At 63.8% G+C, this 56,357-nt stretch carries 52 protein-coding genes (1 of these 52 running past the window's edge); 26 read left to right on the forward strand and 26 right to left on the reverse strand.

From position 1 onward, the window contains the following. Window positions 1-307 (forward strand): hypothetical protein (locus QZ409_RS01905; RefSeq protein ID WP_296706496.1); only part of this gene is annotated, 307 nt, incomplete at its 5' end. Window positions 308-350: 43 nt separating this feature from the next. Continuing rightward, on the forward strand, window positions 351-2,393 hold the full coding sequence (locus tag QZ409_RS01910; RefSeq protein ID WP_296706498.1) for a M23 family metallopeptidase: 2,043 nt from the start codon (window positions 351-353) through the stop codon (window positions 2,391-2,393). Between the two features lie 56 nt (window positions 2,394-2,449). On the opposite strand, the gene QZ409_RS01915 is transcribed toward QZ409_RS01910, so the two are convergent. After that, window positions 2,450-3,223, reverse strand: coding sequence for a methyltransferase domain-containing protein (locus QZ409_RS01915; RefSeq protein WP_296706501.1), 774 nt, complete (start codon window positions 3,221-3,223; stop codon window positions 2,450-2,452). A 167-nt stretch (window positions 3,224-3,390) separates the two neighbouring features. Between QZ409_RS01915 and gloB the strand changes: the two genes are divergently transcribed. Then, the gene (gloB, locus tag QZ409_RS01920; protein WP_296706503.1) at window positions 3,391-4,161 is read left to right on the forward strand and encodes a hydroxyacylglutathione hydrolase; all 771 of its coding nucleotides are present in this window, start codon (window positions 3,391-3,393) and stop codon (window positions 4,159-4,161) included. Window positions 4,162-4,242: 81 nt separating this feature from the next. Beyond that, complete coding sequence (locus tag QZ409_RS01925; RefSeq protein WP_296706506.1) at window positions 4,243-6,087, forward strand: bifunctional diguanylate cyclase/phosphodiesterase; 1,845 nt, start codon at window positions 4,243-4,245, stop codon at window positions 6,085-6,087. A 43-nt stretch (window positions 6,088-6,130) separates the two neighbouring features. Here the strand turns inward: QZ409_RS01925 and phaR are convergent, their stop codons facing one another. Next, window positions 6,131-6,739 carry a polyhydroxyalkanoate synthesis repressor PhaR gene (gene phaR, locus QZ409_RS01930; RefSeq protein ID WP_296706508.1) on the reverse strand — a complete coding sequence of 203 codons (609 nt, stop codon included), beginning with the start codon at window positions 6,737-6,739 and terminating at the stop codon, window positions 6,131-6,133. A 339-nt stretch (window positions 6,740-7,078) separates the two neighbouring features. Here phaR and QZ409_RS01935 point away from each other — a divergent pair, with 339 nt between their 5' ends. The 3 genes from QZ409_RS01935 to QZ409_RS01945 all read left to right on the forward strand — a co-directional run bounded on the left by QZ409_RS01935 (window position 7,079) and on the right by QZ409_RS01945 (window position 10,235). Beyond that, window positions 7,079-8,254: an acetyl-CoA C-acetyltransferase gene (locus tag QZ409_RS01935; RefSeq protein ID WP_296706511.1), complete on the forward strand. Its 1,176-nt coding sequence runs from the start codon at window positions 7,079-7,081 to the stop codon at window positions 8,252-8,254. A 98-nt stretch (window positions 8,255-8,352) separates the two neighbouring features. Then, a complete protein-coding gene (gene phbB, locus QZ409_RS01940) occupies window positions 8,353-9,078 on the forward strand; it encodes an acetoacetyl-CoA reductase (RefSeq protein WP_296706512.1) in 726 nt (241 codons plus the stop codon). A gap of 140 nt (window positions 9,079-9,218) precedes the next feature. Continuing rightward, window positions 9,219-10,235 (forward strand): restriction endonuclease, encoded by a 1,017-nt coding sequence (locus QZ409_RS01945; RefSeq protein WP_296706514.1) that lies wholly within the window; start codon window positions 9,219-9,221, stop codon window positions 10,233-10,235. 63 nt (window positions 10,236-10,298) lie between these two features. On the opposite strand, the gene rpmF is transcribed toward QZ409_RS01945, so the two are convergent. The 3 genes from rpmF to rsmI all read right to left on the reverse strand — a co-directional run bounded on the left by rpmF (window position 10,299) and on the right by rsmI (window position 12,085). Next, entirely contained in the window at window positions 10,299-10,487 is a 189-nt protein-coding gene (gene rpmF, locus QZ409_RS01950) for a 50S ribosomal protein L32 (RefSeq protein ID WP_296706517.1), read from the reverse strand. Window positions 10,488-10,775: 288 nt separating this feature from the next. Further along, window positions 10,776-11,144, reverse strand: coding sequence for a YraN family protein (locus QZ409_RS01955; RefSeq protein ID WP_283366171.1), 369 nt, complete (start codon window positions 11,142-11,144; stop codon window positions 10,776-10,778). After that, entirely contained in the window at window positions 11,141-12,085 is a 945-nt protein-coding gene (gene rsmI, locus QZ409_RS01960; RefSeq protein WP_296706522.1) for a 16S rRNA (cytidine(1402)-2'-O)-methyltransferase, read from the reverse strand. The genes QZ409_RS01955 and rsmI overlap by 4 nt, the downstream gene beginning before the upstream one ends. Window positions 12,086-12,331: 246 nt before the next feature. Between rsmI and QZ409_RS01965 the strand changes: the two genes are divergently transcribed. The 3 genes from QZ409_RS01965 to QZ409_RS01975 all read left to right on the forward strand — a co-directional run bounded on the left by QZ409_RS01965 (window position 12,332) and on the right by QZ409_RS01975 (window position 17,868). Beyond that, window positions 12,332-13,516, forward strand: coding sequence for a penicillin-binding protein activator (locus tag QZ409_RS01965; protein ID WP_296706524.1), 1,185 nt, complete (start codon window positions 12,332-12,334; stop codon window positions 13,514-13,516). Between the two features lie 125 nt (window positions 13,517-13,641). Further along, entirely contained in the window at window positions 13,642-16,092 is a 2,451-nt protein-coding gene (gene gyrB, locus QZ409_RS01970) for a DNA topoisomerase (ATP-hydrolyzing) subunit B (protein WP_296706527.1), read from the forward strand. 93 nt (window positions 16,093-16,185) lie between these two features. Then, window positions 16,186-17,868: a SulP family inorganic anion transporter gene (locus QZ409_RS01975; RefSeq protein ID WP_296706529.1), complete on the forward strand. Its 1,683-nt coding sequence runs from the start codon at window positions 16,186-16,188 to the stop codon at window positions 17,866-17,868. A 186-nt stretch (window positions 17,869-18,054) separates the two neighbouring features. Here QZ409_RS01975 and QZ409_RS01980 read toward each other — a convergent pair whose 3' ends face one another. Continuing rightward, window positions 18,055-18,354 carry a hypothetical protein gene (locus QZ409_RS01980; RefSeq protein WP_296706531.1) on the reverse strand — a complete coding sequence of 100 codons (300 nt, stop codon included), beginning with the start codon at window positions 18,352-18,354 and terminating at the stop codon, window positions 18,055-18,057. Between the two features lie 315 nt (window positions 18,355-18,669). Here QZ409_RS01980 and QZ409_RS01985 point away from each other — a divergent pair, with 315 nt between their 5' ends. From QZ409_RS01985 to QZ409_RS02000, 4 genes are all read left to right on the forward strand, one after another. Beyond that, complete coding sequence (locus tag QZ409_RS01985; protein ID WP_296706533.1) at window positions 18,670-19,050, forward strand: META domain-containing protein; 381 nt, start codon at window positions 18,670-18,672, stop codon at window positions 19,048-19,050. A 111-nt stretch (window positions 19,051-19,161) separates the two neighbouring features. Continuing rightward, window positions 19,162-19,623: a DUF4399 domain-containing protein gene (locus QZ409_RS01990; protein WP_296706535.1), complete on the forward strand. Its 462-nt coding sequence runs from the start codon at window positions 19,162-19,164 to the stop codon at window positions 19,621-19,623. 107 nt (window positions 19,624-19,730) lie between these two features. Next, entirely contained in the window at window positions 19,731-20,663 is a 933-nt protein-coding gene (locus tag QZ409_RS01995; RefSeq protein WP_296706537.1) for a polyprenyl synthetase family protein, read from the forward strand. A 4-nt stretch (window positions 20,664-20,667) separates the two neighbouring features. Continuing rightward, window positions 20,668-21,363 carry a DUF1345 domain-containing protein gene (locus tag QZ409_RS02000; RefSeq protein WP_296706539.1) on the forward strand — a complete coding sequence of 232 codons (696 nt, stop codon included), beginning with the start codon at window positions 20,668-20,670 and terminating at the stop codon, window positions 21,361-21,363. Window positions 21,364-21,529: 166 nt separating this feature from the next. On the opposite strand, the gene QZ409_RS02005 is transcribed toward QZ409_RS02000, so the two are convergent. Next, window positions 21,530-22,384, reverse strand: coding sequence for an outer membrane protein (locus tag QZ409_RS02005; RefSeq protein WP_296706542.1), 855 nt, complete (start codon window positions 22,382-22,384; stop codon window positions 21,530-21,532). A gap of 647 nt (window positions 22,385-23,031) precedes the next feature. Continuing rightward, the gene (gene ispG, locus QZ409_RS02010; RefSeq protein WP_296706545.1) at window positions 23,032-24,330 is read right to left on the reverse strand and encodes a flavodoxin-dependent (E)-4-hydroxy-3-methylbut-2-enyl-diphosphate synthase; all 1,299 of its coding nucleotides are present in this window, start codon (window positions 24,328-24,330) and stop codon (window positions 23,032-23,034) included. A gap of 188 nt (window positions 24,331-24,518) precedes the next feature. On the opposite strand from ispG, the gene QZ409_RS02015 reads away from it, so the two are divergent. The 4 genes from QZ409_RS02015 (at window position 24,519) to QZ409_RS02030 (ending at window position 29,723) form a co-directional block, all read left to right on the forward strand. Then, window positions 24,519-25,304 carry a 3-hydroxybutyrate dehydrogenase gene (locus tag QZ409_RS02015; RefSeq protein ID WP_296706547.1) on the forward strand — a complete coding sequence of 262 codons (786 nt, stop codon included), beginning with the start codon at window positions 24,519-24,521 and terminating at the stop codon, window positions 25,302-25,304. A gap of 47 nt (window positions 25,305-25,351) precedes the next feature. Continuing rightward, window positions 25,352-26,398, forward strand: a complete 1,047-nt coding sequence (locus tag QZ409_RS02020; RefSeq protein WP_296706571.1) for a patatin-like phospholipase family protein — start codon at window positions 25,352-25,354, stop codon at window positions 26,396-26,398. 176 nt (window positions 26,399-26,574) lie between these two features. Beyond that, window positions 26,575-27,528, forward strand: coding sequence for a bifunctional riboflavin kinase/FAD synthetase (locus tag QZ409_RS02025; RefSeq protein WP_296706572.1), 954 nt, complete (start codon window positions 26,575-26,577; stop codon window positions 27,526-27,528). A gap of 110 nt (window positions 27,529-27,638) precedes the next feature. Continuing rightward, window positions 27,639-29,723: an ABC transporter ATP-binding protein/permease gene (locus QZ409_RS02030; RefSeq protein WP_296706577.1), complete on the forward strand. Its 2,085-nt coding sequence runs from the start codon at window positions 27,639-27,641 to the stop codon at window positions 29,721-29,723. A gap of 4 nt (window positions 29,724-29,727) precedes the next feature. On the opposite strand, the gene QZ409_RS02035 is transcribed toward QZ409_RS02030, so the two are convergent. The 3 genes from QZ409_RS02035 to QZ409_RS02045 all read right to left on the reverse strand — a co-directional run bounded on the left by QZ409_RS02035 (window position 29,728) and on the right by QZ409_RS02045 (window position 32,273). Beyond that, complete coding sequence (locus QZ409_RS02035) at window positions 29,728-30,306, reverse strand: NnrU family protein (RefSeq protein ID WP_296706580.1); 579 nt, start codon at window positions 30,304-30,306, stop codon at window positions 29,728-29,730. A 64-nt stretch (window positions 30,307-30,370) separates the two neighbouring features. Next, window positions 30,371-31,288, reverse strand: a complete 918-nt coding sequence (locus QZ409_RS02040; protein WP_296706584.1) for a hypothetical protein — start codon at window positions 31,286-31,288, stop codon at window positions 30,371-30,373. Between the two features lie 181 nt (window positions 31,289-31,469). Next, window positions 31,470-32,273 (reverse strand): OmpW family outer membrane protein, encoded by an 804-nt coding sequence (locus QZ409_RS02045; RefSeq protein ID WP_296706587.1) that lies wholly within the window; start codon window positions 32,271-32,273, stop codon window positions 31,470-31,472. 414 nt (window positions 32,274-32,687) lie between these two features. On the opposite strand from QZ409_RS02045, the gene dnaK reads away from it, so the two are divergent. The 6 genes from dnaK (at window position 32,688) to QZ409_RS02075 (ending at window position 39,483) form a co-directional block, all read left to right on the forward strand. Beyond that, window positions 32,688-34,586 carry a molecular chaperone DnaK gene (dnaK, locus tag QZ409_RS02050; protein ID WP_296706588.1) on the forward strand — a complete coding sequence of 633 codons (1,899 nt, stop codon included), beginning with the start codon at window positions 32,688-32,690 and terminating at the stop codon, window positions 34,584-34,586. Between the two features lie 183 nt (window positions 34,587-34,769). Beyond that, window positions 34,770-35,903, forward strand: coding sequence for a molecular chaperone DnaJ (gene dnaJ, locus QZ409_RS02055; protein WP_296706591.1), 1,134 nt, complete (start codon window positions 34,770-34,772; stop codon window positions 35,901-35,903). Window positions 35,904-36,022: 119 nt separating this feature from the next. After that, window positions 36,023-36,832, forward strand: coding sequence for a ribose ABC transporter permease (locus QZ409_RS02060; RefSeq protein WP_296706593.1), 810 nt, complete (start codon window positions 36,023-36,025; stop codon window positions 36,830-36,832). Window positions 36,833-36,902: 70 nt separating this feature from the next. Beyond that, window positions 36,903-37,604, forward strand: a complete 702-nt coding sequence (pyrF, locus tag QZ409_RS02065) for an orotidine-5'-phosphate decarboxylase (RefSeq protein WP_296706595.1) — start codon at window positions 36,903-36,905, stop codon at window positions 37,602-37,604. Between the two features lie 322 nt (window positions 37,605-37,926). Next, complete coding sequence (gene dapB / locus QZ409_RS02070) at window positions 37,927-38,724, forward strand: 4-hydroxy-tetrahydrodipicolinate reductase (RefSeq protein WP_296706788.1); 798 nt, start codon at window positions 37,927-37,929, stop codon at window positions 38,722-38,724. An 81-nt stretch (window positions 38,725-38,805) separates the two neighbouring features. Continuing rightward, on the forward strand, window positions 38,806-39,483 hold the full coding sequence (locus QZ409_RS02075; RefSeq protein ID WP_296706597.1) for a 2,3-bisphosphoglycerate-dependent phosphoglycerate mutase: 678 nt from the start codon (window positions 38,806-38,808) through the stop codon (window positions 39,481-39,483). 6 nt (window positions 39,484-39,489) lie between these two features. Here the strand turns inward: QZ409_RS02075 and QZ409_RS02080 are convergent, their stop codons facing one another. From QZ409_RS02080 to QZ409_RS02100, 5 genes are all read right to left on the reverse strand, one after another. Further along, a complete protein-coding gene (locus QZ409_RS02080; RefSeq protein WP_296706599.1) occupies window positions 39,490-40,095 on the reverse strand; it encodes an alpha-ketoglutarate-dependent dioxygenase AlkB in 606 nt (201 codons plus the stop codon). Window positions 40,096-40,251: 156 nt separating this feature from the next. Next, window positions 40,252-40,842, reverse strand: a complete 591-nt coding sequence (grpE, locus tag QZ409_RS02085) for a nucleotide exchange factor GrpE (RefSeq protein ID WP_296706601.1) — start codon at window positions 40,840-40,842, stop codon at window positions 40,252-40,254. A gap of 53 nt (window positions 40,843-40,895) precedes the next feature. Continuing rightward, a complete protein-coding gene (locus tag QZ409_RS02090) occupies window positions 40,896-43,709 on the reverse strand; it encodes a [protein-PII] uridylyltransferase (protein WP_296706602.1) in 2,814 nt (937 codons plus the stop codon). Beyond that, window positions 43,706-44,665: a glutathione synthase gene (gene gshB / locus QZ409_RS02095; protein ID WP_296706790.1), complete on the reverse strand. Its 960-nt coding sequence runs from the start codon at window positions 44,663-44,665 to the stop codon at window positions 43,706-43,708. Before gshB ends, QZ409_RS02090 begins: the two co-directional genes overlap by 4 nt. A gap of 131 nt (window positions 44,666-44,796) precedes the next feature. Then, window positions 44,797-46,143, reverse strand: coding sequence for a TIGR03808 family TAT-translocated repetitive protein (locus QZ409_RS02100; protein ID WP_296706604.1), 1,347 nt, complete (start codon window positions 46,141-46,143; stop codon window positions 44,797-44,799). A 200-nt stretch (window positions 46,144-46,343) separates the two neighbouring features. Between QZ409_RS02100 and QZ409_RS02105 the strand changes: the two genes are divergently transcribed. Further along, window positions 46,344-48,686, forward strand: coding sequence for an Orn/Lys/Arg decarboxylase N-terminal domain-containing protein (locus tag QZ409_RS02105; protein ID WP_296706605.1), 2,343 nt, complete (start codon window positions 46,344-46,346; stop codon window positions 48,684-48,686). Here QZ409_RS02105 and QZ409_RS02110 read toward each other — a convergent pair. From QZ409_RS02110 to QZ409_RS02130, 5 genes are all read right to left on the reverse strand, one after another. Then, complete coding sequence (locus QZ409_RS02110) at window positions 48,645-49,277, reverse strand: GNAT family N-acetyltransferase (protein WP_296706607.1); 633 nt, start codon at window positions 49,275-49,277, stop codon at window positions 48,645-48,647. The two genes, QZ409_RS02105 and QZ409_RS02110, sit on opposite strands and share 42 nt — an antisense overlap. Before the next feature lie 192 nt (window positions 49,278-49,469). Continuing rightward, window positions 49,470-50,783, reverse strand: coding sequence for a folylpolyglutamate synthase/dihydrofolate synthase family protein (locus tag QZ409_RS02115; RefSeq protein ID WP_296706608.1), 1,314 nt, complete (start codon window positions 50,781-50,783; stop codon window positions 49,470-49,472). A gap of 10 nt (window positions 50,784-50,793) precedes the next feature. Beyond that, complete coding sequence (accD, locus tag QZ409_RS02120; RefSeq protein WP_296706610.1) at window positions 50,794-51,654, reverse strand: acetyl-CoA carboxylase, carboxyltransferase subunit beta; 861 nt, start codon at window positions 51,652-51,654, stop codon at window positions 50,794-50,796. Then, on the reverse strand, window positions 51,651-52,493 hold the full coding sequence (gene trpA / locus QZ409_RS02125) for a tryptophan synthase subunit alpha (RefSeq protein WP_296706612.1): 843 nt from the start codon (window positions 52,491-52,493) through the stop codon (window positions 51,651-51,653). Before trpA ends, accD begins: the two co-directional genes overlap by 4 nt. 44 nt (window positions 52,494-52,537) lie before the next feature. Continuing rightward, on the reverse strand, window positions 52,538-52,984 hold the full coding sequence (locus QZ409_RS02130) for a MarR family transcriptional regulator (RefSeq protein WP_296706614.1): 447 nt from the start codon (window positions 52,982-52,984) through the stop codon (window positions 52,538-52,540). Window positions 52,985-53,038: 54 nt separating this feature from the next. Here QZ409_RS02130 and QZ409_RS02135 point away from each other — a divergent pair, with 54 nt between their 5' ends. Beyond that, window positions 53,039-53,488, forward strand: a complete 450-nt coding sequence (locus tag QZ409_RS02135; protein WP_296706617.1) for a VOC family protein — start codon at window positions 53,039-53,041, stop codon at window positions 53,486-53,488. 56 nt (window positions 53,489-53,544) lie between these two features. Here the strand turns inward: QZ409_RS02135 and trpB are convergent, their stop codons facing one another. The 5 genes from trpB to sppA all read right to left on the reverse strand — a co-directional run. Further along, on the reverse strand, window positions 53,545-54,786 hold the full coding sequence (trpB, locus tag QZ409_RS02140; RefSeq protein ID WP_296706619.1) for a tryptophan synthase subunit beta: 1,242 nt from the start codon (window positions 54,784-54,786) through the stop codon (window positions 53,545-53,547). A gap of 176 nt (window positions 54,787-54,962) precedes the next feature. Then, window positions 54,963-55,613 (reverse strand): phosphoribosylanthranilate isomerase, encoded by a 651-nt coding sequence (locus tag QZ409_RS02145; RefSeq protein WP_296706621.1) that lies wholly within the window; start codon window positions 55,611-55,613, stop codon window positions 54,963-54,965. A 4-nt stretch (window positions 55,614-55,617) separates the two neighbouring features. Then, the gene (locus QZ409_RS02150) at window positions 55,618-55,980 is read right to left on the reverse strand and encodes a LapA family protein (protein ID WP_296706623.1); all 363 of its coding nucleotides are present in this window, start codon (window positions 55,978-55,980) and stop codon (window positions 55,618-55,620) included. 26 nt (window positions 55,981-56,006) lie between these two features. After that, on the reverse strand, window positions 56,007-56,297 hold the full coding sequence (locus QZ409_RS02155; RefSeq protein WP_296706626.1) for an integration host factor subunit beta: 291 nt from the start codon (window positions 56,295-56,297) through the stop codon (window positions 56,007-56,009). A 50-nt stretch (window positions 56,298-56,347) separates the two neighbouring features. Continuing rightward, window positions 56,348-56,357: the 3' portion of a signal peptide peptidase SppA gene (gene sppA, locus QZ409_RS02160; RefSeq protein ID WP_296706628.1), read on the reverse strand. 959 nt of this gene lie beyond the right edge of the window; 10 of the gene's 969 nt are visible here — the last part of the coding sequence; its start codon lies beyond the right edge, outside the window; it ends in the stop codon at window positions 56,348-56,350.

Consider the following 56,357-nt stretch of genomic DNA (forward strand, 5'->3'; position numbering starts at 1 on the left):
CATATCCACCTGGCTCCTAAGCCAGCGAACCACCCAAGGCTCTAATGGAGACGCGTCAGCGCCCGCCGCTCAATTCCGCGGCGACGCCGTCGATGGCCGCCTTATAGGACCCACCAAGCCCGGCGGTCAAGCAGGTTTTTCAGAAAAATTGGAAAAAATTTGTAAGACTTTGAAAAATCAGACGATTGAGTCGGGGATACGTGGCCGTCGGGCCCGCGACGCCCATGCCGCAATTGGGCCATCATTGCGCTGTCTATCTCCAGATCCCATTGAATGGCCCGAAGCGAGAGACAGAACTGCGGTTTGACGCTATCTGTAGCGGCGCGCTTCCTCTGGAGACCTGTTCCAAATTGCGTTCCGTACCCTTCGGCGTCGGCCGATCGTCCCGCACTGGCAAACGTGGCTCGTTCTTCGCCTCCATTGGCGCGGAGCCGCCGATTGACGCCCAGGGCGACAGGCTGGGTACGGAAAGCCAGCGGCGCGTCTCGCCGCGCTGGCTCGCGGGCACGGCCCTGACGGGCGTGATAGGCGCCGGCCTCCTGGGCGGCGCGATCTATGCCGCCTTCGATCGCGAGGCCAATTTCGCCGAGGCGCCGACACGCGCCATTCTTGCGCATCGCGAGCGGCCGGAAGACGCCGGCGTCAACCCCAAGAAGGGCGACCGCATTCTCAAGGCGGTGGACATTGTCGCGGCGAAACAGACGTTCAAGACGCCAACCGCGATCAAGGTCGGCGACAAGGAGGTCATGAGATCCCGCGCCTTCACCCGGGTTTCCACCACGCTCACCCTGACCGACACTGGCCTCGGCGCGGACGTTCCCAGTTTCAACCCGCTGAAGCTGCTGGCGGAGTCGAGCAATCCCTCGCCGGACGCGCCCGAAGCGGCGCCCGCGCCGGATGACGCGGAAGTCAGCTTCACCATGAGCGACCTCTATACGGTATCGCTCGGCGCCCAGAGCGCTTCGCTCTCACTCGGCGAGGTCCGCGCCCAGGTCGACGAGACCGTGAAGAGCGCGCAGAGCAGCGGCGCCCGCGCGCCCCTTCCCTTGCCGCCACAGCTCCTCTTGATGCGGACCAGCCGCGCGGCGCTCGAACTGGGCGGTCCGAGCCTCGGCTTCGGGGCGTCCAGCGGCGGGGCGGCCAATTCGCCCTTCTCCGCCATCGAGGTCCGGATGGTGCCGGAAAACGTCACCATCGCTCCGCGCACGACAGCGCCTCAGTCCGATTCGTCGCGCTCTCCGGCGGCGTCGGACCGTCTGGTGGTGGCGCGGCGCGGAGAGAGCCTCGACGATATCCTCGCCGGCGCCGGAATTGGCAAGGATGTCATCGCCAACGTCAAGGGATCGTTCCGCGGCGCCAATCTTGGCGACCTGCTGTCGGAAGGTCGGCGAGTCAAACTCTCCTTCGCCGAGACCGAGAAGAGCGATACGCCCGTCCTCGCCCGCCTCGCCGTCTACGACGCAGACAATCTGAAAGCGGTGGTCGCGCTGGCCGACGACGGCCGCTACCTGATGCTGGAACGAGCGCCGATCGTCGCGAAAAAGGCCAAGCCGGCCAATGACGACGATTCGGACGAGAGCGAAGACGATTCCGGCATGCGGCTATATAATTCCTTTTATGAAACGGCGCTGAAGCAGGACATTCCTCACCCGATCATCGACCAGATGGTGCGGATTTTTGGCAATGACGTCGATTTCCAGCGCGCGGTGTCGGCGGGCGATTCCATCGACGCCTTTTATGAAGACGGCGACGATTCCGAGGGCGGCCATCCCGAGCTGCTTTATGCCTCGATCACCTCGCGCGGCGAAACCTTCAAATATTACCGCTTCCAATCGCCCGACGATCAGGGCGTGGATTATTTCGACCAGATCGGTCATTCGACGCGCAAATTCCTGCTGCGCAAGCCGATGGCCACGGGCGAATTCCGTTCGGGCTTCGGCGCCCGCTTCCATCCGATCCTGCATTATACCCGGCCGCATAATGGCGTGGACTGGGCGGCTCCCATCGGCACCCCGATCTTCGCCGCCGGCAATGGAACCATCCTCAAGGCCGGCTGGGATTCAGGCTATGGCCGCCGTGTCGAGATCGAACACGTCAACGGCTATGTCACGACCTATAATCATATGTCGCGGTTCGGGCGCGGCGTGACGGAAGGCGCCCATATCAACCAGGGCCAGATCGTCGGCTATCTCGGCGCGAGCGGCCTGGCGACCGGCCCGCACCTTCACTATGAAGTCGTCGTCAACGGCCATTTCGTCGATCCCATGCGCGTGAAGCTGGCGCGCACTCGACAGGTCGACGGCAAGGCGCTCGCCGATTTCAAACGCGAACGCGACCGGATCGACGCCCTGATGGCCAAGGCGCCCAACGCGACCCGCGTCGCCGGACAATAATCCTTCCGAACATAATCCCTGCAATTTCGCCGTTTTTGCCGCCAGCGGCTGTGGCGTCAGTCCACGCGCCGTTCCGAGCCGAGACGCCCTGAGCCGAATGGCCGGGGCGCGAGAACGGGCGCGAGGGCGGGGGCCAATTCCGGCAGGGACCTCCGCGAGCGCCGGACTCCGACCAGACGATAAAGCTGCTTCGTCGCCTCGACGATCAGGACGCCTGCGCCCGGCAGCGACAATTTTCCGCTAATGCGCTCGATCGCCGGCGCCAAACGCAGCAAGGCCGTGCGTTGCAGCGGCGGGGTGTAAAGCGCTTCGCTCCAATAGACGGGCGAAAACAAGGTCTCGCGCATCAAATCAAGCAATTGACCGCGCGAATAGGGCCTTCCATGGCCGAATGGCGTGGTGTCGAGCCGCGCCCAGAGGCCCGACCGGTTGGGGGCGACGACGATCAGCCGCCCGCCGGGCGTCAACACCCGCCAAATTTCGGACAGCAATTCGCGCGGATGTTCGGCGTTTTCAAGCGCATGGGCGAGAAGAATGCGATCGACGCAGGAATCGGGCAGCGGCAGCATCGAATCGTCGATCAGAGCGGAGGCGGAAGGTCCATTGGCTGGCCAGTTCACCACACCCTGTTCGGCGGGCATCATCGCCAGAAGCCGAAGCGGCTGCCCCTCGAACAATTCGAGATAGGGCGTCGCATAGCCGAGGCCCACGATTGAAAGCCCCGTCACGGCTTCCCAGCGCTGGCGCAATATGCCGCCAACAAGGCGGCGGGTCGTCTCGCCGAGCGGGGAGGCGTAAAAGCTGCGCAAATCGGTGACATCGAGCGCCATGAGCCAAAATCGACCAAAACCGCCGCAAGAGCAAGACCGACGCGCGAGAACTTCCGGCGAGAGTTTTTGGGGCGAGTTTGCGCCCGTCTATGCCGATTGGGGTATGCCCACGGCCGCGTCTCGGCTAGCTTGCGCGCTTCGGTCGGCGACAGGACATGGAGCGGGACATGGGGCTCGAATTTCACCAGTTTCTTTGTCTTTCGGACAATTTCGGCCTGCTGGTCCATGACCCGGCCAGCGGCGCCACCGCCGCGCTCGATGCGCCCGAAGCAGGCCCCATCCTGGCCGCTCTGGCCGAAAAGGGCTGGACCCTGACCGATATCTGGCTGACCCATCACCATTACGACCATATCGACGCCGCCGGGGCGCTCAAGGCGCGCTACCCGCAGGCGCGGGTGGTCGGCGCGCAAAAGGATTCGCATCGTCTGCCGCCGCTCAATGTCGCGGTCGAGGAAGGCGACATGCTACGTCTGGGCGAAAGCGGCGCCATCGTGATGGAAACGCCCGGCCATACGCTCGGCCACCTCGCCTATTATTTCGAGGACGACGATGTCGTCGTGGTCGGCGACACCCTGTTTTCGCTGGGCTGCGGCCGGGTGATGGAGGGCACCATGCCGATGATGCATGAGACGCTGATGCGTCTCGCCGGCCTTCCGGGAGAAACCGAGGTCTATTGCGGGCATGAATATACCCAGGCCAATGCGCGATTCGCGCTCACAGTAGACAAGGATAATATCCTGCTGGCGGAACGCGCGCAGGAAGTGGACGAGTTGCGCGCGCGGGGCGCCTTCACGCTTCCGACCACCATCGCGCGCGAATTGGAGACCAATCCCTTCCTGCGCGCTTCCAATCCGCCGCTGCAGCAGGCGCTCGGCTTCGAAGACGCCGATCCTGTCGAAATTTTTACAATATTGCGGGAACGCAAGAATAGGTTCTAGATTCTTCGCGCTGCGATACGTGGAATTAACGCGCCGCCGGCCATGATTTGCCGCGCAATGCATTGGCTTCGGAAGTTTAACGTGCAGCTTGGCTATTTGGCGTCCCGCTCCCTGAAAACCGTCGTGCGGCAAGGCGCCCTGGGCGGCGATGACGATTCGTCGCCGGAGGCGTCAGGCGATCCGAAGGCTCGGCAATCGCTGGCAGCGCGCGTCGCCGCACGTCTGAGGCCCGAGGCCCAGGGCGCGCCGGACCCGCGCGCGATTCTCGATTCGATCGGCCAGACCGTCTATGACTGGGACCTCCATACCGACAGCATCCAATGGGGGCCGAACGCCGCCGCCGTGCTGGGCGTCAAGAAGATCGAATCGATCCAGACCGGCCGCGCTTATGCCGATTGGCTGTCGCACGACAGTGAAAGCTCGCGTTTCGACGTCATTTCGCGATCCACCGCGACCGACGAGGGCGCGGGCGTCCCATTCCAGATATGCTACGGGCTGGTCCCCCCAGACAGCCCGCGCGACCCCGCCGTCTGGATCGACGACGCGGGACGCTGGTTTGCGGGCCCGGACGGCAAGCCGGCGCGCGCGCATGGCCTGGTGCGCGTGATCACCGACCGCCACAAGCAGGAGCGCCAACTGGCGCTGAAGTCGCGCTTCGATGCGTTGACGGGAGCGCTCAACCGCGCCTGCCTGCTGGAGCTGACCGCGAATTTCTACGATCAGGCGGCCAAGCGCAAACAATCCTTCGCCGCCCTGCTCATCAGCGTCGACAATCTCTTCGTTCTGAACCGGACCCACGGCTATGACGTCGCCGACCAGATGCTGGCCGGCCTCGCCCGGCGCCTGCGCGCCAATTGCCGGGAGCGCGACCTCCTGGCTCGCTATGCCGGCAACAAATTCGCTGTCGTGCTGGAAAATTGCGACGCAGCGGAAATGGCGGCGGCGGCGGAGCGTTTTGTCGAGATCGCCGCGGCGGCTCCTTTCGAGACCGCCGTCGGTCCGGCGCCCCTGTCGCTGCGCGTCGGCGGAGTCGTGGCGCCGCGCAACGGCCGCGCGGCGCATGTCCTGTTCCAGCACGCAGAGGAGGCTTTGGACCTCGCCCGCCAGACGGGCGCCCCGCGCTTCGTGGCCTATGAACCTTCGCTCGCCCGCGACGACGCGCGCATGCGCGCGCTGAAGATTTCCGATGAAATCGTTTCCGCGCTCAACACCGACCGCATCCTCATCGCCCTCCAGCCCATCGTCGACGCTCCGAGCGGCGAACCCGCCATGTTCGAGGCGCTGATGCGGCTGCGGCGCTCGGACGGATCGCTGGCGGCCCCGGCCGCCGTGCTGCCGACCGCCGAAAAAGCCGGCCTCATCCAGATGATCGACCAGCGTGTGCTCGAACTGGCCCTGAAAAAGCTTCAGGACCATCCCGAGATGCGCATCGCCGTCAACATGTCGGGCCAGACCCTCCACGAACCCGATTTCATACCGAGGTTCCGCACCGTGCTCGGCGGCCGTGAGGAGCTTGCGCGCCGCCTCACCGTCGAACTCACCGAAACCTGCGTGATCGCGGATGTCGAGGCCACCGCCCAGGCGATCGCCGCGCTCCAGCAATTTGGAACGAAAGTGGCGATGGACGATTTCGGCTCCGGCCACACCTCGTTCAAGAACCTGCGCCGGCTCAACGTCGATCTGGTCAAGATCGACGGCGCCTTCGTGCAGAACCTCTCGCGTTCAGTGGATGATCGCTTCTTCGTGCGTACGCTGATCGAGCTTGCGCGTCACATCCGCATCCCGATCGTGGCGGAATGGGTCGAGGATGGCGAAACCGCCAAGATCCTGCGCGACTGGGGCGTGGAATATCTCCAGGGGGATTATTTCGCCGCCGCGCGGGTCGCCCCGGCGGACATGCATGGCGCCAATCACGCCCCAGCCTGACGCCCCGCACGTTCCGGCTCGCCCCCATAGGGGCTGGCGCCGACTATTCCTTTTTGGCGATAGTGTCGATGCGCTTCTGCATTTCCGCCAGCTGCGCGCGTAATTCGCTCAGATCGTCTCCGGATTTGCCCGCGGGCGCCGCCTTTCCGGCCTCGCCAAGGGAAGAGCCCAAAGAAGCGCCAAAGGGCGAAAACATGTCGAGCGCTTCGTGGAACATCGCCATGTTTTTGCGCGCCTGCTCTTCCATCGTCTGGAACATCTGCCGCGTCGGCGTGGCGAGCGGGTTCCCGCTCATCGCGATATCCATCTGCTCGCGGAACTTCTGGCTATCCTTGGTGAGCCGCTCGATCGAGAATTCGAGATAACTTGGCACGAACATCTGCATGCTGTCGCCATAGAAACGGATCAGCTGGCGAAGGAAACGGATCGGCAGCAAGTTCTGCCCCGTCTTTCCTTCCTGCTCGAAAATGATCTGGGCGAGAACGGAGCGAGTGATCTCATCGCCGCTCTTGGCGTCATAGACGACGAAATCTTCGCCATGCTTAACCATTTCAGCGAGATCATCCAAGGTCACATAAGCGCTGGCGCCGGTATTATAGAGACGGCGGTTCGCATATTTCTTGATGGTGACGGGTTTTTTTTCGTTGGTCATTATTCATTCCCATGCCCGACGGCGATGTCGCGCTGCAAGTCGCCGCTGAATTCCGCTCTCGAAATTCGCTGCCGCAGGTCGCGCTCCAGACCGCCCTCCCTGCCGGACGTCAGGCCTAGCCTAGGTTCCGGCGGGAAAGACGATAACGCCCGTTCGCGCAAAGGCAAAGCGTCTTCTTCGTCAATACTTCGTCTCCAGCAAAGGCCCTACAACCAAAAGAGCATAAATTGGCGCGCCTGACGCCTTGACCGCGCACGCGCCAAAATGGTCAAACTAGCCGCCAAGTCGCCAGATCAATCACGCCCATTGGGCGTCAGGCGACGTTCTGGAGGATTTTGCATGTCGACCGATGTCGTGATCGTTTCCGCCGCCCGCACCGCGGTGGGCTCCTTCAGCGGAGTTTTCGCCAATGTTCCGGCCTTTGAACTTGGCGCCGCCGCGATCAAGGCCGCGCTGGAGCGCGCCAAAGTCGAGGCGGCGGACGTGGACGAGGTCATCCTTGGCCAGGTTCTCTCCGCCAACCAGGGGCAGAACCCCGCCCGCCAGGCCGCGATCAAGGCCGGCATTCCGCAGGAAAAGACCGCCTGGGGTCTCAATCAGCTCTGCGGCTCGGGCCTGCGCTCCGTCGCGCTCGGATTGCAGCAGATCACCAATGGCGACGCCAATGTCATTGTCGCGGGCGGCATCGAAAACATGACGCTTGCTCCGCACGTCGCCTTTCTTCGCTCGGGCGTCAGATTGGGTGACCTGAAGGTCCTCGACACCATGCTGCGCGATGGCCTCACGGACGCCTTCCACGGCTATCACATGGGCACGACCGCGGAAAACATCGCCACCAAGTTCCAGATCACTCGCGAAGATCAGGACCAGTTCGCCACCGCTTCGCAGAACAAGGCCGAGGCCGCGAAAAAGGCCGGCAAGTTCAAGGACGAGATCGTCCCCTTCACGATTTCGTCGAAGAAAGGCGACATCGTCGTCGACACCGACGAATTCATCCGCGACGGCGTCACCTATGATCAGCTGGCCAAGCTGCGGCCCGCCTTCAGCAAGGAAGGCACTGTGACGGCCGGCAACGCCTCGGGCATCAATGACGGCGGCGTCGCCCTCGTTCTGATGACCGCCGCCGAGGCCGCCAAGCGCGGCCTGACGCCGCTGGCGCGCATCGCCTCCTGGGCGACGGCCGGCGTCGATCCGGCGATCATGGGCACCGGTCCGATCCCGGCCTCGCGCAAGGCTCTCGAAAAGGCCGGCTGGAACATCCAGGATCTCGACCTGATTGAAGCCAACGAAGCTTTCGCCGCCCAGGCCATTTCGGTCAACCGTGAGCTCGGCTGGGACACATCGAAGGTCAACGTCAATGGCGGCGCCATCGCCATCGGCCATCCGATCGGCGCCTCCGGCGCGCGCATCCTTGTCACCCTGCTGCACGAAATGCAGAGGCGCGACGCCAAGAAGGGTCTCGCCACCCTGTGCATCGGCGGCGGCATGGGTATCGCCTTGACCGTCGAGCGCTGATTTCAGCGCAATATCGGCGCCGGCAGCCATAGCCCATCGGAGGATGGGGCGGCCGGCGCCTTTTCGTCGCAACATATTGAAAAAAATAAGGGGGAAACATGTCTCGAGTCGCAATCGTCACGGGCGGAACGCGCGGCATCGGCGCGGCCATTTCGAAAGCCCTGAAGGCAGCCGGCTATAAAGTCGCCGCCAGCTATGCCGGCAATGACGAAGCCGCCAAGGCTTTCAACGCCGATACCGGCATCCATGTTTATAAGTGGGACGTGTCTGACTATGACGCCTGCGCCGCCGGCATCGCCAAGGTCGAGGCCGACCTCGGCCCCGTCGAGGTGCTGGTCAACAACGCCGGCATCACCAAGGACGGCATGTTTCACAAGATGACCAAGGACCAGTGGTACGGCGTCATCAACACCAATCTGAACTCGCTGTTCAACATGACCCGCCCGGTATGGGAAGGCATGCGCGCCCGCAAATTCGGCCGCGTTGTCTGCATTTCCTCGGTCAATGGCCAGAAGGGCCAGATGGGCCAGGTCAATTATTCCGCCGCCAAGGCCGGCGATATCGGCTTCGTCAAGGCCCTGGCGCAGGAAGGCGCCAAGGCCGGCATCACCGTCAACGCCATCTGCCCGGGCTATATCGCCACCGAAATGGTCAAGGCGATTGACCCGGCCGTGGTTGAGAAGGCGATCCTGCCGCATATCCCGGTCGGCCGTCTCGGCGAGCCGGAGGAAATCGCCCGCGCGGTTGTCTTCCTCGTCGCCGACGACGCCGCCTTCATCACCGGCTCGACCCTCTCCGCCAATGGCGGCCAGTACATGATCTGACGCCATTTCGCGGGCGGCGTTCCTCTGCCCGACGCCCGCGAATACAACTGCGCGGCGATATCGCCGTGAAATAAAATCGACTAGACAGCTTGACGGCCGGGATTCTCCCGGCCGTCTTTTTGTTTGCAGGTCTCCGAAAGATGAGCTTCCGAGTCTGGGCGGTCCGCGCGGGCGGCGACAGCGAAGCCGATCCGCTTTTCATCGAGAATGGCCAGATTGCCGTCAGCTTCCGCGACGTCAACCAGGATGTCAGCGCCCTGCCCGCGCAAAGATCGGCCTTCAAGGACGCCTTCGCCCAGAGCGGCGAGGCCAAGCCAAGCGCGATCCCGGCCCAGGCCGGCCAATTGTTCCGCTTCGTGCATGAGATGAAGATCGGCGATCGCGTGATCTATCCGCGCAAGATCGACCGGACCTTGCTTTGGGGCGAAATCGCCACGCCCTATATTTACGACCGGACCAATAACCCGGATTTTCCGCACCGGCGCCGCGTGCGCTGGATGGCTTCGCTCAGCCGCGACGTCTTTTCGCAAGGCGCGCTCTATGAGCTGGGCTCGGTCCTGACGCTGTTCGAACTGCGCAATTTCGCGGCCGAATTCATCCGCCGCTTCGAGCCGCCATCCGGCGCCGGCCCACTGAAATCATCGGCGCCCAGCGACGACGAGACCGAGGCCCGCGTCGCGCGCGACATCGCGGAAACGACCAAGGATTTCATTTCAAAACGAATCAAGACCGATTTGAAGGGTTTTCCTTTGGAGCCCTTCGTGGCCGACCTGTTCCGCGCCATGGGCTATAATGCGCACGCCACCCGCGCCGTGCGCGACGACGGCATTGACGTCATCGCCCATCGCGACGAACTCGGCATCGAGCCGCCAATCCTCAAGATTCAGGTCAAGGCGCATGAGGGCAATGTCGGCCCCGACCTGGTCAAGGCCTTCTATGCGATGATCCACGACCGCGATGTCGGAATTTTCATCACCACCGGAGGCTATACCGCCGCCGCACAGAATTTCGCCGCCGCCAAGGGCAATCTGAAGCTGGTGGATGGCGTCGAATTCGTGAGCCTGATCGAGAAATATTACGACGGCCTCGATCTGAAATTTCGCAAGCAGATCCCGCTGCGCCGCATGCTGGTGCCGGACGTCCTGCCCGATCAATAGAATCGAGCCCAACGACAAAAGGCCGGCGAAACGCCGGCCTTGAATAGTGCATGAGCTTTCGGCTCAGTCTTCGGCGGACTTGATCGTCAGAATCTGACGGCCCTTGTACATGCCGGTCTTCAGATCGATGTGATGGGGACGGCGCAGTTCGCCCGAGTCCTTGTCCTCGACATAGGTCGGGGCGGCGAGGGCGTCGGCCGAGCGGCGGAAGCCGCGCTTCATCGGCGAGGTTTTTCTTTTCGGAACAGCCATTTCAAAACTCCGGTCCGGCCGCAGCGTCCGTCCGGAAATGGGTCAGGGACGCGCGGGGAAATTCAAGAACGGGTCTCATACAGGCAAAAACCCGAAAAGACTAGCCCGCCGGGGAAAAAAGCGCGGGCCACGGCGTCATCCCAATTCTCCCAGATCGCAACTCGTCGCGATCTGGGAATCCCTCGCACATGCTCGGCCAGTAGCCCGGCGCGAGACGGGCGTCATTCGACGCCCGATGGCATTCGCTCCTAACCCATGCGCAGAGGTCATGGCCTCTGCGCATGGGTGTCACGCGAACAGATCGAGTTCGAACGCCCCGGGAACATGGCGCGGCGGACGGCGGGGCGCGACGAGAATGGCGTCGCCGCGCAAGGCGCAGGGCGCGAGCCGGGGATGAGAAGCGAGCCAGACCCGCGCCGCGCGCGAAATCCGCGCAATCTTGCGCGCGTCGATCGCCATCTGCGCCGCCTCGAATTCGGGCCGCGCCTTGACCTCGACGAAGACCAGGAGATCGCCGCGCCGCGCGATCACGTCGATCTCGCCGCCCGACGCCGCATAATTTCGCGCCAGAATGCGAAAGAATTTCAGCCGCAGCCACAAAGCCGCCAGCGCCTCCGCCCGCAGGCCGAAAACGCGCGCGGACCGGCGGCGGCTCACTTGTCCTCGCCCTCGCCGCCCTTGCTCTTGGACTCGCCGGAAAGCTCCAGCGCCCGGGCGTAAACTTTACGACGCGGCTGTCCCGTGTCGGCCGAAACGACGCTCGCGGCGTCCTTGAGCGAGAATTTCTGCAGCGCCGCGCGGATCTTGTCGTCGAGCGCGGCGCCGTCGAGCGCCGGGGCGTCCTCGCCGGGCGGCGCCACCAGCAGCACGATTTCGCCCTTGGGCGGGCCGTCGCGCTCGTAATCCGCCGCCAGAACGTCGAGCGCGCCGCGGCGAACCGATTCGTAATGCTTGGTCAGTTCGCGGGCCACCGCCGCCTGGCGCGGGCCAAGCACCGCGGCGAGATCGGCCAGCGTCTCCGCCAGCCGCCGCGCGGATTCGAACAGGACGAGCGTGCCGGGAACGGACGCGAGCTCCGCGATGCGCGCGCGGCGCGCGCCGCTCTTGGCGGGCAGGAAGCCCTCGAAGAAGAAGCGGTCCGTCGGCAGGCCGGCGATCACCAGCGCCGCCAGAACGGCGGAGGGTCCGGGCGCCGAAGTGACGGGGATGCCGGCCGCCACCGCCTCTCCGACCAGTTTGAAGCCCGGATCGGACACCAGAGGGGTTCCGGCGTCGGAAATCAGGGCGAGCCTTTCGCCCTTCTGGAGGCGGGCGAGCAGGAGCGGGCGCATCTGCTCGGCATTATGCTCATGATAGGCGACCAGCGGCGTGGCGATGCCATAATGGGCGAGAAGGTTGCGGCTGACCCTTGTGTCCTCGGCGATCACGGCGTCGGCGGCGGCCAGCGTCGCCAGGGCCCGCAAGGTGATGTCGCGTAGATTGCCGATCGGCGTCGCCACGACGTGAAGGCCCGGCGCGATGGGTTCGGCCTCGGCGCGAAGGCCAAAGGCGACGAAAGACGCCGGCAGAGAGGGCGAGGAAGGCTCCGGATGCGCCATGGGCGCGCCTTTCGTTCTATAAAAATGACGATCGTTCTGTTAATCGAACGAGCTATAGATCAGAGGCCTGGCCCTCGCAAGCCGCCGAGACCACGCGCCAACAGGCGATGTTGCCAGATCCTGCGCCTATGCCGTAAGACAGGACTGGACGGGTCTGTCAAGCCGCTCGCCGGCCGGGAGCCCCAGACGCCCCAACCGGGCGCGCAAAAAGGGGCGCGTAAAGAGGCCGCGGAGAACGAATTGCGCATGACGACAGATCAATTTGCCGCCGCGCGGCGCTCTTTCCTGCGGGCCGCCTTGCTCGGAAGCGCCGCCGCGCTTTCCGCTTGTTCGCTGACCGGCCCCGGCCCGGGGCGCCGCGAGGACGCCGGCGCGCCCAGTCCTACGCCCGCGCCCGGCTCCGACACGCTCGGCAATGGTCCGGTCAAGGTCGCGCTCATCCTGCCGCTGAGCCAGGGCTCGGGCGCGAGCGTCGTCGGCGTCTCGATGCGCAATGCGGCCGAACTCGCGATTTCCGAAGCCGGCGCCAATGACGTCACCTTGCTGGTCCGCGACGACCGCTCGACGCCAGAGGGCGCGCGCGAGGCGACCCAGACCGCGATCGGCCAGGGTGCCGAGCTGATCCTCGGCCCGCTGTTCGCCGGCGACGTGCGCGCAGCGGCGGAAGTCGCGAAGACCGCCGGCAAGCCGGTCATCGCCTTTTCAACCGATCTCTCCACGGCCTCGCGCGGGGTCTATCTGCTGTCCTTCCTGGTCGAGAATTACGTTGACCGGATCGTCGAATTCGCCGCCAGCAAGGGCAAGAAATCGGTCGCCGTGCTCGCGCCGGAGAATGATTACGCCAATGTCGCCACCGGCGCGCTGCAGCAGGCGGCGGCGCGGCGCGACATCCGCGTCGCCCTGATCGAGCGATACAAGTCGGGCGGCGTCGCCGCGTCGGCCTCCAATATAGCCACGCTCGGCGCCCAGATCGATTGCCTGTTCATCCCGGAACAGGCGGCGGCCATGCCGGAGGTCGCCCGCGCGCTGACCGCCAGCAAGATCGATCCCCGCGCGGTCCAGATTCTCGGCACCGGCCTGTGGAATGACGCCCGCGTCCTCGGCCTGCCGGCGCTGCAAGGCGCATGGTTCGCCACGCCCGAGAATGCGGGCTTCGCCGCCTTCGCCCAACGTTATCGCGCCAAGTTCGGCTCGGATCCGACCCGCGTCGCGACGCTCGCCTATGATTCCGTCTCGCTGGTGGCGGCGTTGGCGCGCACGCAAGGGCCGCGGCGCTTCAGCGAGGAAGTTCTGACCAATCCCACCGGCTTCAACGGCGCCGACGGCGTGTTCCGCTTCAAGCCGGACGGCAGCAACGAACGCGGCCTCGCCGTCGTCCAGATCAACAATGGGACGACCACGGTGATCAGCCCCGCGCCGCGCACATTGTGAGGCTGGCGGCAAATCCGCATTCTCCCGCCGTTCCGCCTGAATTTCCGTTATGATAGCGGCCGACGAATCATGGCGCGCGCGCATCTTGCGCGGCGCGCGGCAATTTTGACCGAGGGACATCCGCATTGACTGGCGCAAACGAAATCACTCCGGAGCTCGTCCAGGAAGAATACGGCGCCGGATCGATCAAGGTTTTGCGCGGGCTCGACGCAGTGCGCAAACGTCCGGGCATGTATATCGGCGACACCGACGACGGCTCGGGCCTGCACCACATGGTCTATGAGGTGGTGGACAACGCTATCGACGAGACGCTGGCGGGCCACGCCACGCTCGTCACGGTGACGCTGAACGCCGACGGCTCCTGCACCGTCACCGACAACGGGCGCGGCATTCCCACCGGCCTGCATCCCGAGGAGGGCGTTTCCGCAGCCGAGGTCATCATGACCCAGCTTCACGCGGGCGGAAAATTCGACCAGAACTCCTACAAGGTGTCCGGCGGACTGCATGGCGTCGGCGTCTCGGTCGTCAACGCCTTGTCCTCGAGTCTCGGCCTGCGCATCTGGCGCGACGGGCTGGAGCATGAGATCCATTTCGCCCATGGCGACGCCGTCGCGCCGCTGGTGGTGGTCGGCCCGGCGCCGCTCGACAACGGCAAGCCGAAGCGCGGCACGGAAGTGACTTTCCTGCCCAGCACCGAAACCTTCACCCATGTCGATTTCGACTACGCCACGATTGAGCACAGGCTGCGCGAGCTCGCCTTCCTGAATTCCGGCGTGCATATCATTCTTACCGACGCGCGCCATGCCGAGATCAAGACCGAAGATCTCTTCTACGAAGGCGGGCTGGAAGCCTTCGTGCGTTACCTCGACCGCGCCAAATCGCCGCTGCTCGGCAAGCCGGTGCAGGTGCGCGGCGAACGCGACGGCATCACGGTCGAGGTCGCCCTGTGGTGGAACGATTCCTACCACGAGAACGTGCTGGTCTTCACCAATAACATCCCGCAGCGCGACGGCGGCACCCATCTCGCCGGCTTCCGCGCAGCGCTGACGCGGCAGGTCAACGGCTATGCCGAAAGCTCCGGCCTCGCCAAGAAGGAAAAGGTCGATCTGACCGGCGACGATTGCCGCGAAGGCCTGACCTGCGTCGTTTCGGTGAAGGTGCCGGACCCGAAATTCTCCTCGCAGACCAAGGACAAGCTGGTGTCCTCGGAAGTGCGGCCAGTGGTCGAGGGCGTCGTCAACGAGGCGCTCGGGCGCTGGCTGGAGGAACATCCCGGCGAAGCCAAGACCGTCGTCGGCAAGGTGGTCGAGGCGGCTTCCGCCCGCGAGGCCGCGCGCAAGGCCCGCGAACTGACGCGGCGCAAAGGCGCGCTGGACGTCGCCAACCTGCCCGGCAAGCTCGCCGATTGCCAGGAGCGCGACCCGGCCAAGGCCGAGCTTTTCATCGTCGAGGGCGATTCGGCCGGCGGCTCGGCCAAGCAGGGCCGCGCGAGAGAATATCAGGCCGTTCTTCCCTTGCGCGGAAAAATCCTCAATGTGGAGCGCGCCCGGTTCGACAAAATGCTGTCGAGCGAACAGATCGGCACGCTCATCACGGCGCTCGGCGCCGGCATCGGCCATGACGAATTCAATCTGGACAAGCTGCGCTATCACAAGATCATCGTGATGACCGACGCGGACGTGGACGGCTCCCACATTCGCACCCTGCTGCTCACCTTCTTCTATCGCCAGATGCGTCCGCTGATCGATAGCGGCTATCTCTATATCGCCCAGCCGCCGCTGTTTAAGGTCAAGCGCGGCTCGTCCGAGCAATATCTCAAGGACGAGAAGGCGATGGAGGACTATCTGATCGGCAATGGCGTCGAAGGCGCCATTTTGCGCCTGCCCTCGGGCGAAGAGCGCGCCGGAGGCGATCTCCGCGCACTGGTTGAGGAAGCGCGGCTGACGCGCCATGTGCTGGCGCAATTGCACAATCGCTATAATCGCGCCGCCGTCGAACAGGCGGCGATTGCGGGCGCGCTGAAGCCGCTGTCCGCCATCGGCGAGGAAGAAGCAGCGTCGCGGGCGCAGGAAATCGCGGCGCGGCTCAACGCGCTCGCGGACGAGACCGAACGCGGCTGGGAAGGCCGCTCCGAAAACGGCGGCTATGTGCTGGTGCGCGAATTGCGTGGCGTCAAACAAGCGCTGACCCTCGACGCCGGCCTACTGGCCTCGGCGGAAGCGCGCCGGCTCGACGAGCGCGCCGCGAGCCTGCGCCAGACCTATTCGACCCCCGCGCTGCTGCTGCGGCGTGGCGATGAAACTCGCATCAGTGGACCGACGACCCTGCTGGAAGCCATACTCGCCGCCGGCGGCAAGGGCGTGACCCAGCAACGTTACAAAGGCCTCGGCGAAATGAACCCGGAACAGCTCTGGGAGACGACGCTCGACCGCAACGCCCGCTCGCTGCTGCAGGTCAAGATCAAGGAAGGCGACGAGGCCGAAGACCTGTTCGTCAAGCTGATGGGCGACGTGGTGGAGCCCCGGCGCGAATTCATCCACGACAACGCACTGAACGTCGCCAATCTCGACGTTTGAGCGAAGGGCTGACCGGCGTCAAATTAGCCTGACTCTACGAGTCTATTACATGACCCAGCGCGCTTCCTGATTTTCGAGATTGGGGACGTTTCCATGACACCGCCAACTCCCGCCGATGCCGCAAGCGCAGCCAATTTTCGCTTCGACATTGTGGCCGGACTCACGGCGGCCGCCGTCGTCCTTCCCAAGGCGATGGCCTATGCGACCGTCGCGGGCTTGCCCCCGGCGGTGGGGCTTTATACCGCCTTCGTGCCCGGGATCATTTATGGGCTGCTTGGCTCCTCGCGGGTGTTGAGCGTCAGCTCCACAACGACCCTCGCCATCCTCGTTGGAGCCGAGTTAGGGCAGGTCGCCCCCGATGGCGATCCCGCAAAACTGGCCGCGGCGACCGCAACGCTCACAGCGCTCGTCGGCCTGGCGCTGATCGTCGCCCGGCTGCTGCGGCTCGGCTTCGTCGCTAATTTCATTTCAGCTCCGGTGCTCACGGGCTTCAAGGCTGGGGTCGGGCTGGTCATCGTACTCGACCAGGCCCCGAAACTGCTGGGGCTCCACTACGACAAGAGATCGTTCTTTCCAGACCTCGTCACCCTCGTCCATCATCTTCCCGAGACATCGGCGTCCACGCTGGCGGTCGGCGCGGCGACGCTGGCCTTTCTCGTGGTCATGGAAATGGTGCGGCCGCACTCGCCGGCGCCGCTGGTCGCGGTAGCGGGAGCGATCCTGGCGTCATGGCTGCTTGGCCTCGGCCCGCTCGGGGTTTCGACGGTCGGCCATATTCCGCAGGGCCTTCCGGGACTGACCTTGCCGGACCTCGCCCTGATCGAGGATCTCGCGCCCGGCGCGCTGGGCGTGGCGCTGATGAGCTTCACGGAAAGCATTGCGGCCGGCCGCGCCTTCGCGCGTCCCGGCGATCCGCCGATCGACGCGAACCGGGAATTGATCGCAACGGGTCTCGCCAATCTGGGCGGCGCCTTTTTCGGCGCCATGGCCGCCGGGGGCGGCACGTCGCAGACCGGCGTGGTCTATTCGGCGGGGGGACGTTCACAAAAGGCCTCGCTCGTCTGCGCAGCCGCGGCGCTGGCGACGATGCTGGTTTTGGCGCCCTTGCTCGGAATGATGCCGAACGCGACGCTGGCCGCCATCGTGATCATCTATTCGGCGAGCCTGATTTCACTGCCTGAATTCCGGGCAATCCATCGCGTGCGCAACATGGAGTTCTGGTGGGCGGTGGCGGCGGCGCTCGGCGTGCTGACCTTCGGCACGCTGAAGGGCATTGTTGTCGCAATCATCCTGTCGCTGATCGGGCTCGGCGCTCAGACGGCGCGGACCCGAGTCTCGGTCATCGGCAAAAAACGCGGCGCCGACGTCTTGCGGCCGCTTTCGCCGGACCATCCCGACGACGAGACGATTGAAGGGCTTCTCATCCTTCGACCCGAGGGGCGCCTTTTCTTCCTGAACGCCGAAAATGTTCGGGATCAGATCCAGGCGCTCGAGGCCAAATATCGACCGCGCGTTCTCGTGCTGGACTTGAGCCGCGTCCCCGACATCGAGTTCTCGGCCTTGCAGATGATGATCGAGCAGGACAGGCGCGCGACGCGCTCGGGAGGCGTCGTCTGGTTCGCCGGGCTCAATCCGGACGCGCTGGATATGGTTCGGCGTTCCGGTCTTGGCGAACAACTCGGACGCGACCGGATGTTCTTCAATACAAGGTCGGCGATTGAGCGCTTCAAAGCGACGACGATGAAGACTGACGAAAGCCGTTCGCCAAACGAGTGAATTTCGTCGACGGACTTTCGTCGCCTGCAGGGGGGCGCGCGGACGTCTACGCGTCTTCGTTCGCGTGCAGCAATTCACGTCCGAAGCACCCTCATGCAAAATTACGATGAGATGATACGAATTTCTCATTCAGAAAATGAGAGATTGTATCAACTCACCGTAATCATGAAGGTTATTTATAAGTCATCACAAGGTAAAAGCAGTGCTGGGAGGGACCTCGCGAATGCGCTCGCCTTCGACCCATGTGAACCCTGCGGTCGGTTCGGCGCATTGGATGTCTTCCTCAGCGATCAGTTTGTCGCAAAGCATGACACAGATGGCGTCGATGGGGGCGCTGGTGTCGTTCTCCTCGGTCATGCGGTCGATGGAAATTTCACCCATTTCCTCGCCATTGACGAAATGGATGATGAATACTTCCTCATGACCGGGAATGCCATGGGCGTTTACCCGGAAGGTCTCGCCCTTGTATCGAAACTCTTGGATCATCTCTCGTCCCTTGCAATGATTTATCGGATTTTGACATAGCTGTCGTTTTCGCGGCTGCGGATCCTAGACGCGAGTCGCGCCGGGTCAAGAGAATGTTGAGTGATTCAAGGCGATCGCTTGAAAAAGCGGCATGACAAGCAATGGCGCGAAAACGACGGTCGGGCCTCGCATCCGACGCCCGCCTGGCGCCCGCAGGCCCATTTGCCATATTCCGGCTCATTCATTGAACCCCCGCCCCAATCCGCATAGCTTGCGCCGTGCTGGACAGTTTGATCAGCCGGAAACTTGCGGGGATTTTTGATGCGAAGGGCTGTGATGGCCGTGCTTGTCGCGCTGGTGCCGGGACCGGCTTTGGCGGATGGCGACGCGCTCACCGGAAAATGGCGAGTCGAGCAGATCAGGGACGGCGGCGCCTTCGACGCGTCCAAGACTTCGTTCGAATTTCTGCCCAATGGCCGGATGGCGGCGACTCTCGGCTGCAATCGAATGATGGGCCAGCCGGAAATCCATGGCGACAAGATCTCATTCAGCCAGGTGGCGGGAACGCGCATGGCCTGTCCGCCCCCGCTCGACAAGCTGGAATGGCAATTTTCCGTCGTGCTCGAAGCAACGCGGACCTATCGGATCGAGGGCGGCAAGCTGACCTTCGCCGATGAAAAAAATGCGCCTCTGATCGTCTTCCGCCGTGCGGATTGACGCCCAAGCGCCGCCTTGCGAGACTTCGCCCGCACGCCTTCCGCGCCGCCCCGGCGCCACGAGGCGTTCCTTTGCGCCTCGCGCGTGAAGGCGTACGGAAGGACTTAAATCATGTCGAAAATTGCCATGTCGAAAATTGCATTGAGCGCTTTCGCAGCCGCCTTTGTCGGCCTGTCCGTCCCGGGCTTTGCCGGCGCCGCTTTGGCGGAATCGCCTTGGCCCGCCAATGCGAAAATCTATTTCATCGAGCCCGCCAATGGCGCGGTGATCAATGGCAAGGTCACCGTGAAATTCGGCCTCGCGGGCCTCGGCGTCGCGCCGGCCGGCGTGGAGAAGCCGAATACGGGGCATCATCATCTGCTGATCGACATTGACGCGCCCAGCGGCGAAAAGCTGAGCCAGCCCATACCGCCCCCCGACGCCCATGTGCGCCATTTCGGCGGCGGCCAGACCGAGACGGCGCTCGACCTGCCGCCGGGAAAACATACGCTCCAGCTCATCCTCGGCGATTCCGCCCATGTCCCTCATGACCCGCCGCTGGTATCCGAAAAGATCACGATCGAAGTGAAATAGCCGCGAGGCCTTGAAGGCCCGATGCGTCGGCGCGGCCTTGACCCGCGCCGATGCATCGGGCAAGCGATCCGCGCAAGACCAAATCGCGCGAAAAGGGAAAATGCGGCATGTCGGCTCAGATCGCACCACAGGAATTCGCCGCGCGGCTCGTTTCCGTCGCCGAGGCGACGGAAAAAATGCTGGACGCGCTGCTCCAGCCGCATGGACTGCCCGGGGAAAAGACCCGGCCCGAGCGCCTGCTCGAAGCCATGCGCTATGGTTCGCTGGGCGGCGGCAAGAGGCTGCGCCCCTTTCTTCTCGTCGAGACCGCCCGCCTGTTCGGCGTCCGGGGCGAGGGCGTGCTGCGCTCCGCCTGCGCGCTGGAAATGATCCATTGCTATTCGCTGGTCCATGACGACCTGCCGGCGATGGACAATGACGATTTGCGCCGCGGGCGCCCCACCGTCCACAAGGCCTTTGACGAGGCCACCGCCATTCTGGCGGGCGATGGGTTGCTGACCTACGCCTTCGACATCGTCGCCGACGCTCCGACCCATCCCGACGCGTCCGTGCGCGCGGACCTGACCGTCATGCTCGCCCGCGCCGCGGGCCTCGGCGGCATGGTCGGCGGCCAGGCGCTCGACCTCGAAGCCGAGGCGCGCAAGGAGCGCCATACGCACGGCTTCGTCGCCCTCACGCAGTCGATGAAGACTGGCGCGCTGCTGCTGTTCGCCGTGGAGGCGGGCGCCCGCATGGGCGGCGCCGACGCCGCGCAAAAGGCGGCGCTCAGCCGTTATGGCGCGGCGCTCGGCGCGGCCTTCCAGGTCGCGGACGACATTCTCGACGCCGAAGGCGACGAACAGGCCTTGGGCAAGCGCGCCGGCAAGGACGCCGGCCGCAACAAGGCGACCCTCGTCGCGGCGCTCGGGATGGAGGAAGCGCGCAAAGTCCGCGACGCCCTCGCGCAGGAGGCCATCAAGGCTCTGGAAGACGGCGGCTTTGGCGATACGGGCGCCATTCTCGCCGAAGCCGCCCGCTTCACCGTCGCCCGGAAGTCATGAGCCGATGACCACGGCGCCAGCCCGCCGATTGCCCAAGCCTTTCCGGATGATCCGGGCGCGGCCGCGCCTGTTCACCTGCGCGCTGCTTGGGATCATCGTCGCGCTGGCCCTGCCCGCCGACTGGCGATCGATCACGCGCGGCCTGATTGGCTGGAACGCCATGATCTGGCTTTACATGGGCGCCGCCGGGATCATGATTATGCGGTCGGAACATCGCGACATTCACCGTCGCGCCGCCTTGCAGGACGAGGGGCGTCACGCGATCCTGGCGCTGACGGCGCTGGCTTCGACCGTGTCCTTTGGCGCCATTTTCGCCCAGCTCGCCTCAATCAAGGGTCTGCCCGCCGGGGATAGAGGCCTGCATATCGCCCTGGCTTTGGCCACGATTGTCGGCTCCTGGCTTTTCGTCCACCTGATCTTCGCACTACATTACGCGCATGAATTTTTCCTCGTCGCCAAGCCGGACGAGAACGGGACATGGAATGGCGGGATTGATTTTCCCGGCGTTAAATGCCCGGATTATCCAGATTTTCTGTATTTTTCCTATGTCATCGGCGTGGCCTGCGCCACTGCCGACGTCAATATCACAGGCAGCGCGCTGCGCCGCCTCGCCCTCGCCCATTGCGTTCTGGCGTTTTTCTATAACAACGCCGTTCTGGCGATGAGCATCAATATCGGGGCGGGGTTTATCGGGGGGTGAGCGGGTTTTCGTTGCTGGTGGAAATCAGTCGGCACGCAGCGGTCCGCTCACGGCTCAAGGCGGCCGATCGCGCGCTCAGACGCGAGTTGCTCATCGTTTTGGCGGACAAAACCCGACCGTGTGGCCGGGCTGTTTCCTCTCGTGAGTGTCCAGATCTGGCGCAAGATTAGTATTTGGCGACGATTTCGGCGGCGGCTGGCGCGTCGAAGCGGTAATTTAGGCCGACGCGGACGATATCCCCGCCGTTGGAGAACTTATTCGCCAAAGGCTGAATAACGCCAGCGGCGACCAAGGCGAGGTCACGCCCGCCCGGCGTCGTAATGTCCGTTGAGCAGGAGAGACAATAATGAATATATTCGGCCTTGATCGACCAATTATTGTTGACTGCCCACTCGACGCCCGCGCCCAAAGTCCATCCGACATTTGTGCTTGAGCGAGACGACGAAAAGAAGTCGTTGCTCATAGGAGCAGCTGCAGAATAAAAACGTTTTGAATGACCATAAGCCAAACCACCCGTTGCATAGACCAGCAAACGCTCAACTGGAGTAAATCCAAGCCGACCGCGTACGGTTCCGAGCCATTCAAGTGTGGAACGCGCCGAATAATTTCCCGCTACAAATCCAGGTATATTGATGGTCGTAAGGGCCGACGAACCGCCGACATCCGCGCCTTGAATGTCAGCCTCAAGACCAAGCACGACACTATTAATTTGATAATTGTAGCCTATTTGACCGCCTCCGATAAAGCCGGAACGGTTGAAATTCAAAGTCGCTGGGAGGGCGCCAGTCGCGAGGGCCGGACCAAAGAACCCTTGCGATCCTGGATCGGGTGGAAGCTGCAAGCGAGCTTTGGCTGGCCCCCAACCGTAGCCGGCGTTTGCGCCGACATAAAAACCTGTCCAATGAAAGATCGGGCTAGGGGCTACGAAAACGGGAGCTTCTTTGGTCGATGGCAAATCAGCGGCGAAGGCCGGGCCGGCCAAAGCCACCAACGGGACGCCAGAGAGAAGCAACTTGCGCATGGTTTTCCGCCCCTAGAACGTTCATTGCGTTCGGTTATTGCGATTTATCTCAATATTTCAATTTGCTATGCGCTTTTGGCGCGACAGAAATAGATCGCGTTTATTATAATAATCTACACTTGATTCCTGGGCTCGAATATCCGCAATGGCCACAATGAAGCGTAAAGTGCGCCGATGTGATCAAACGGCAACAAAGTCAACGTGGTCGAAGTCGGGGAAAATATCCGTGCGGTCAAGGATTAGGGAGGGCTTATTTGGCGGCCAAGATGGGGGGCCGGACCAGCAGGGGCGGCGAATGACGCCTTTCCGCCGATTCTGTTGAAAAACTCGAAAAATGGGGCGCTATAAAATTCCCGCCAAAACCCGCTGTGAGCGACTTTCCTCGTTCAATGCCGTCTAGAATTGGCTGCGACGCTTCGTGGCGGATTATTCGTCAAACCTGCTGGTCCCCCGCATCATTTTTACGATGCCAACTCCAAGGCGCTGGGAAATTTTGATCCGCGGCCAAAATGGAGTTTTTCAACAGAATCCGCCGCAAGCCGACCTTGCATAGCGTTCTCGGAAAGTCGCCGGCAGGTCGAACCGCCTTCGATCACAAACGACCAGCTTATCGCGGCCGGAAATGCGTCCGCGACTTCGCCTCCCCCTTACTCCGCCGCGCTGGCGTCCGACTTGCCGCCGAAGCGCCGGGCGACGTAATCCTCGACGATCTTCTCGAATTCCTGGGCGATGCCTTCGCCGCGCAGGGTCATGGCCTTTTTGCCGTCGATGAAGACCGGCGCCGCCGGGGTTTCGCCGGTGCCGGGGAGGGAAATGCCGATATCGGCATGTTTCGATTCGCCCGGCCCGTTCACGATGCAGCCCATCACCGCGACATTGAGCGTCTCGACGCCCGGATAGCTTTGACGCCAGATCGGCATTTTATCGCGAATGAGGCTCTGAATGTCGCGCGCCAGCTCCTGAAACACGGTGCTGGTGGTGCGCCCGCAGCCCGGGCAGGCAGCGACGAGCGGGACAAAAGTGCGGAAGCCCATGGTCTGCAGGATTTCCTGCGCCACTTGAACTTCCAAGGTGCGGTCGCCATTCGGCTCGGGCGTCAGCGAAACGCGGATGGTGTCGCCGAGACCTTCCTGCAACAGGATGCCCAAGGCGGCGGAGGAAGCGACAATGCCCTTGGAGCCCATGCCCGCCTCGGTCAGGCCGAGATGCAGCGCGTAATCGGAGCGCCGCCCCACCATGCGATAGACCGAGATCAGGTCCTGCACGCCGGAAACCTTGGCCGAGAGGATGATGCGGTCGCGCTTGAGGCCGATTTCCTCCGCGCGGGCGGCGGATAGCAGCGCGGAGCGCGCCATGGCCTCGCGCATCACCGCGCGGGCGTCGACGGGACGCGCCGCCTTGGCGTTCTCGTCCATCAGCTCGGTCAGCATTTCCTGATCGAGCGAGCCCCAATTGGCGCCGATGCGCACGGCCTTGTCATGCCTGATCGCCAGTTCGACGATCGCGCCGAACTGCTTGTCCTTCTTTTCCTTGAAGCCAACATTGCCCGGATTGATGCGATATTTCGCCAGAGCCTCAGCGCAGGCCGGATGATCCGCCAGCAATTTGTGGCCGATATAGTGGAAATCGCCGACAAGCGGGACGAAAACGCCCATCGCGTCGAGTTTTTCACGGATCTTTGGCACGGCGGCGGCCGCCTCGTCGCGGTCCACCGTGATTCGCACCAGTTCGGAGCCGGCCTGGGCCAGAGCTGCGACCTGCTTCACCGTGCCTTCGATATCCGCCGTGTCCGTATTGGTCATGCTCTGCACGACGACCGGCGCGCCGCCGCCCACCGTCACCGCGCCGGGGCCATAGCCAACCCGGACCGCCACGGATTGGCGGCGCGAAAAAGGCTCGGCCGGAATTTCGGTTTCACAGAGCGGCGGGAAAGCAGGTTCGGTCATTTCGTGAGGCTCTCGGTCGTCGAAATCCGGCCTTCTATAACAGAGGATTTACCCTCGCGCGAATTTTGTCCCGCAAGCGGAATTAGGCGAAATTCGCGGCTGCAATTTTTACGGCGCGAATTATAGTCGCGGCGAAGCTGATACCCCGCTTCGCACCATTTCGTGTGCTTCACACCCAGGAGCCGATCATGTCCCTTGCCGCCAAGACCGCCGTCGTCACCGGATCCACCTCGGGCATCGGCCTCGCCATCGCCCGGGCCTTTGCCAAGGAAGGCTGCAATGTCCTCATCAACGGTTTCGGCGACGCCGCCGCCATCGAGGCCGAGCGCGCCTCCATCGAGAAGGATTTCGGCGTCAAGGCGATCTATGACGGCGCCGACATGTCCAAGCCGGAAGAAATCGCCGCGATGATCGCCCATGCCGAAAAGACCTTCGGCTCGGTCGATATTCTCGTGAACAACGCTGGCATCCAGTTTGTCTCGCCGATCGAGGATTTCCCGGTCGAGAAATGGAACCAGATCATCGCCATCAACCTGTCCTCGGCCTTTCACGCCATCCGCGCCGCCATTCCGGGCATGAAGGCGCGCAAATGGGGCCGCATCATCAATACGGCTTCCGCCCATTCGCTGGTCGCCTCGCCGTTCAAATCGGCCTATGTCTCGGCCAAGCACGGCATCGCCGGCCTGACCAAGACCGCCGCGCTGGAGCTGGCGACCTTCGGCGTCACGGTCAATTGCATCTCCCCCGGATATGTCTGGACGCCGCTGGTCGAAAAGCAGATTCCGGACACGATGAAGGCCCGCAACCTGACCAAGGAGCAGGTCATCAACGACGTGCTGCTGGCCGCCCAGCCGACCAAGCAATTCGTCACCGTCGATCAGGTCGCCGCGCTGGCCGTGTTCCTCTCGGGCGACGCCGCATCGCAGATCACCGGCGCCAATATTTCCATGGATGGCGGCTGGACCGCGGCCTGACCTGACTGCGCCAGACAAGCCGCACAACTCGCCGCGAAAGACTTGCCATGACAAATGCCGACGCCCTGAAGCCGACCAGAAAGGTCAATCTCGCGCTGCAGGGCGGCGGCGCCCATGGCGCTTTCACCTGGGGCGTGCTCGACCGCCTGCTCGAAGACGGCCGATTGTCCATCGACGGGATGAGCGGGACCAGCGCCGGCGCCATGAACGCCGTCAGTCTGGCCGAAGGCATGCGGAAGGGCGGCCATCAGGCCGCCCGCGACCAGCTGGCGAAGTTCTGGCGCGCGGCCAGCATCGACGGCGGACTGGCGCCGGTTCAGCGCGATGTCGTCGAAGGCATGGTGAATTTCTGGAACGCCACGCCGATCGCCACCCTGTTTCAGCAGGCGGCGGGCATGCTCTCGCCCGCCGAGATGAACCCGCTCAACATCAACCCGCTGCGCAACGTCCTCTCCGCGCAAGTCGATTTCGCCGCCTTGCGCGCCAGCGACCACCTGAAGCTGTTCATCGCCGCCACCAATGTCGAAACGGGCAAGGTGCGCGTGTTCCACCGGCCCGAACTGACCATCGACATGGTCATGGCCTCCGCCTGCCTGCCCACGGTTTTCCGCGCGGTGGAAATCGACGGCGTTCCCTATTGGGATGGCGGCTATATGGGCAATCCGGTGCTGTTTCCGTTCTTTTACGAGACCGAGACCACCGACGTCATCCTCATCCAGATCAACCCCATTGTCCGCAAGGGAACGCCCGGCACCGTCGCCGAAATCCTGGGGCGCATCGACGAAATCACCTTCAATTCGGCTTTGCTGCAGGAATTTCGCGCCATTGATTTCGTCGCGCGGCTGGTCGCCGATGGGCGTCTCGAGGGAACGAACTACAAATCCATCCGCCTGCATGTCATCGAAGCGCAGGACGAACTCAACAAGTTCGGCGCCTCCAGCAGAATGCGCTCGGATTATGATTTCTTCCTGCAATTGCGCGACATCGGCCGCAAGGCTGCGCAAAAATTCCTCGATGCGCATCATGACAGCATCGGCGTGCGCGCGACGCTGGACGTGCGGAAGGCTCTGGCTTCCGACACTTCAGTCTGCTGACGGCGTCCCCCGGCCTGCTGACGGCGCCCGCCTGAGGTGACGAATTTTCCTGTCAAATCAGTCCGGTTTCAGCTAAATCGCGGCGCAAGTCTTGACGCGGGCGACTCGAACGGCCTTAACACTTTGCCGGTCTCCCTTGCGCCGCATCAAGACCGCGACGTCCGCCGGAACCCATGATGCCGTCGAATCCGAATTTCGTTCTCAGCGTCGATCCCCAGCAGCCGCCCGATTCTCTGGCGGGCGCAGTCGTCGCAATCGGCAATTTCGACGGCGTCCATCGCGGCCATCGCGCGGTGATCGCTCGCGCGCAGGCGCTGGCGCGAAGGCTCGGCCGCCCTTGCGCCGTCCTCACCTTCGAACCGCATCCGGCCGATTATTTCGGCGGCGCCGGCACGATCTTCCGCCTGACCAGCCGCGACGCCAAGGCCCACCGGATGGCGGAGCTCGGCCTTGACGGCATGTTCGTGCTGACCTTTGACTCGGGTCTCGCGGGTCTCGACGCCGAAAGTTTTTTGCGCGAAATCCTTTTGCGGCGGCTTGGCGCCGGCGCCGTCGTGGTCGGCTATGACTTTCATTTCGGCGCGCGGCGCACGGGCACGCCCGCTTTTCTGCGCGAGACGGGGCCAAAACTCGGCATCGCGGTCGAAATCGTCGAAAAGGTGCTGGCCGATGAGGAAGGCTCGCTCGACGCCGTGTCCTCCACGGCCACGCGCGAGGCCTTGCAATGTGGCGACGTTCGCGCCGCAGCCGCCCTGCTGGGCCATTACTGGTCGCTGACCGGTCCCGTCATCCATGGCGCCAAGCTCGGGCGCCAGCTCGGCTTTCCCACCGCCAATCTCGCCGTCGACCCTTCATGCCGCCTGCGTCACGCCATTTACGCGGTCGAAATCGAGTTCGACGGGCGCCGGCTGAAAGGCGTCGCCAGTTTTGGCCGCCGTCCTACCGTCGACAATGGCCCGCCTTTGCTCGAGGTTTACATTTTCGATTTCTCCGAAGACCTTTATGGCCGGGACATCGAGGTCTATTTCGTCGCATTCCTGCGTCCCGAGGCGAAATTCGACTCGCTCGACGCCCTGATCGAGCAGATCCGCCTCGACGAGGCGCAAGCGCGAAAAATCCTGGGCGCGTAAGAAAAAACTTGGCCGTGTGGCGCCTTCGGCAAGTCGCCCGGACCAGTTTATAGTTCCTGAACTTTGCGCTGGCGCCGATTCGCCGGCCTCTCCTTGAGACGAGGAAGACCATGAGACTTCTTGGCCTGGCTGTCGCGATCTTCGGCGTTCTGTCCGGAATCGTCGGGATTCAACAGGCGGACCCGACGCTCGACCTCCTCGCGGGGGCGAGCCTCATCGTCGCTTTCTGCTGCGAGCGCAGCGGGCCGGTTTCGCGTTTCCTGAAAATCTTCCTCGCGCTGTTTTCTGTCGAAACCATCCTTTTCGGCCTCGCCAATTTCGCCGCGCGGTTCGGCTATTGGCCCAAATCGCTCGAAGACGCCCAGATTCCGCCGACGCTGGCGCTCACCGTGGCCATGTTCGCCATAATCATCTTCGCGGTTTCGCATGTGCCGGTCGTGTTATCGCTGACCCGCATTGCCGACCGTTTCTTCAACGCGGATGACGAGACGACGGCGGGCTTCGGGCCGCTGCGCTTCAAGACCATCGAACGCGTGCTGGCCACGGGCATGGTGGTCTTTCTCGTCGTGCTGAACCAGGCGCAGGTGGCGATCTCGGTGCGGCTGAGTTTCTTCAATCGCGATTTCTTCAATGCGATTCAGGAGAAGAACGGCCCCGAATTCTGGCGCATGCTGCTGTGGGTCTTCATGCCCTGGGCCTTCATCTATGTCGCCAGCATGGTGATCGAATTCGTCGTCAGCTCCTATCTGGTTATCCGCTGGCGGCGCTGGCTGACGCAATTCTACATCGCGCACTGGCTCAAGAATCACGCGCATTACCGCATGTCGCTCAGCGGCGGCCCGGCGGACAATCCAGACCAGCGTATCGCGGAAGACGTCGCGCGCTTCATCGACGGCGGCGGCGAGGGCGGCGCCTTCGGCTATGGCGTCTATAACTATTCAATCATGCTGATCTCGACTCTGTCGTCGCTGGTTTCATTCGCGATCCTACTCTGGAGCCTGTCGGCCAATTTCACCTTCCCCGGCACGAATTTCGCCTTCCCCGGCCTGTTGTTCTGGGTCGCCCTGGTCTACGCCGCCGCGGGCACCCTCATCACCCATCTGATCGGCCGCCCTCTCGTGCGGATCATGTTCGGCCGGCAGAAAGTGGAGGCCGATTTCCGCTTCTCGCTGGCGCGTCTGCGCGAATATAGCGAACAGGTGGCGCTGCTGAACGGCGAGAAGGCGGAAGCCCTCGACCTGCGCAAGAAGTTCGGGGCGCTGATCGCCAATTACCTCGAAATGATCAACCAGCGGAAAAAGCTGACCGCCTTCACCGGCTTTTACGGCCAGCTCAGCCCCATTATTCCCTATGTCTTCGCCGCGCCCTTCTATTTCGCCGGCAAGATCAACCTCGGCGTAATGACCCAGACGGCGGGCGCCTTCGGCCATGTCGAAGGCGCCTTGACCTTCTTCATCACCTATTATTCCTCGCTGGCTGGCTTCCGCGCCGTGCTCGACCGTCTGACCTCCTTTGACGCCGCGATTGAGACGGCGCAGACCGAGCAGGGCTTCACGGTCGAGGCGGGCGCGCAGGCGCCCGCGCTGCGCGACGCCACCATCGCCCTGCCCAATGGCCTGACGCTGCTGACAGGCGTGAACCTGCCGCTGAAGGCGGGCCGCAACCTGCTGGTCTCCGGCGCCTCGGGATCGGGCAAGTCCACCTTGTTCCGCGCGCTGACCGGCGTCTGGCCGTTCGGCTCCGGCGAGGTTGCGGCGCCGGAGCCGGGCCATATGCTGCTGCTGCCGCAAAGGCCCTATATCCCGATCGGTCAGCTGCGCGACGCTGTGATCTATCCCGCCGAGGCGGGCCGTTACGACGACAAGGAAATCGCCGCCGCGCTGATCGACGCGCGGCTGCCGCAACTCGCGGACAAGCTCGACATCGCCGACAACTGGTCGCAGCGGCTTTCAGGCGGCGAACAGCAACGCCTGGCCATCGCCCGCGCCGTGCTGGCGCGGCCCGACTGGCTGCTGCTCGACGAAGCCACGGCGGCGCTGGACGAAGAGACGGAAGCCGCGATCTATAAAATGCTGGCCGAGCGCCTGCCGCAAACCACCCTGCTCTCCATTGGCCATCGCTCCACCCTCGTCGCCTTCCATACCGACAAGGCGAAAGTGCTGGACGGCGGCGTGGTCCTGTCGCCCGCGCCCTGACGGGTCAGCGAATCGGGGGCAACAAGGGCAAGCCAGCAAGCGCATGCAGCCAGAACAAAGTCGCGGCCCAAAGCGCAAGGCCGACGACGATGGCGACTGCATCCCCTCCCCAGCCGTGCGCCGGCGCGCGGGCGGGCTGCGCGCGGCCCGAAACCGAGACCCGGTCATAAAGTGCGAAGGCCAGGAACGAGCCAAACAGCAGCAGGGCGATAAGGTCGCCATTGGCGGCGAGATGCGCCGCCGCCCAGAGCGCGACCGCCGCCAGCATCGGATGGCGCGACCAATCGCGAATATGGGACGGAATATAGGCGCTCACGATCAGGACGAAGGCGGGCAGCATCACGGCGAAGGCCAGATGGCGCGACCATAAGGGCGGATGCCAGAGCTGGGGATCGGCCTCCCCGCCCCGCGCCGCTGAAACGCCCCAGACGATCAAGACTAGGCCCAGCCCCGCCGCCAGCGAGAAGGCGAGCTTGTAGCCGTCCTCGCCCAGCCGCGCGACCAGCGACGCTCGCCACGCCGGAACGGTCGGAAGCAGATGAGAGGCGAAAAACAGGATCAGGCCGGAAATGAGAAAAGTCATGGGAAATCCTCTGGCGAATCTCGGTGCCCTTGGGCCGGTTAGGACCGGCTGGCTACTGCGTCGTTCAGTTCGCCGCAGGCGCGGGCGCGGCCTGCGGCTTCGGTTTCGGCGCGGGACGCCTTGCCGGCCTGGCGGCTTTTTCGGGCTGGTCGGCTTTAGCCGCCGCCTCGCCCGCGAGTCGCGCCTGAAGCCGAAAATCGCGCGCTTCGGTCAGTCGAAGGGAGCAAAAACCAACAGCTTCCTCGCGATCGTAATCGCGGCAAACCTGCGCGCGTTCGGAGGAAAAGCCGGCCTGCTCCTTGATCGCCGCCTGGGCCGCCGGCTTGTCCTTCTTATATTTGTCGAGAAGCGTACGAAAATGCGTGCGCATGACGCGTTCGAGCGCGCCGCGCTCCTTCTCGATGGATTTGATCTGGGCGTCGGAAAAGCTGCTGCCCGCAGGTCCCCATAGGCCGGAGGCGTCGATCCGGCAATCGGCCTGAGGAAAGAAGCAGGCGCCGTTCGGGCTGCGCGCGCGCACGGCGCCGCTGAGAATGTCGAGTTGCAGCGGACAGGCCGTGGATTCAAGTTCGTATCGTTGGACGCCGTCAGGGACGCCGAGCGGCTTCAGCCCGATCGGCCCCTCGGCGCCCATCGAAACCTCGCAGGACTGGTTGGGGCGCGAAATCTTGTCGCCAACGGCGGTGAGACGCGAAATGCGCAGGTTGGCGCCCGATCTTTCGATCTGGAGGGCGCCGCGCGCGCCGGAAAGACTGAACGGCTTGTCGACGATGGAATCGGGGGCGGGCGGCTTTGCCGCCGCGAAATGGCCGGAATAGGCGCCTTGCGACGGCGGCGTTGCGCGCGGCGCCGAAGTGGGCGGGGCGATGCTCTGGCCGGCGGGCGTTGGCGCGCCGACGGCGCCCGGCAATTGCATCTGGGCGCGGGTTTCGGTGGACGCGATGATCAGCAAATAAGCGATGGTCAGAAAAATGGGGCGCATGGACTGGTCATCTTGAGCGGGGCGCGACCATCTTAACCTCGCGGCGCCCATGTCCCAACCTCCACTTTAAGACCCAACCTACACTTTAGGACCCGGGCCATTGCTTTGAAATCCCCGCGCCGCCAAAAAAATCCCGGCGTCGCCAAGCGCGCCGGGATCAGATTTCGCGCGGGTCGGCGCGTCAATATTTGGCGAGGATCGGCTCTCCGCCGCCGAAACGATAGATGATGCCGAGAGAAAACAGCCATGGCTGGAAATTGGTGTGCTGATAGACCTTTGCCGGGAGCGTCGTGCCCGCGACATTGATTCCATTGGCGTAGGACTCGACATAAGCGAAGGTTTTCTTCACGTCGAGGCTCACGCCCCAATTGCGATCGATCATATAATCGGCGCCGCCCTGCAACACCCAGCCCAGCGAACTGGCGACATGGACATCGTTGAGGAAAGCGTTCTTGTTGCCAAGGGAGAAACCGATTCCGACGCCGCCGCCGAGATAGGGCCGAATCGGGCCGAAATTGTCGAAATGGTAGAGCACGGTAATTGGAACGAGCGCCGGTACGATCTGGGCCAGCACCGTGCCATTGGTCAGGATCGGATTGGACGGATTGAATCCCTTGGTCTTGTCATTGACGTAATAGGGAATTCCGGCCGAAACATCGACCGAGACATTGCGCGTGACGTAAAAGCCCGCTTCAAAGCCCGCCGTGGCGATATCGCCGATCGTCGCGCCGACATGCGCCGGAAAGGCCGTCATGTTCCCGCGCCGCATGGCCGTGGGATCCTGCCCCCAGAGACGCGACGAGCTGGAGTTGAGGGCATAGGTGAAGCCGACCTTCACGAAAAAAGGCTGGAAGCTATCGACGACCGGGGCGGGGGGCGCTTCCTTATAGCTCGGGAGATCCGCAGCTTGCGCGGTCGTCGCCGCCAGCGTCGCGCCCAGCGCGACGCCTAGCCGTCGGGCCGTTCGGGTCCATGCCTCAATCATTCATTCCTCCACTGTTTATATTTAAACTTTCTGCCAGGAATTCATCTGTCAGCATTTTTTGTCAATCTGGCCCGCCGGCCGCCGGCTTTCCGCAAATCACCTGCGCGATTATGCCATAGCTTTGTCTTTACAAGCTCTTCCGCGCTGCCTGGCGGACGCCTCGCAGCCCGTCTGGACCGCTTTATTCCGCCGCTCGTTGTAATTTTGTCACGACCGGGCGCCGGAAAGCCCGGCTGCGCCATCCTGCTTGCGAGCGAAATTCCCGAACCCTATATCTGACGCGCTCTTGCAAGCGGGCGAGCTCAACCCAATGTGATCGGAAGTCGGGAACCGGGCGAGGCAACCTCCGCCCAACCGCCCAATACCGGACCGCTTCGGGGTCCGACGGTTCTGCGAAGAAAGGAACGAATTCTCATGGCTAAAGTCATCGGCATCGATCTCGGCACCACCAATTCCTGCGTGGCCGTGATGGAAGGCTCAACTCCCAAGGTCATCGAAAACGCCGAAGGCGCGCGCACCACGCCCTCGATCGTCGCTTTTACCGACGACGGCGAGCGCCTGACCGGCCAGCCGGCCAAGCGCCAGGCGGTCACCAATCCCGAGAAGACCTTTTTTGCAATCAAGCGCCTGATCGGCCGCACCTTCGCCGATCCGATGACCCAGAAGGACATCGGCCTCGTCCCCTATCAGATCGTCAAAGCCGGCAATGGCGACGCCTGGGTCTCGGCGGACGGCAAGCAATATTCGCCGTCGCAGATCTCGGCCTTCATCCTGCAGAAGATGAAGGAAACGGCTGAATCCTATCTCGGCCAGCCCGTCACCCAGGCGGTCATCACCGTTCCGGCCTATTTCAACGACGCCCAGCGCCAGGCCACCAAGGACGCCGGCAAGATCGCCGGCCTCGAAGTGCTCCGCATCATCAACGAGCCCACCGCGGCGGCCCTCGCCTATGGCCTCGACAAGAAGGGCTCCGGCACGATCGCGGTCTATGACCTCGGCGGCGGCACCTTCGACGTGTCGGTGCTGGAAATCGGCGACGGCGTTTTCGAGGTGAAATCGACCAATGGCGACACCTTCCTCGGCGGCGAGGATTTCGACATGCGCCTCGTCGAATATCTCGCGGACGAGTTCAAGAAGGACAATGGCATCGACCTCAAGAAGGACAAGCTGGCCCTCCAGCGCCTGAAGGAAGCCGCCGAAAAGGCGAAGATCGAATTGTCCTCGGCCGTCCAGACCGACATCAACCTGCCCTATATCACCGCCGACGCCTCGGGGCCGAAACATCTGACCCTGAAACTGACCCGCGCGAAATACGAGGCTCTGGTCGACGACCTGATCCAGCGCACCATCGAGCCCTGCCGCAAGGCGCTCAAGGACGCGGGCCTCGCCGCCGGCGAGATCAATGAAGTGGTGCTGGTCGGCGGCATGACCCGCATGCCGAAGGTCCAGGAGATCGTGAAGCAGTTCTTCGGCAAGGAGCCTCACAAGGGCGTCAACCCGGATGAAGTGGTCGCCATCGGCGCCGCGGTCCAGGCCGGCGTGCTGCAGGGCGACGTCAAGGACGTGCTGCTGCTCGACGTGACCCCGCTGTCGCTCGGCATCGAGACGCTCGGCGGCGTGTTCACGCGCCTGATCGACCGCAACACCACGATCCCGACCAAGAAGAGCCAGGTGTTCTCGACGGCCGAGGATTCCCAGACCGCGGTCACCATCCGCGTGTTCCAGGGCGAGCGTGAAATGGCCGCCGACAACAAGGCGCTGGGCCAGTTCGATCTCGTCGGCATTCCGCCGGCGCCGCGCGGCGTGCCGCAGATCGAGGTGACCTTCGACATCGACGCCAATGGCATCGTTTCGGTCACGGCCAAGGATAAGGCGACGAGCAAGGAGCAGCAGATCCGCATCCAGGCTTCCGGCGGCCTTTCCGACGCCGACATCGAGAAGATGGTCAAGGACGCCGAGTCCCACGCCGCCGAGGACAAGAAGCGTCGCGAGCTGGTCGACGCCCGCAACCAGGCAGAGGCTCTCGCCCATTCCGCCGAAAAGTCGCTGAAGGATTTTGGCGACAAGGTCGCGGAATCCGACAAGAGCGCGATCGAGGCGGCCATCGCCAGCGTCAGGACCGCGCTTGAAGGCGAGGACGTCGAAGCGATCAACGCCCGCGCCAACGAGCTGACCCAGGCTTCGATGAAGCTCGGCGAGGCCATGTACAAGGCCGAGCAATCGGCCGGCGCCGGCGCCGCCGCTCCCGGCGCGCAGGAAGACGTGATCGATGCCGACTTCAAGGAAGTCAATGACGACAAGAAGGGCGCCTGAGCCGCGCAAGCGGCTCCGCCCTCAGGCGTGAATCCTGCAAATGGGCCGGGGCGTCAGCGCCCCGGTCGCGTTGCGGATATGGGTTCTGCGGACAAAAAAGGGTTGCGTCGACAGGTCGTAACGTCTAGCCCCTGAGCCGCCGCACGCATTTTTCACCGACCGCAAATCCGGATGGCGTCATCCATGGCCAAACGCTGTTATTACGAAGTTCTCGGCGTCGCCCGCGCCTGTTCCGAAAGCGACTTGAAGAGCGCGTTCCGCAAACAGGCGATGCAGCTGCATCCCGACAAGAACCCCGGCGACAAACACGCCGAGGCGAAATTCAAGGAAGTCAACGAGGCCTATCAGGTCCTCTCCGACGAACAGAAGCGCTCCGCCTATGACCGCTTCGGCCACGCCGCCTTCGAGCATGGCGGCGGCGCAGGAGCCGGCGGTTTCGGCATGGGCGAGGGCTTCGCCGCCTCGATGGCCGATATTTTCGACGATCTGTTCGGCGATGTGATGGGCGGACGGCGCGGGCGCTCCACTGGCCGCGAACGCGGCGCGGATCTGCGCTACAATATGGAAATCACGCTGGAAGAAGCTTTTCGCGGCAAGACGGCCTCGCTGAAAATCCCCACTTCCATCTCCTGCGACGTCTGCGCCGGCTCCGGCGCCAAGGCCGGCTCCAAGCCCAAGACCTGCTCGACCTGCGGCGGCGCCGGCCGCGTCCGCGCGCAGCAGGGCTTTTTCTCGATCGAGCGCGCCTGCCCCGCCTGCCACGGGCGCGGCGAGGTCATCGACAATCCCTGCCCCAATTGCGCGGGCGCGGGCCGCGTCACCCGCGAACGTTCGCTCTCCGTGAACATTCCGGCGGGCATCGAGGACGGCACCCGCATCCGTCTGACCGGCGAGGGCGAGGCGGGCCTGCGCGGCGGACCGTCCGGGGATCTCTATATTTTCCTCTCGGTCAAGCCGCATCCCTTCTTTCAGCGCGAGGGCGCGGACCTTCATTGCCGGGCGCCGATCACCATGGTTCAGGCCGCTCTTGGCGGGGAGATCAAGGTTCGCGGCGTCGACGGGACCGAGATCAAGGTCAAGGTCGACGAGGGCGCGCAATCGGGCCGCCAGTTCAAGATCAAGGGCCGCGGCATGCCGGTGCTGCGCACGCGCGATTTCGGCGACCTCTATATCCAGGCGAATGTCGAGACGCCGCAAAATCTGACCAAGCGCCAGAAAGAACTGCTGGCGGAGTTCGAAAACGAGTCGACCAACAAGACGCACCCCGAATCGACCGGCTTTTTCGCCAAAATGAAAGATTTTTTCGATCTGACGTGACATAAAGCCTGTCGGCTTTCCTTGACGCTTTCGTCAATGTGAGCGAACCTTCGCGGCGGTCCCCCCAGGCCCGACAAAAGGCCCTGGCGAAATGCCGGGAAAAAAGGCAAGGGCAAAAATTGAGCGCGCACAGACGTCCGGCGAAGCTGCTTGCGAGCCCCAAGAACAGGATCGACCTCCGGCTGACCGATGAGGCGCGCTTCATTCGTTCCTGGCTGGAAAACCCCCTGCTCGCTGGCGCCATCACGCCCTCCGGCCGTTTCCTCGCTCGCGCCATGGCGCAATGCGTCGACCCCGCCTCCACCGGACCCATCGTCGAACTCGGCCCGGGCACCGGGCCAGTGACCCAGGCCCTGCTGGCGCGCGGAATCGCCCAGGAGCGTCTGGTGCTGGTCGAATTCGAGCCGACTTTTTGCCATCTTCTGGCGCAGAAATTCCCGCACGCGAAAATCGTGCGCGGCGACGCCTATCGGTTGGCCGATACGCTGGCCGGCTCGCTTGACGCGCCGCCAGCCGCTGTGGTCTCGAGCCTGCCCCTGCTGACCAAGCCCGAAGCCTCGCGGCTGGCGCTGCTGCGGCAGGCTTTTGACCTGATGGGCCCCGACGGCAGGTTCATCCAGTTCACCTATGGCGTGAAATCGCCGGTCCCGGCCCATCTCGCCGCGAGCCAGCATTTCAAGACGCAAAGCCTCGCGCCGATCTGGCTCAACCTGCCTCCCGCGCGCATTTTCATCTATCGTCACGCAGATTGCCCCCATGCGGTCGAAACACGGCCCGACATGATCGACAAGCTGCTGCGGCAGTCGCGCCGTTTCGGCCGCGAAATTCGCGACGAGCTGCAAGAAGCCCGCTCGCGGCTCGCGCCAAAAGAAGCCGGATCGCCGCTGGGCGAAAAATCCCTGATCGATCCCAAATCGCGGCGTTTTTGAAATTCGCGGTCGCGCCGCGCGGTTTTCGCTCCTATAAGGCGGCGTTTTCCCCGTATGACGGAACCCGCCCATGCTCAGCGCCACAAGCGACAAGCTCATCGTCGCCCTCGATCTTCCCGAGCCCGCTGCGGCCCGCGCGATGGTGGAGCGGCTTGGCGACAGCGTCGCCTTCTACAAGATCGGCATGGAGCTGGCCTATGGCGGCGGCTTCGCCCTGGTGGAAGAACTCGCCGAGGCGGGCAAACAGGTCTTTCTTGACCTCAAGCTGCACGATATCGGCAATACGGTCGAAAAGGCCACGGCGCAGATCGCGCGGCTCGGCGTGCGCTTCCTGACCGTTCACGCCTTTCCTCAGACGCTGGCGGCGGCGCGGCGCGGCGCCGAAGGCTCCGCGCTGCAGGTTCTCGGCGTGACCGTGATGACCTCCTATGACGACGCCGACCTGGCGGCCGCAGGATACCGCTATGGCGTGAAGGAGCTGGTCGCGATGCGCGCGCAACAGGCGAAGGAAGCGGGAATCGCCGGCCTGATCCTCTCGCCCGAGGAATTGACCGCGACCCGCGCGCTGGTCGGGAAGGACCTGCTGCTGGTGACCCCGGGCGTGCGCCCCGCCGGCGCGGCGCTCGGCGACCAGAAAAGGGTCGCGACGCCAGCCGAGGCTTTTGCGCGCGGCGCGGATCATATCGTGGTGGGCCGGCCCATTCTGGCGGCGACGAACCCGCGCGAGGCGGCGCTCGCCATCCAGCGCGAAATTGCACAGGTCCACGCCTGACCCAACCAGAGCCGAAAAGACAAAAAAACGCCGGGCGTACCTCCGGCCCGGCGTCACGTCCTGAGGACTGGGGGACAGCGCCTTTGGACAGTCGCGACCTTAGCGGCCGATCATGACCCGGAAGTGACAGCAATCCGTCAGCCGCCAAACGGCGCCATAAGCCTTTTCGCCAGGGGCCGCTCGTTAAGCCTCGATCCATCCTGCGTCTTTTGCCTTGGCGCGAAAAAGCCTATAGAGCGGCCAAGGCTTCGCAGCGCGGGGGACCGGACCCTCTCCCGCGCCATTCGTTCTTTTCCGGTCCGGAGACATCGCAATGGCTGAGATGCGTCTTGTCGTGGTCGGCGCCGCCGGGCGCATGGGCCAGATGCTCGTCAAGACGATCGCGGCGACGGAAGGCGCGGTCCTCTCCGCCGCTTTGGAGCGGCCCGGCTCTGCCGCGCTCGGCCGCGACGCCGGCGATCTGGCCGGGCTTGGAGCGCTGGGCGTCCCCGTCACCGACGATCCGCTCGCGGCCCTGCTCAAGGCCGATGGCGTGATCGACTTCTCCGCTCCTGCCGTGACGGTCGAGATCGCGGCCCTCGCCGCGCAGGCCCGCATCGTCCATGTCGTCGGCACAACGGGCATGGGCCCCGAAGACCTCGCCAAGCTGGAGGCCGCCGCGCGCCACGCCGTCATCGTCCGCTCGGGCAATATGAGCCTCGGCGTTAATCTGCTGGCCGGTCTGGTTGAAAAGGTCGCCAAGACGCTCGGGATCGACTGGGACATAGAGATTCTGGAAATGCACCACCGCATGAAGGTGGATGCGCCCTCCGGGACCGCGCTTCTGCTGGGCGAGGCGGCGGCAAAGGGCCGCGACATCGCTTTGGCGAAGCATTCTGTCCGCTCGCGCGACGGCCATACGGGCGCGCGCAAGGCCGGCGACATCGGCTTCGCCACTTTGCGCGGCGGCACGGTCGTCGGCGATCATTCCGTGATCTTCGCGGGCGCGGGCGAGCGCATCGAACTGATCCACCGCGCCGAGGATCGCGGCATTTTTGCTCGCGGCGCTGTGCAGGCGGCGCTGTGGGGGCGCGGCCGCACGTCGGGCCTCTATTCCATGGCCGACGTGCTCGGAATTTGAACCGGGTTTTGATTTCCATCACGGCGCCGGAGCGGCAAATCACAGCATAGACGCGACAACGCCGCGACCCGGCGATTTCGCATGAACGGAAGCCGCGCAGCGCGGCGACAGCGATTTGATAGCCAGGAGAAACAAGTGTCCGAACGTCTTCTTGTGCTCGTCCGCCACGGTCAGAGCGATTGGAACCTGAAAAACCTCTTCACCGGCTGGAAGGATCCCGATCTGACCGAACAGGGAATCGGAGAGGCCAAGGCCGCCGGCCAGCGCCTGAAGGCGCTCGGCCTGAGCTTCGACACCGGCTTCACCTCCGACCTGACCCGCGCCCAGAACACGATGAAGCTGATCCTCGCCGAACTCGGCCAGAGCAATCTGCCCGTGACCCGGGACCAGGCGCTCAACGAGCGCGATTACGGCGACCTTTCGGGCCTCAACAAGGACGAGGCGCGCAAGAAATGGGGCGAGGACCAGGTCCATCTCTGGCGGCGGTCCTATGACGTGCCCCCGCCCGGCGGCGAAAGCCTGAAGGATACGGTCGCCCGCGTGTTGCCCTACTACAATCAGGAAGTCCTGCCCGCCGTCCTGCGCGGCGAGCGCACCATCGTCGCCGCGCATGGCAATTCGCTGCGCGCCCTGGTGATGGTGCTCGACCGGCTGACGCCGAAAACGATCCCGTCGATGGAGCTGGCGACCGGCGTGCCTCTGGTCTATCGCCTCAAGGCCGATTCGACCGTCGGATCCAAGCAGGTTCTGACGGCCTGAGCTTTTTCATTCCGCCCGGCGCAGGGTCAGGTTGATCCGGCCGGTCGGCGTCAGCAGAGTTGACGTTCCGGGCAGGATTCTGTCCACGCCATGGAACATTTTGCGGGCCGGGCCGCCGAAGACGAGAACGTCGCCTGAATCGAGGCGAATCGTTGCGCTCGGGTCGCGGCGCGACTCGCCGCCGAAGCGGAAGCGGCAGGATAGGCCCAGCGACAGCGACAGGATCGGCGCGGAGAAATCCGTCTCGTCCCGATCCTGATGCGGCCCCATCCGGGCGGTCTCGTCATAATAATTAATCAGGCAGGCGTCCGGCTCGACCGGGCTTTCGGCAAAATCACGCCACAGCCGAAGCACGCTCTCCGGCATCGGCGGCCAGGGCTGGCCCGTTTCGGGATGATGGGGCTGATAACGATAGCCTGAAAGGTCCGATACCCAGCCAAGCGGCCCGCAATTGCTCATGCGGACGGAGAATTCCTTGCCGGTGCGCGGCATTTTCGGCCGGAACAAAGGCGCGTCGCACAGAATCGCGCGAAGTTCGCCGAGCAGCGCCTCCTGAGCCGCCCGGTCGAGCGCCGTCTTGTAAAGACGCAGACCAGGCTTGAGCAGGAGCATTTGGCGTTCCCGTTGATCGCGGCGCGCCGCGATCAACGAATCCCTCGCATCAGCTCGGCGTCGCATTCGCTCCTAGCCGGTCCCGCCGGGCTGCCGCCCGGCGCGAACCGGTAATGTCAATTCGGCCGGGGCCGCCCTTAATTCGACTTGGCGCGCTTAATTGGACTTGGCGCCGCCTTTGGCCACGCCGACCTTGGCCGGGCGCAGAACCCGCTCGCCAATGGCGAAGCCCTCTTCCACCACATGCGCGACCGTGCCAGGCGGAACGGTTTCGTCATGGGCCTCATAGAGCGCCTCATGGAAATTCGGATCGAATTTCTGGCCCTTCGGCTCGAGCTTGCGCACGCCGTGGCGGGTGAGGCGGGAGAGGAAATCGCGCTCGGTCAGCTCGATGCCCTCGACAAAGGCCTTCAGCGCATTGTCGGCGGCCTCTCGGACTTCGGCTGGCACGTTTTCGAGCGCGCGGCGCAGATTGTCTGCGAAGGTGAGCATGTCGCGGGCGAGCGAAGTCACGCCATAGGCCTTGGCGTCGGCGACTTCCTTCTCCGTGCGGCGGCGCAGATTTTCCATCTCCGCCAGGGTGCGCAGCACCTTGTCCTTGAGGCTGGCGTTTTCCGCGATCAGGGCCTGCACGGCCGCGGCGTCGCGCTCAGCGTCGCTCTGGGCCGGAGCCGCGTCGGCGGCGTTCTCGGGTTCGCCATCCGTTTGCGAAAGCTTTTCGTTCTGCGGATTATTGCCGTCGTTCATCATTCAGCCTTTTGGTTGCTTTCGCCTGCATATCGGGCGGGACGCGGCAAAAATCAAGCTTTCCGCTTGGTGTTGAACACGTCCATCAAATTGCGGCGAACAGCGCCCTGCCGCGCCGGATTGACGACCTTGGCGCCCGTCAGGTCGCTGACGTAAAACGTATCGACCGCCTTTTCGCCGAAGGTCACGATGTGAGCCGACGCAATATTCAGGTTGAGCTTGGACAAAGCGAAGGTCAGATCATAGAGCAGACCCGGCCGGTCGAGGCCCGAGACTTCGACGACGCTGTACATATGGGACAGGCTGTTGTCGATCACGACGTCGGGCGGCACGTTGAAGGTTTCCCCGTGCGAGGGCGCGTTTCCCGCCTTGGCCGCGACAATTTCGCTGAGCCTGATTTCGCCGCGCAAGGCCTGTTCGATCGCGCGCGCGATCCGTTGGCCGCGCCGATGCTCGTCCTCATCGCGCTCGAAGGCGCGGGAAATCGAGATCGTGTCCAGCGCCAACCCGTCCGTCGTCGTGAAGATCTGGGCGTCGACGATATTGGCGCCGGAGGCCGCGCAGGCGCCGGCGATAATCGACAGCAGGCGCGGATGATCCGGCGCGATCACAGTGAGCTCGGTGATGCCGCGGAAGGCGTCGGTCGCCACCTCCGTCGCCAGCGAATTCATCTCCACCGCGCTGGCGTGAAGCAGCTGCGCGTGTTCGATACGATGTGGCAAATCGACCTTGAGCCAATAGGCCGGATAATGCCGCGCCGCATATTCGTCGAATTCGTGATCCGGCCAGGCCGGGAGTTTCGCGCGCAGCTCCTCCTGAGATTTCTTCACGCGGCGCCGGCGATCGACCGAGGAATGGCCCCCGGCCAGCACGACCTCGGTTTCCCAGTAAAGCGTGCGCAGCAATTCGCCCTTCCAGGCGTTCCAGACGCCCGGGCCGACCGCGCGAATGTCGCAGACGGTGAGAACCAGCAGCATCTTGAGCCGCTCGATCGTTTGCACGACCTTGGCGAAGCCTTCGATGGTGCGCGGATCGCCGAGATCGCGGCTCTGCGCGATATTCGACATGATCAGGTGGTTTTCGACCAGCCAGGCGACAGTTTCCGTCTCCGCGCTGCTCAGACCGAGGCGCGGCCCCAGCTTGCGGGCGATCTCGGCCCCCATGATGGAATGGTCTTCCTTGCGGCCCTTGGCGATATCATGCAGCAGCATGGCGACGTAAAGCGCGCGGCGATGGCTGATCGTCGGCATGATCGAACTGGTCAGCGGCAGTTCGGCGATGGTCTCGCCGGCATCGACCGCCGCCAGCTGGCCCAGCCCCCGGATCAGATGCTCGTCCACCGTATAATGGTGGTACATGTTAAACTGCATCATCGCGACGATGCGGCCAAAATCGGGGATGAAACGGCCCAGCACGCCGGCCTCGTTCATCAGGCGCAAGGCCCTTTCGCTCGATTTCTGCGACGTCAGGATTTCCAGGAACAGCCGGTTGGCTTCCGGATCGGCGCGCAGCTTGTTGTCGATGCGCGGCAGGGATTGCGTCACCAGACGCAGGGCGTCCGGGTGGATCGGCAATTCATTGCGCGCCGCGACATGGAACAGCCTGATGAGATTGATCGGCTCGTTGGCGAAGACGTCGGTCGAGGCGACCGTGACGCGATCCGTTTCAAGCGCGAAGGGTCCGAGATCGCGAGGCTTGGCGCGACGGCGCAGCTTGCCGACGAAGCGGTCGAACACCGCGCGCGGCTTGGCCTGACGCTCTTCCAGCGCCGCACAGACGATATTGGTCAGGTCGCCAACCTGTTTGGCGACTGTGAAATAATGCTTCATGAACCGTTCGACGGCCGAAAGGCCGCCGCGCGCGGTATAGCCGAGCTGGGCCGCGACCTGGCGCTGCAATTCAAAGCTCAGGCGTTCCTCGGAGCGCCCGGTCAGAAAATGCATGAAGCAGCGGACCTTCCACAAGAAGGTCTCGCACCGGCGGAACAGCCGCAATTCATTTTCGCTGAACAGCCCAACGCCGACCAGGGCTTCGGCGTCATTCACGCGATAGGCGTATTTCGTGATCCAGAACAGGGTGTTGAGATCGCGCAACCCGCCCTTGCCCTCCTTGACGTTGGGCTCGACCAGATAGCGAGACGAACCCGCCCGCTGGACGCGCTGGTCGCGTTCTGCGAGTTTGGCCGCGACGAATTCAGGGGCCGTATTGCGGACGATTTCCTGATCGAACCGCTCCAGCAGAGTGTCGAGCAGGGTGCGGTCGCCTAGCAGGAAGCGGCATTCGAGCAAAGTCGTGCGAATGGTCATGTCGGCCTTGGCCTGCCGCAGGCATTCGTCAATCGTTCGCGTCGCGTGGCCAACCTTCTGCTTCAGATCCCAAAGCAGATAGAGCATGGATTCGACTACCGCCTCTTCCGCCCCGTGGCCGCGACTCGGCAGCAGGAACAGAAGGTCGATATCGGAACCCGGCGCGAGCGCGCCGCGGCCATAGCCGCCGACGGCGACGACGCAGAGCCGCCCCGTCTTCGCCTCCGGATGGATAAATTTCACCACGCAGGAATGGATGGCGCGAATGATCTCGTCCTCGACAAAGGCGAGATGCGCCGCGCAAGCGAGACCCGAACCCTTCTCCTGCAGCGCCGCCCGCGCCGTCGCCGAACCCTCGGCCAGACATTCCGCCAGGGCCTCGACGGCCGCCTTGCGGAATTCCGGCGTGGCGCCGCCATGCTTTTCCGCGAGTTTAGCGATCCGCGCGTCGAGCGCGGCGCGGTCGATCAGGGCCTTCATCGGCAATTCGAGGCGAGGGCCAGTCCATTTCGAACCCGGCGCCGGCGGATCGCGGCCGGCGAGACTACCTAGCAGGGTCATCCCACGGCCTCCAGGCTCGCGACCTTGGCTTCGATCGCATTCCAGATCGCCGCCGCGACATCCGGTCCGCCCGTGCGCTTGATGGCGCGAATGCCGGTCGGCGAGGTCACGTTGATCTCGGTGAGATAGCCGTCGATCACGTCGATGCCGACGAAGATCAGGCCGCGTTTCTTGAGCTCCGGCCCGATCGTGGCGCAGATTTCCTTCTCGCGCGGCGACAGCTCGGTCGCCTCGGCGGCCCCGCCGCGCACCATATTGGAGCGGATGTCGTTTTCGGCCGGCACACGATTGACCGCGCCGCCGGGCTCGCCATCGACGAGAATGATTCTCTTGTCGCCCCGGCTGACGGCGGGCAGGAATTTCTGCACCACCCATTGCTCGCGGAAACTGGTCGCGAACAGGTCGTAGAGCGAACCATAATTGGCGTCCCGCGTCATTAGCCGGAACACGGCCGCGCCGCCGTGGCCGTGCAGCGGCTTCATCACCACTTCGCCATGCTCGGCGCGGAAGGCGTCGATAGCGTCTTTGTCGCGGGTGATGAGCGTCGGCGGCATCAGCTCCGGATAATCCATCACGAAGAGCTTTTCCGGCGCGTTGCGCACGCTGGCGGGATCGTTGACCACCAATGTGCGGCCGCCGATCTTTTCGAGCAGATGGGTCGAGGTGATGTAGGAAAGGTCAAAAGGCGGGTCCTGGCGCAGCAGCACCACGTCCATGTCGCGCAAAAAAATCTCGCGCGGGGCGCCGAGATCATAATGATCGCCCTTTACGTCGCGCACGCGCAGGTCCTGAGCCACGGCGACGACGTCGCTCCCGCGCAGCGACAGGCGATCGGGCGTGTAATAGACCAGCTCGAAACCGCGCGCCTGGGCTTCGAGCAGCAACGCAAAGGTCGAATCGCCGACGATGTTGATCCGGTCGATAGGGTCCATCTGGACGGCGACTTTCCTGACCATGCTCATTGCAACCAGAACTCCGTGCTCCATCGCCGCTGCGGCGGGCGGCGATGTTAGCGCCTTTGTTAATAAACTCAAAAACCACGCAAATTCACGACCCCGCCGAATCGCCGCCTGAACGCGACGCGATCCTACAGCACGCGGTTGCCGCGAATGACGACATTCTTGAAACTGTTCACGGCGCCCGGCAAAGCCAGGTCGCCGCTGACGATCCGCTCCTGGAACATGGCCACGATATTCGCCTTTTTCGAGCCGCGCATTTCATTTTCAACGATCTCGCAAAGGCCGGGTTCGCCCTGGGTGGCGAAGCCGATGGCGTATTCATTGTCGATCAGATGGTTGGCTTCGACGACGACATTGTTGCGCGCCTGGTAAAAGCCGGCGAGCACGGCGACGGCGGGCGATCCGACAATCGTGTTGCCGACCATGCGGACGTCGCCCTCGCCGTGAACGCCATGCAGCCAGCCCATGCGCGGACCGAATTCCCCGTCGGGATGGGAGGGCCGCAGCCCACTGACGATATTGCCGGCGATCAGCGCGCCCGCGCCGTCGCCCGGCCCGAGATAATTGGTCGCGGAAATGCCCGCGCCGCAATCGGCGATGACATTGTTGCGGAATGTAGCGTTGCGGAAGCCGAATTCGGCATACATCGCCTTTTCATTGAAGCTCTTGCAGCGATTGTCGGCGACGACAATGTCCCAGCCGCCAGTATTGCGCACGGCGGTATAGGCGCAACGCTCGATGACATTGTTCTCGATCGTGACCGGGCCGCATTCCGCCACCCGCACGCCATTGCCATACATGCCGACGCCGCCGGAGCGGTTGGAGATGTCCGTGATCACATTATTGCTGATTCGCGAGCCGTCATGGCGCTTCGAATGCAGGCTCCAATGGTGGATTCCATTGTCGCCGCAGCGCCGGATCCTGTTGGCGTCGATCACCATGCCGGCGCAATTGTCGTCATGGATGGCGGTTCCCGTCAGGTCCTGAAACGTACAAAGCCTGATCCTGCCGCCGCTGCGATGTTGGAACAAGCCGGTCGCGCTGTTGCGGACTGTGCAGTTCTCCATCGCCACCTGGGCCACATCGTAGAAATTCAACAAGCCGAAGGCGTCGTTGATGGGGCGATTGGCGCCGTCGAAGACGATATCTTCCAAATTGACCGATCGCAGCGGCGATTCATTGGCCAGCAGGCCGCCGTCATAGCCCAGCCGCAGGATCGAGCCGCCCGGCGCGCCGACGAGATGGGCGCCTTCCGGCAGAACCACGCGGTAAAGCGTCGTGACGCCGCGCTTCAGGCGATAAGCCTTTTGCGCGCGCGCGGCTTCCGTCATTCCGGCAATGAACTCGACGGTCGCGGCGGCGACCGGGTCGGATTGAGCGCGCGCCATGGCGCTGTAAAACGGGATCAGGCCCGCCGCCCGCGCGACGGTCGCAAGAAGCCGGCGGCGGGTCCGGGGAATATGCAGTTCGATCATTGGCCATTATCGCCGCAGGAAGATGGAAAAAGCGCAAAGACGGCGCGACGATTTTGCGCGATCGGCAAGGGCGGGCGACGCTTCGTCCCGGTAAATTTGCGCCTCGGCCCGTTCCGGACTTGGCAGGACGCAAAATTTCATCAAAGAGTCATCGCCACGCGTCAAATCAACGCGCGAATCCACGCATTTCCGGGGCCGTCATGGACTATTTCCGCCGCTTCACCTTTCTCGTCTGCGCTCCGGCCTTTGACGCCGACGAGCTGGAAGGCGAGCGCTTGAGGCAAATCATCGCCGCGGTGGAGAAATCCGGCTTCGAGGTCATCCGCGCCCGCCGCGTCGAGGACGCCGAACTCGCGATCAAGACCGACGCCGCCATCGGCTGCATGATCGTCGATTGGGGCAAGAAGGGGATGACCAGCAAGACGGCGAGCCTGATCTCCTATGTCCGCCGCCGCGGCCTCGAAATGCCGATCATCCTGCTGGTGCGCCGCAAGCGTTTCGAGGATCTGCCGATCGACGTGCTCGACAATGTCGACGGCTATGTCTTCCTCGCCGAGGAGACGCCGGAATTCATCGCCAAGAACCTCGTCAGCAAGCTCAAGCAATATGCCGAGACCATGAAGACGCCCTTTTTTGGCGAACTGGTCGATTATGCCGAGGAAGGCAACCAGCTCTGGACCTGCCCCGGCCATAATGGCGGCGTGTTCTATTCGCGCAGCCCGATCGGCCGGATTTTCGTCGAACATCTCGGCGAGGCCATCTTCCGCGACGATCTCGACAATTCCGTACTGGAGCTGGGCGACCTGCTCGTCCATGAAGGCCCGGCCCTGCGCGCTCAGAAGGAGGCGGCGAAGATATTCGGCGCCGAGCGGACCTATTTCGTCCTCAACGGCACCTCGGCCTCCAACAAGATCGTGCTCGGGGCCCTTGTCGCCCCCGGCGATCTGGTCCTGTTCGACCGCAACAATCACAAGGCCGCCCATCACGGCGCCCTGATGCTCGGCGGCGGCGTGCCGATCTATCTCGAAACAGACCGCAACGCGCAAGGCATGATCGGGCCGATCGATTACGAGGCGCTGGACGAGAAGAAAATCCGCAAGAAGATCCGCGAAAATCCGCTGGTGACGGATAAGGAAGCCTCGAAAAAGGAGCGTCCGTTCCGCGTCGCCGTGATCGAACAATGTTCCTATGACGGCACGATCTACAGCGCCGAGACCATTCTCGCCAAGATCGGCCCCCTCTGCGACTATATCCTGTTCGACGAAGCCTGGGCCGGCTTCATGAAATTCCACCCGATCTTCTCCGGCCATTTCGCCATGGGCCTGAAGGATCTCGGCCCGGACGCGCCCGGAATCATCGCCACCCAATCGACGCACAAGCAGCTGGCGAGCTTTTCACAAGCCTCGCAGATTCACGTCAAGGACCGGCACATCAAGGGACAGGCGCGGCGCATCGAACATCGCCGCTTCAACGAGACCTTCCTGGTCCACGCCTCGACCTCGCCCTTCTATCCCTTGTTCGCCTCGCTCGACGTCGGCGCGCAAATGATGAAGGGCAAGTCGGGCGAAGTCCTCTGGGACGATACGATTCGCCTCGGCATCGAGATCCGCAAGAAAATTCGGGCGCTCGGTCAGGAGTTCCAGGAAAAGGCCAAGAGCAAGGACCGCGCCTGGTTCTTCGATCCCTTCGTCGCCGACGAAGTCGATACGCCGGACGGCCGCATGGCCTGGGAGGACGTCTCGACCGACGATCTCGCAGGCAACCCCACTTATTGGACTTTCCATCCCGGCGCCGCCTGGCACGGCTTCCGTCATGTGGCCGATGACTATGCCCTGACAGACCCCTGCAAACTCACGCTCATCACGCCGGGCTTCGACCGCGCCAATGGCAAATATCTCGATCATGGCGTGCCCGCGCCGGTCGTCGCGCAATATCTGCGCGAAAACCGCATCGTCGCCGAGAAGAACGACCTCAACTCGCTGCTCTTCCTGCTGACGCCGGGCGTCGAATCGAGCAAGGCGGGCGCGCTGATCTCCGCGCTTGTCGCCTTCAAGACCTATCATGACCAAAACGCGCCGCTGGAAGAGGTCATTCCGGAATTCGTGGCGAAGCGCGCCAAGCGTTACGCCGGGATGCGGCTGCGCGACCTGTGCCAGCAGATGCACGCCTTCTATCGCGACGCCGGCACCAGCGATCTCCAGCGCCGCCAGTTCCGCCCGGAACATCTGCCGCGCCCCGCCATGCCGCCGCAGGAGGCGGTGCAGAAACTGACCCGCAATCAGGTCCAGTACCTGCCGATCGACCAGGTCGAGGGCAAGATGGCCACGACGCTCTGGGTCGTCTATCCGCCGGGCATTGCGACCATCGCGCCGGGCGAAATCCTCGACGAGCGCGCCAGGCCCATGCTCGACTATCTCAAGACTTTTGAGCGCGGCGCCAATCTTTTCCCGGGCTTCGAGGCGGAAATCCAGGGCGTCTATCGCGAGATCGCGTCGGACGGCTCAATCCGATTCCATACTTATGTGGCTGATCCCGGCGCGTGACATCGGCACATGGCCGGGCGGCGGTTCGCTGGCGCCCGGCCCCAGCGCGCGCTGGAGCATCACGCTGTCGGTCCACTTCCCGAAGCGGAACCCAATGCCTTCGAGATAAGCGACGCGGCGGAAACCGCAGGCTTCGTGCAGGTTGAGCGAAGCCTGATTCTCCGAATCGACATAGGCGATCATCTGCCGGTAGCCGGCCTCGGCGCAGGCCTCGATCAGGGCTGGAAGCAGCCTGCGTCCGGCGCCCGCGCGCAGATGATTTTCATGCACATAGATCGAATGCTTGACGCAATAGCGATAGGCCGGCCGCTTGCGGAAGGGCACGGCATAGGCGTAGCCGATCACGACACCGTCCAGCTCCGCGACCAGATGCGGCAGGCGATGCTTCTGCATGTTCTTGCGCCGGCGCTTGATGTCGTCGGCATGCATGGGCTCGATTTCCGCGCCATTGTTCAGGCCATGGGTGACATAGCCTTTGTAGATGGCGAGCATCGCCGGGGCGTCGGCCTCGGTCGAAGGGCGGACGACGATCCTGCCGGCTTCCGGGGTCATCGGGCTTTCGGTCTGCTGGTCCGGCGCGATGGGCTGCATGGCGAGGCCGCTCTCCTTGGCGTGGGCGCGCCTTCCCTTAGCAGCGTTTTCAAGAGAAGTGGATACCGGTTCGAGTCAAGTACCGAAGGTCCGCGAAGCGAAAACGCGTGGAAACGAAAAACGAGAGCCCCGATCCGACGCAATCGGATCGGGAGAGGCTCGAGCCGATTTCCGCGCGCGCTGGAACGTGCGTTATTCGGGCGGGGTTCCATTGGCGGCGAGAATTTCGCCGACGAGATAGAGCGAGCCGGCGATGAGAATGCGCGGCGGCGGCGAATCATGGCGAGCGAGCGCGCGCAAGGCCTCTTCGGCGCCCGAACAGCTCTCCGCCTTCAAGCCGAGGCTCCGCGCGATCGCCACGACCTGCTCGGGGGGCCGGCCCGCCTGTTCGCCGCGCACCGGCAGGGCGAACACCTCCGCCGCAAGCCCGACGAAATGGCGCAGGAAACCGGCGGCGTCCTTGCTCTGAAGGCCGCCATAAAGCAGAATCAGCGGACGCGACGCCTTGTCTTCGCAATCGGCCATCGCCTCGGCCAGCACGCGGGCTCCGGCCTCATTATGGCCGCCGTCGAGCCAAAGCTCGGCGCCCTTGGGCGCGAGCGCCGCGAGCCGCCCGCGCCCGATATTCTGCAACCGTCCCGGCCAGTTCGCCTTCACGACGCCTGTTTCGAACGCCGCGAAGGACAGGTCCGGCAGGCATCGCCGCAAGGCGGCGATCGCCGTTCCCGCATTGACCAGTTGATGGCGGCCCGCAAGCCTCGGCAAAGGCAGATCGAGCAGGCCGCTCTCGTCCTCATAGACCATGCGCCCGCGTTCGGCGCGGCACAGGAAATCCTGCCCATAGAGCGAAAGCGGCGCGCCCTGCCGGGCGGCCTCGCGCTCCAGCACGGCCACGGCCTCGTCGCTCTGCGCCGAGACGATCACGGGCGCGCCGGCCTTGATGATCCCGGCCTTTTCAAAGGCGATCTTCGCGATGGAATCGCCCAAAAATTCGACATGGTCGATTGAGATGGGCGTGATCACGGCGCAAGCGGGCGCATCGATGACATTGGTGGCGTCGAAACGGCCGCCAAGGCCGACCTCGAGCAGAAGGACATCGGCGCGATGATCGGCGAAGAGTTTGAACGCCGCCGCCGTGGTCGCCTCGAAAAAGGTGATCGGCTCGCCGGCACTGGCTTGCTCGACCGCCGCCAGCGCTTCCGCCAGAGCTTCGTCGGACACCAGCTTGCCGCCCCCCGGCGCGGCGAGCCGGATGCGTTCGCGGAAGGCGACGAGATGGGGCGAGGTATAGACATGGACGCCGAGACCGGCCGCCTCCAGCACCGCGCGCATGAAGGCGATGGTGGAGCCCTTGCCATTGGTGCCTGCGACGTGGATCACCGGCGGCAGACGCCGTTGCGGTTCGCCGAGCGACGTCAGCAGCCGTTGGATACGGCCCAGAGAAAGGTCGATCCGTTTTGGATGAAGGTCGAGCAGGCGCCCGAGAAGGACGTCGGGCGCTGTCATGTCCGCCTTGTCAGGCCGCTTGCGCGGGCGCCTTGGTCAGCAGGCGGCAAATGCGGCCGAGCGTTTCGCGCATGTCCGCGCGGGGAACGACCATATCGACCATGCCGTGCTGGCGCAGATATTCCGCGCGCTGGAAACCCTGCGGCAGGCGCTCGCGAATGGTCTGCTCGATCACGCGCGCGCCGGCGAAGCCGATCACCGCGCCGGGCTCGGCGATGTGAATGTCCCCCAGCATGGCGTAGGAGGCGGTGACGCCGCCCGTGGTCGGATTGGTCAGCACCACAATATAGGGCAGCTTTGCCGCCTTCAGGCGCTCGACCGCCACAGTTGTGCGCGGCATCTGCATCAGGGAGAACATGCCCTCCTGCATGCGCGCGCCGCCCGAGGCTGTGAAAATGATGAAGGGCGTCTTCTTCTCGATGGCCCGGAACATGCCGGAGACGATGGCTTCGCCCGCCGCCATGCCGAGCGAACCGCCCAAAAACTCGAAATCCTGCACCGCGACCGTCACTTGCGTTCCCTGCAGGGCGCCGGCGGCCAGGGTCACGGCGTCATAGACGCCGGTCTTGGCGCGATAGTCCTTGATCCGGTCGGTGTAACGCTTGATGTCGCGGAATTTCAGCGGATCGGCGGCAACTTCCGGGAGGGGAAGGCTGTCATAGGCGCCGTCGTCGAACAATGCCTCCAGCCGCGCCTTCGGCGGAATCCGCATGTGATAGCCGGAGGTCGGCACCACGAAGAGATTGGCTTCCAGATCCTTGTGGAAGACCAGCGCGCCGCTTTCGGGACATTTGACCCAGAGGTTTTCCGGCGTGTCGCGCTTCAGAAAGGAGCGGATCTTCGGCGGAACGACATTGGAGATCCAATTCATGGCCTCACGCTCTCCTTCGCGGCGCTGGCGACGCCCGCCGCCAGTTCGCCAACCAGTTTGCCGACCGCCGCGACCGTCGCCGGCCCGCCGCGCCCCTGCGCGTCGAGCGTCTTGGCCAAAGCGTCGATCAGGGCCGAGCCGACCACCACGCCATCGGCGTTGGACGCGATTTCATGGGCGGCGGCGGCGTCCTTGACGCCGAAGCCGACCGCGACCGGCAGAGCCGTATGGCCCTTGATGCGCTTCACCGCCGTGGCGACCCGGGAATAATCGGGCCGCGCCGCTCCGGTGATGCCGGTGATCGACACATAATAGACGAAGCCCGAGGTGTTGGCGAGGACGGCGGGCAGGCGGGCGTCGTCCGTCGTCGGCGTCGCCAGACGGATGAAGGCCAGCCCCGCCTTGAGGGCCGGGAGGCACAATTCCCCATCCTCTTCCGGGGGCAGATCGACCACGATCATGCCGTCCGCGCCGGCGGCCTTGGCGTCGGCCAGGAATTTTTCCACGCCATAGACATAGATCGGATTGTAATAGCCCATCAGGATGATCGGCGTGTCGGCGTCCTCGCGGCGGAAATCCGCGACGAGCTTCAACACGTCTTTCAACTTCATCCCGGCGTGCAGCGCGCGCAGGCCCGCGGCCTGGATGGCGGGGCCGTCGGCCATGGGATCGCTGAACGGCATGCCGATTTCGATGACGTCGGCGCCAGCCTTGGGCAGCGCCTTGAGGATCTCAAGCGAAATTGCCGGGTCGGGGTCTCCCCCCATGACGAAGGTGACGAGAGCGGCGCGGTTTTTCGCGCGGCAATCGGCGAAACGGTTTTCAAGGCGAGCAGTCATGGCCGTGGGGGTAGCACAATGCGCCGCCCTTGAAAACGGGCGGTTCAGGCCAATTCGCGCAAACCCTGCCGCAAGTTTTCCGCGCCGGCGCCGAGACGCCCCTCTATTGCGGCGTGAATCCTTTCCCAGATGGGCGCGGCGCGCGCCAGCAGCGCGCGGCCTTCGGGCGTCAGGATCAGGAGCCTGCCGCGCCGGTCCTTGGGATCTTTCTCGATCGCGACGAGGCCGCGCCGCTCCAGAGGCTTCAAGGCGGCGGTGAGCGTGGTGCGGTCCATGGCGAGGAGGGACGCCACCGGCGAGATGGCGGCAGGCGCCGGGCGATTCAATGCATTGAGCAGGGAGAATTGGCCATTGGTAAGGTCGAGCGGGCGCAGGGCCTCGTCGAAGGTCCGGGCCAGGGCGCGCGCCGCCCTCTGAACGTGAAGACACAAGCAAGTGTCGCGGATGCGATGGGTCGTCTCGAAGGGCAGCAGATCGGGCGCGGTTGACATGATTTATTTATGTTGATATCAACTTAACTGTCAAGGAAAATCGGGAGGTTTGCAATGCAGTTCACGCCCTATCTGATGTTTCCCGGAAATTGCGCCGAAGCTTTCGCGCATTATGAGAAGGCGCTGGGCGCGAAAATCGTCGCCATGTTTCCTTACGCCCAGGCGCCCGCCGGAACGCCCATCGCCCCGGGCGCGGAAAAGAAGGTGATGCACGCCTGTCTCGAAAAGGACGGCTTCCGCCTGATGGCCAGCGACATGGCGCAGGACTGCGGCCCGGACGGCGGCCAGTCCCGCAACGTCACCGTGCATATTTCAGTCGCTGACGTCGAAGAGGCGAAGCGCGTCATCGCGGAGCTCGCCGAGGGCGGGCAGATGTTCATGCCGCCCGGCGAGACCTTCTGGTCGCGTTATTACGCGATGTTCTCCGACCGCTTCGGCGGCTCCTGGATGGTCGATTGCCCGCGACCGCCGGAAGAACTCGCCGCCAATTTGGCCAAGGCCTGACATAAGGCGCCCACTACGCGCGGCGTCACTGAGCTGCGCCGGAAGGCGCAACCGAGTCACATGCCGCCGAGATGTTCCGCGACGGCGAAGATATCCTTGTCGCCACGCCCCGACAGGCCGAGGACCATCAGATGGTCCCTCGGCTTTTTCGGCGCGATCTCGACGATTCGGGCAAGGGCGTGGGCCGGCTCCAGCGCTGGAATAATGCCTTCGAGCTGCGAACAGAGCTGGAAAGCGTCCAGCGCCTCCTTGTCGGTGGCCGAGAGATAGGTCACCCGGCCGTTCTCCTTCAGCCAGGCGTGTTCCGGGCCGATGCCGGGATAGTCAAGCCCCGCCGAGATGGAATGGCCTTCGAGAATCTGGCCGTCATCGTCCATCAAAAGATAAGTGCGGTTGCCATGCAGCACGCCGGGACGACCGCCGGCCAGCGAGGCCGCGTGGCCGTTTTCCACGTTCAGGCCGTGCCCCGCCGCCTCGACGCCGTACAACTCGACCGAAGGATCATCGAGGAAAGGATGGAACAGGCCGATGGCGTTGGAGCCGCCGCCGATGCAGGCGAACAGCGAATCCGGCAGGCGGCCTTCCGCGGCCATCATCTGTTCACGGGTTTCATCGCCGATCACGCATTGGAAATCGCGCACCATGGCCGGATAAGGATGCGGGCCGGCCGCGGTGCCGATGCAATAAAACGTGTCGTCGACATTGGTGACCCAGTCGCGCAGGGCCTCGTTCATGGCGTCCTTGAGCGTCCGCGCGCCGGACTGCACGGGCACGACCTTCGCGCCGAGCAGGTTCATGCGGAAGACGTTGGGCTTCTGCCGCTCGACGTCCACCGCGCCCATATAGACCACGCATTCGAGGCCGAAACGCGCGCAGGCCGTGGCGGTGGCGACGCCGTGCTGGCCCGCGCCCGTCTCCGCGATGATGCGCTTCTTGCCCATGCGCCGCGCGAGCAGGATCTGGCCGAGCACATTGTTGATCTTGTGCGCGCCGGTGTGGTTCAGCTCCTCGCGCTTGAAATAGATCTTCGCGCCGCCGAGATGCTCGGTCATGCGCTCCGCGAAATAGAGCGGGCTCGGCCGCCCGACATAATGGGTGAGCAGATATTTCAGCTCGGCGTGATAGGCCGGGTCCTGACGCGCCGCGTCATAGGCCTTTTCCAGCGACAGGATCAGCGGCATCAAGGTTTCGGCGACGAAACGCCCGCCGAATATGCCGAAATGACCGCGCGCGTCGGGGCCCTGACGCAGGGAATTGGCCGCAAGTTTGGGCGCGAGTTTGGGCGATTGACTGTTCATGGCTCTGCTCTTGGCTCTTTCGCGCGCGCCGGGACGGAGCGCCGGGCTGAGCCGACTGAACGATTTAACGCAATTTCCCGCCGGGAGGATCGCCGCGATACGAGAAAGGCGTCAGAGCCTGCTCTCTTAACCGCTTCCAGCCGGGAGGCCAAGTTGAACTTGAAACGCGCCGCGCGTCACGCCGCGCGGGCCGCCGCGATGAAGGCGAGAATCTTCGCGGCGCTCTTCTCGCCGGGCGCATCCTCGACGCCGGATGAGACGTCGACGCCGGGCGCGCCGGTGAGACGGATGGCCACGCCGACGTTTTCAGGATCAAGCCCGCCCGACAGCATCCAGTTTTTCTTCGCCGCCATGCACGCATGATCGCGCAGCAGCGTCCAATCGAAGCTCAACCCATTGCCGCCGGGCAGCACGGCACCCTTCGGCGGCTTCGCGTCGAACAGCAGGCGGTCGGAAACAGCTTCATAATCGGGCGCGCATAAAAAATCGGCCTGCTCGGAGACGCCGATGGCCTTGAGAATGGGCCGGCCGAAAGAGGCGCGGATTTGCGCGACCCGCTCCGGCGTTTCGGCGCCATGCAATTGCAGCCAATCTGGCGCCAGCGCCTCGACGATGGCGGCGATGCGCGAATCATCGGCATTGACGACGAGCGCGACTTTTTCAGCCCGCCCGCGCACCAGTTCCGAAAGACGGCGCGCCTCGGCGAGATCGAGATGGCGCGGGCTTTTCTCGAAAAAGACGAAGCCGACCATATCGGCGCCCCCAGCCAAGGCGGCCTCGAGCGACTCCGGCCGTTTCAGCCCGCAAATCTTGACGATGGCGGACATGATGTCAGGCGGCGCTGCGGGGCGGAACGAGGGCGGTCGAAGGGGCATTGGGCGCCTGCAGCGCCTTGACTTGGGCGCGCAGCGATTCATTTTCGCCGCGCAACACCTCGGCCTGTCCCTTCGCTTCGCGCAAGGCCTTGCGGAACCGGCCCTGGCGCAGCCAGGTCGCGAAACCGCCGAGCAAGACGCCCACCATGGCCGCCCCGATCAGCACGATGAAGAGCGGCAGGACGAGCTGCGGCGAAGGAATGTCGCCGCCATTGAAAGGATCGAAGGAGACGACGACATTCTGGCGATTGGCCAGGGCGAAGACGAGGAAGATCAGGGCCAGCGGCGCAATGACCAGAAATTTCAGAAAATTGCGCATTGCTCGCCCCGTGTTCCGGTCCCCGTTCAGGACTCGTCCTGATCGTTCAGGCGCTCGCGCAATTCCTTGCCCGTCTTGAAGAAGGGCACGAATTTCTCGGCGACCTCGACCTGATCGCCGGTACGCGGATTGCGGCCGACGCGCGCGTCGCGCTTCTTGACCGAAAAGGCGCCGAAGCCGCGTAATTCGACGCGGTCGCCGCGCGACAGCGCCTCGGTGACCTCATCGAGAATAGCATTTACGATGTTTTCGACATCGCGAAGATAGAGATGGGGGTTTCTGTCGGCAATACGTTGAACGAGTTCCGATTTAATCACTGAAGTCGTCCCTATTCCGCGCCCGGGGAAATGGTTTGGCGCATTTTTTCTTAATGTTGG

The organism is Rhodoblastus sp. (genome assembly GCF_019449565.1).
GTDB lineage: Bacteria > Pseudomonadota > Alphaproteobacteria > Rhizobiales > Beijerinckiaceae > Rhodoblastus.

What these genes read in the sequence shown, in the direction of transcription:
- QZ409_RS01915 (WP_296706501.1), bottom strand. Translation starts at nt 3,223, where the DNA reads ATGGCGCTCGATGTCACCGATTTGCGCAGCTTTTACGCCTCCCCGCTC.
- gloB (WP_296706503.1), top strand. Translation starts at nt 3,391, where the DNA reads ATGGGGCTCGAATTTCACCAGTTTCTTTGTCTTTCGGACAATTTCGGC.
- phaR (WP_296706508.1), bottom strand. Translation starts at nt 6,739, where the DNA reads ATGACCAACGAAAAAAAACCCGTCACCATCAAGAAATATGCGAACCGC.
- QZ409_RS01935 (WP_296706511.1), top strand. Translation starts at nt 7,079, where the DNA reads ATGTCGACCGATGTCGTGATCGTTTCCGCCGCCCGCACCGCGGTGGGC.
- phbB (WP_296706512.1), top strand. Translation starts at nt 8,353, where the DNA reads ATGTCTCGAGTCGCAATCGTCACGGGCGGAACGCGCGGCATCGGCGCG.
- QZ409_RS01945 (WP_296706514.1), top strand. Translation starts at nt 9,219, where the DNA reads ATGAGCTTCCGAGTCTGGGCGGTCCGCGCGGGCGGCGACAGCGAAGCC.
- rpmF (WP_296706517.1), bottom strand. Translation starts at nt 10,487, where the DNA reads ATGGCTGTTCCGAAAAGAAAAACCTCGCCGATGAAGCGCGGCTTCCGC.
- rsmI (WP_296706522.1), bottom strand. Translation starts at nt 12,085, where the DNA reads ATGGCGCATCCGGAGCCTTCCTCGCCCTCTCTGCCGGCGTCTTTCGTC.
- QZ409_RS01965 (WP_296706524.1), top strand. Translation starts at nt 12,332, where the DNA reads ATGACGACAGATCAATTTGCCGCCGCGCGGCGCTCTTTCCTGCGGGCC.
- QZ409_RS01975 (WP_296706529.1), top strand. Translation starts at nt 16,186, where the DNA reads ATGACACCGCCAACTCCCGCCGATGCCGCAAGCGCAGCCAATTTTCGC.
- QZ409_RS01980 (WP_296706531.1), bottom strand. Translation starts at nt 18,354, where the DNA reads ATGATCCAAGAGTTTCGATACAAGGGCGAGACCTTCCGGGTAAACGCC.
- QZ409_RS01985 (WP_296706533.1), top strand. Translation starts at nt 18,670, where the DNA reads ATGGCCGTGCTTGTCGCGCTGGTGCCGGGACCGGCTTTGGCGGATGGC.
- QZ409_RS01990 (WP_296706535.1), top strand. Translation starts at nt 19,162, where the DNA reads ATGTCGAAAATTGCCATGTCGAAAATTGCATTGAGCGCTTTCGCAGCC.
- QZ409_RS01995 (WP_296706537.1), top strand. Translation starts at nt 19,731, where the DNA reads ATGTCGGCTCAGATCGCACCACAGGAATTCGCCGCGCGGCTCGTTTCC.
- QZ409_RS02000 (WP_296706539.1), top strand. Translation starts at nt 20,668, where the DNA reads ATGACCACGGCGCCAGCCCGCCGATTGCCCAAGCCTTTCCGGATGATC.
- QZ409_RS02005 (WP_296706542.1), bottom strand. Translation starts at nt 22,384, where the DNA reads ATGCGCAAGTTGCTTCTCTCTGGCGTCCCGTTGGTGGCTTTGGCCGGC.
- ispG (WP_296706545.1), bottom strand. Translation starts at nt 24,330, where the DNA reads ATGACCGAACCTGCTTTCCCGCCGCTCTGTGAAACCGAAATTCCGGCC.
- QZ409_RS02015 (WP_296706547.1), top strand. Translation starts at nt 24,519, where the DNA reads ATGTCCCTTGCCGCCAAGACCGCCGTCGTCACCGGATCCACCTCGGGC.
- QZ409_RS02020 (WP_296706571.1), top strand. Translation starts at nt 25,352, where the DNA reads ATGACAAATGCCGACGCCCTGAAGCCGACCAGAAAGGTCAATCTCGCG.
- QZ409_RS02025 (WP_296706572.1), top strand. Translation starts at nt 26,575, where the DNA reads ATGCCGTCGAATCCGAATTTCGTTCTCAGCGTCGATCCCCAGCAGCCG.
- QZ409_RS02030 (WP_296706577.1), top strand. Translation starts at nt 27,639, where the DNA reads ATGAGACTTCTTGGCCTGGCTGTCGCGATCTTCGGCGTTCTGTCCGGA.
- QZ409_RS02035 (WP_296706580.1), bottom strand. Translation starts at nt 30,306, where the DNA reads ATGACTTTTCTCATTTCCGGCCTGATCCTGTTTTTCGCCTCTCATCTG.
- QZ409_RS02040 (WP_296706584.1), bottom strand. Translation starts at nt 31,288, where the DNA reads ATGCGCCCCATTTTTCTGACCATCGCTTATTTGCTGATCATCGCGTCC.
- QZ409_RS02045 (WP_296706587.1), bottom strand. Translation starts at nt 32,273, where the DNA reads ATGATTGAGGCATGGACCCGAACGGCCCGACGGCTAGGCGTCGCGCTG.
- dnaK (WP_296706588.1), top strand. Translation starts at nt 32,688, where the DNA reads ATGGCTAAAGTCATCGGCATCGATCTCGGCACCACCAATTCCTGCGTG.
- dnaJ (WP_296706591.1), top strand. Translation starts at nt 34,770, where the DNA reads ATGGCCAAACGCTGTTATTACGAAGTTCTCGGCGTCGCCCGCGCCTGT.
- pyrF (WP_296706595.1), top strand. Translation starts at nt 36,903, where the DNA reads ATGCTCAGCGCCACAAGCGACAAGCTCATCGTCGCCCTCGATCTTCCC.
- dapB (WP_296706788.1), top strand. Translation starts at nt 37,927, where the DNA reads ATGCGTCTTGTCGTGGTCGGCGCCGCCGGGCGCATGGGCCAGATGCTC.
- QZ409_RS02075 (WP_296706597.1), top strand. Translation starts at nt 38,806, where the DNA reads ATGAACGGAAGCCGCGCAGCGCGGCGACAGCGATTTGATAGCCAGGAG.
- QZ409_RS02080 (WP_296706599.1), bottom strand. Translation starts at nt 40,095, where the DNA reads ATGCTCCTGCTCAAGCCTGGTCTGCGTCTTTACAAGACGGCGCTCGAC.
- grpE (WP_296706601.1), bottom strand. Translation starts at nt 40,842, where the DNA reads ATGAACGACGGCAATAATCCGCAGAACGAAAAGCTTTCGCAAACGGAT.
- QZ409_RS02090 (WP_296706602.1), bottom strand. Translation starts at nt 43,709, where the DNA reads ATGACCCTGCTAGGTAGTCTCGCCGGCCGCGATCCGCCGGCGCCGGGT.
- gshB (WP_296706790.1), bottom strand. Translation starts at nt 44,665, where the DNA reads ATGGTCAGGAAAGTCGCCGTCCAGATGGACCCTATCGACCGGATCAAC.
- QZ409_RS02100 (WP_296706604.1), bottom strand. Translation starts at nt 46,143, where the DNA reads ATGATCGAACTGCATATTCCCCGGACCCGCCGCCGGCTTCTTGCGACC.
- QZ409_RS02105 (WP_296706605.1), top strand. Translation starts at nt 46,344, where the DNA reads ATGGACTATTTCCGCCGCTTCACCTTTCTCGTCTGCGCTCCGGCCTTT.
- QZ409_RS02110 (WP_296706607.1), bottom strand. Translation starts at nt 49,277, where the DNA reads ATGCAGCCCATCGCGCCGGACCAGCAGACCGAAAGCCCGATGACCCCG.
- QZ409_RS02115 (WP_296706608.1), bottom strand. Translation starts at nt 50,783, where the DNA reads ATGACAGCGCCCGACGTCCTTCTCGGGCGCCTGCTCGACCTTCATCCA.
- accD (WP_296706610.1), bottom strand. Translation starts at nt 51,654, where the DNA reads ATGAATTGGATCTCCAATGTCGTTCCGCCGAAGATCCGCTCCTTTCTG.
- trpA (WP_296706612.1), bottom strand. Translation starts at nt 52,493, where the DNA reads ATGACTGCTCGCCTTGAAAACCGTTTCGCCGATTGCCGCGCGAAAAAC.
- QZ409_RS02130 (WP_296706614.1), bottom strand. Translation starts at nt 52,984, where the DNA reads ATGTCAACCGCGCCCGATCTGCTGCCCTTCGAGACGACCCATCGCATC.
- QZ409_RS02135 (WP_296706617.1), top strand. Translation starts at nt 53,039, where the DNA reads ATGCAGTTCACGCCCTATCTGATGTTTCCCGGAAATTGCGCCGAAGCT.
- trpB (WP_296706619.1), bottom strand. Translation starts at nt 54,786, where the DNA reads ATGAACAGTCAATCGCCCAAACTCGCGCCCAAACTTGCGGCCAATTCC.
- QZ409_RS02145 (WP_296706621.1), bottom strand. Translation starts at nt 55,613, where the DNA reads ATGTCCGCCATCGTCAAGATTTGCGGGCTGAAACGGCCGGAGTCGCTC.
- QZ409_RS02150 (WP_296706623.1), bottom strand. Translation starts at nt 55,980, where the DNA reads ATGCGCAATTTTCTGAAATTTCTGGTCATTGCGCCGCTGGCCCTGATC.